The 57671-nt window shown below is 63.0% G+C and carries 48 protein-coding genes and 4 pseudogenes (2 of these 52 only partly in view); 14 read left to right on the top strand and 38 right to left on the bottom strand.

The window, feature by feature from the left end; translation table 11 throughout:
- Both PDMSB3_RS20825 and PDMSB3_RS20820 read right to left on the bottom strand, forming a co-directional pair.
- Positions 1–994: pseudogene (locus PDMSB3_RS20825) on the bottom strand (DUF748 domain-containing protein); it reaches 2745 nt to the left of the window's first position.
- Between the two features lie 252 nt (positions 995–1246).
- On the bottom strand, positions 1247–2671 hold the full coding sequence (locus tag PDMSB3_RS20820; protein ID WP_007178739.1) for a DUF1254 domain-containing protein: 1425 nt from the start codon (positions 2669–2671) through the stop codon (positions 1247–1249).
- A 298-nt stretch (positions 2672–2969) separates the two neighbouring features.
- On the opposite strand from PDMSB3_RS20820, the gene PDMSB3_RS20815 reads away from it, so the two are divergent.
- The 3 genes from PDMSB3_RS20815 (at position 2970) to PDMSB3_RS20805 (ending at position 8244) form a co-directional block, all read left to right on the top strand.
- Complete coding sequence (locus PDMSB3_RS20815; RefSeq protein WP_165187577.1) at positions 2970–3641, top strand: FMN-binding negative transcriptional regulator; 672 nt, start codon at positions 2970–2972, stop codon at positions 3639–3641.
- A 126-nt stretch (positions 3642–3767) separates the two neighbouring features.
- Positions 3768–6107 carry a heavy metal translocating P-type ATPase gene (locus PDMSB3_RS20810; protein WP_197740261.1) on the top strand — a complete coding sequence of 780 codons (2340 nt, stop codon included), beginning with the start codon at positions 3768–3770 and terminating at the stop codon, positions 6105–6107.
- Positions 6108–6270: 163 nt separating this feature from the next.
- Positions 6271–8244, top strand: a complete 1974-nt coding sequence (locus PDMSB3_RS20805) for a methyl-accepting chemotaxis protein (RefSeq protein WP_165187575.1) — start codon at positions 6271–6273, stop codon at positions 8242–8244.
- A 101-nt stretch (positions 8245–8345) separates the two neighbouring features.
- On the opposite strand, the gene PDMSB3_RS20800 is transcribed toward PDMSB3_RS20805, so the two are convergent.
- Entirely contained in the window at positions 8346–8999 is a 654-nt protein-coding gene (locus PDMSB3_RS20800; RefSeq protein WP_007178735.1) for a glutathione S-transferase family protein, read from the bottom strand.
- A 219-nt stretch (positions 9000–9218) separates the two neighbouring features.
- Here PDMSB3_RS20800 and PDMSB3_RS20795 point away from each other — a divergent pair, with 219 nt between their 5' ends.
- Positions 9219–10679 carry a polyhydroxyalkanoate depolymerase gene (locus PDMSB3_RS20795; protein WP_035516887.1) on the top strand — a complete coding sequence of 487 codons (1461 nt, stop codon included), beginning with the start codon at positions 9219–9221 and terminating at the stop codon, positions 10677–10679.
- 99 nt (positions 10680–10778) lie between these two features.
- On the opposite strand, the gene PDMSB3_RS20790 is transcribed toward PDMSB3_RS20795, so the two are convergent.
- The 7 genes from PDMSB3_RS20790 to PDMSB3_RS20760 all read right to left on the bottom strand — a co-directional run bounded on the left by PDMSB3_RS20790 (position 10779) and on the right by PDMSB3_RS20760 (position 16612).
- Complete coding sequence (locus PDMSB3_RS20790) at positions 10779–11213, bottom strand: cupin domain-containing protein (RefSeq protein WP_007178733.1); 435 nt, start codon at positions 11211–11213, stop codon at positions 10779–10781.
- Between the two features lie 168 nt (positions 11214–11381).
- Positions 11382–11993: a flavin reductase family protein gene (locus PDMSB3_RS20785; protein ID WP_007178732.1), complete on the bottom strand. Its 612-nt coding sequence runs from the start codon at positions 11991–11993 to the stop codon at positions 11382–11384.
- 160 nt (positions 11994–12153) lie between these two features.
- Entirely contained in the window at positions 12154–13104 is a 951-nt protein-coding gene (locus tag PDMSB3_RS20780; RefSeq protein ID WP_197740260.1) for a 3-hydroxyacyl-CoA dehydrogenase family protein, read from the bottom strand.
- 145 nt (positions 13105–13249) lie between these two features.
- Complete coding sequence (locus PDMSB3_RS20775; protein WP_007178730.1) at positions 13250–13546, bottom strand: hypothetical protein; 297 nt, start codon at positions 13544–13546, stop codon at positions 13250–13252.
- 438 nt (positions 13547–13984) lie between these two features.
- Positions 13985–14143, bottom strand: a complete 159-nt coding sequence (locus tag PDMSB3_RS20770) for a hypothetical protein (RefSeq protein WP_007178729.1) — start codon at positions 14141–14143, stop codon at positions 13985–13987.
- 327 nt (positions 14144–14470) lie between these two features.
- Positions 14471–15793, bottom strand: a complete 1323-nt coding sequence (locus tag PDMSB3_RS20765; RefSeq protein ID WP_007178728.1) for a hypothetical protein — start codon at positions 15791–15793, stop codon at positions 14471–14473.
- 132 nt (positions 15794–15925) lie between these two features.
- Positions 15926–16612 carry an MgtC/SapB family protein gene (locus PDMSB3_RS20760; RefSeq protein WP_007178727.1) on the bottom strand — a complete coding sequence of 229 codons (687 nt, stop codon included), beginning with the start codon at positions 16610–16612 and terminating at the stop codon, positions 15926–15928.
- A 264-nt stretch (positions 16613–16876) separates the two neighbouring features.
- On the opposite strand from PDMSB3_RS20760, the gene PDMSB3_RS20755 reads away from it, so the two are divergent.
- Positions 16877–17986, top strand: coding sequence for an AGE family epimerase/isomerase (locus PDMSB3_RS20755; protein WP_007178726.1), 1110 nt, complete (start codon positions 16877–16879; stop codon positions 17984–17986).
- 62 nt (positions 17987–18048) lie between these two features.
- Here PDMSB3_RS20755 and PDMSB3_RS20750 read toward each other — a convergent pair whose 3' ends face one another.
- The gene (locus PDMSB3_RS20750) at positions 18049–18324 is read right to left on the bottom strand and encodes a hypothetical protein (protein WP_007178725.1); all 276 of its coding nucleotides are present in this window, start codon (positions 18322–18324) and stop codon (positions 18049–18051) included.
- Positions 18325–18542: 218 nt separating this feature from the next.
- Between PDMSB3_RS20750 and PDMSB3_RS20745 the strand changes: the two genes are divergently transcribed.
- Positions 18543–18746 (top strand): cold-shock protein, encoded by a 204-nt coding sequence (locus PDMSB3_RS20745; RefSeq protein ID WP_007178724.1) that lies wholly within the window; start codon positions 18543–18545, stop codon positions 18744–18746.
- 111 nt (positions 18747–18857) lie between these two features.
- Here PDMSB3_RS20745 and PDMSB3_RS20740 read toward each other — a convergent pair whose 3' ends face one another.
- On the bottom strand, positions 18858–20480 hold the full coding sequence (locus tag PDMSB3_RS20740) for a methyl-accepting chemotaxis protein (protein WP_007178723.1): 1623 nt from the start codon (positions 20478–20480) through the stop codon (positions 18858–18860).
- A 269-nt stretch (positions 20481–20749) separates the two neighbouring features.
- Here PDMSB3_RS20740 and PDMSB3_RS20735 point away from each other — a divergent pair, with 269 nt between their 5' ends.
- The 3 genes from PDMSB3_RS20735 (at position 20750) to PDMSB3_RS20725 (ending at position 23019) form a co-directional block, all read left to right on the top strand.
- On the top strand, positions 20750–21184 hold the full coding sequence (locus tag PDMSB3_RS20735) for a PaaI family thioesterase (RefSeq protein ID WP_007178722.1): 435 nt from the start codon (positions 20750–20752) through the stop codon (positions 21182–21184).
- 117 nt (positions 21185–21301) lie between these two features.
- Entirely contained in the window at positions 21302–21604 is a 303-nt protein-coding gene (locus PDMSB3_RS20730) for an ArsR/SmtB family transcription factor (protein ID WP_007178721.1), read from the top strand.
- Positions 21605–21666: 62 nt separating this feature from the next.
- A complete protein-coding gene (locus PDMSB3_RS20725; RefSeq protein ID WP_165187573.1) occupies positions 21667–23019 on the top strand; it encodes a pyridoxal phosphate-dependent decarboxylase family protein in 1353 nt (450 codons plus the stop codon).
- A gap of 85 nt (positions 23020–23104) precedes the next feature.
- On the opposite strand, the gene PDMSB3_RS20720 is transcribed toward PDMSB3_RS20725, so the two are convergent.
- The 9 genes from PDMSB3_RS20720 to PDMSB3_RS20680 form a co-directional block, all read right to left on the bottom strand.
- Positions 23105–23953: an ureidoglycolate lyase gene (locus PDMSB3_RS20720; RefSeq protein ID WP_007178719.1), complete on the bottom strand. Its 849-nt coding sequence runs from the start codon at positions 23951–23953 to the stop codon at positions 23105–23107.
- 56 nt (positions 23954–24009) lie between these two features.
- A complete protein-coding gene (locus tag PDMSB3_RS20715; protein ID WP_007178718.1) occupies positions 24010–24753 on the bottom strand; it encodes an SDR family oxidoreductase in 744 nt (247 codons plus the stop codon).
- 45 nt (positions 24754–24798) lie between these two features.
- Positions 24799–25629, bottom strand: coding sequence for an amidohydrolase family protein (locus PDMSB3_RS20710; RefSeq protein WP_007178717.1), 831 nt, complete (start codon positions 25627–25629; stop codon positions 24799–24801).
- A 7-nt stretch (positions 25630–25636) separates the two neighbouring features.
- The gene (locus tag PDMSB3_RS20705; RefSeq protein ID WP_165187572.1) at positions 25637–26677 is read right to left on the bottom strand and encodes an aldo/keto reductase; all 1041 of its coding nucleotides are present in this window, start codon (positions 26675–26677) and stop codon (positions 25637–25639) included.
- 126 nt (positions 26678–26803) lie between these two features.
- On the bottom strand, positions 26804–28123 hold the full coding sequence (locus tag PDMSB3_RS20700) for a UxaA family hydrolase (protein ID WP_007178715.1): 1320 nt from the start codon (positions 28121–28123) through the stop codon (positions 26804–26806).
- 41 nt (positions 28124–28164) lie between these two features.
- Positions 28165–28509, bottom strand: coding sequence for a UxaA family hydrolase (locus tag PDMSB3_RS20695; protein ID WP_007178714.1), 345 nt, complete (start codon positions 28507–28509; stop codon positions 28165–28167).
- A 25-nt stretch (positions 28510–28534) separates the two neighbouring features.
- A complete protein-coding gene (locus PDMSB3_RS20690) occupies positions 28535–29584 on the bottom strand; it encodes an ABC transporter permease (protein WP_007178713.1) in 1050 nt (349 codons plus the stop codon).
- Complete coding sequence (locus PDMSB3_RS20685; protein ID WP_007178712.1) at positions 29574–31094, bottom strand: sugar ABC transporter ATP-binding protein; 1521 nt, start codon at positions 31092–31094, stop codon at positions 29574–29576. The genes PDMSB3_RS20690 and PDMSB3_RS20685 overlap by 11 nt, the downstream gene beginning before the upstream one ends.
- Complete coding sequence (locus PDMSB3_RS20680) at positions 31091–32140, bottom strand: sugar ABC transporter substrate-binding protein (protein ID WP_007178711.1); 1050 nt, start codon at positions 32138–32140, stop codon at positions 31091–31093. Before PDMSB3_RS20680 ends, PDMSB3_RS20685 begins: the two co-directional genes overlap by 4 nt.
- A 265-nt stretch (positions 32141–32405) precedes the next feature.
- Here PDMSB3_RS20680 and PDMSB3_RS20675 point away from each other — a divergent pair, with 265 nt between their 5' ends.
- The 3 genes from PDMSB3_RS20675 (at position 32406) to PDMSB3_RS20665 (ending at position 34978) form a co-directional block, all read left to right on the top strand.
- Positions 32406–33194: an IclR family transcriptional regulator gene (locus tag PDMSB3_RS20675; RefSeq protein WP_035516882.1), complete on the top strand. Its 789-nt coding sequence runs from the start codon at positions 32406–32408 to the stop codon at positions 33192–33194.
- Positions 33195–33298: 104 nt separating this feature from the next.
- The gene (locus tag PDMSB3_RS20670) at positions 33299–34324 is read left to right on the top strand and encodes a fimbrial protein (protein WP_165187570.1); all 1026 of its coding nucleotides are present in this window, start codon (positions 33299–33301) and stop codon (positions 34322–34324) included.
- Positions 34325–34432: 108 nt separating this feature from the next.
- Positions 34433–34978 (top strand): hypothetical protein, encoded by a 546-nt coding sequence (locus tag PDMSB3_RS20665; RefSeq protein WP_007178708.1) that lies wholly within the window; start codon positions 34433–34435, stop codon positions 34976–34978.
- A gap of 133 nt (positions 34979–35111) precedes the next feature.
- Here PDMSB3_RS20665 and PDMSB3_RS20660 read toward each other — a convergent pair whose 3' ends face one another.
- The 14 genes and pseudogenes from PDMSB3_RS20660 to PDMSB3_RS20590 form a co-directional block, all read right to left on the bottom strand.
- The gene (locus tag PDMSB3_RS20660) at positions 35112–37541 is read right to left on the bottom strand and encodes a bifunctional acetate--CoA ligase family protein/GNAT family N-acetyltransferase (protein ID WP_165187569.1); all 2430 of its coding nucleotides are present in this window, start codon (positions 37539–37541) and stop codon (positions 35112–35114) included.
- A gap of 273 nt (positions 37542–37814) precedes the next feature.
- Positions 37815–39416, bottom strand: a complete 1602-nt coding sequence (locus tag PDMSB3_RS20655; RefSeq protein WP_007178706.1) for a peptide chain release factor 3 — start codon at positions 39414–39416, stop codon at positions 37815–37817.
- A gap of 605 nt (positions 39417–40021) precedes the next feature.
- Positions 40022–42685, bottom strand: coding sequence for a fimbria/pilus outer membrane usher protein (locus PDMSB3_RS20650; protein ID WP_007178705.1), 2664 nt, complete (start codon positions 42683–42685; stop codon positions 40022–40024).
- A gap of 116 nt (positions 42686–42801) precedes the next feature.
- Positions 42802–43545, bottom strand: coding sequence for a fimbria/pilus periplasmic chaperone (locus PDMSB3_RS20645; protein WP_007178704.1), 744 nt, complete (start codon positions 43543–43545; stop codon positions 42802–42804).
- Between the two features lie 50 nt (positions 43546–43595).
- The gene (locus PDMSB3_RS20640; protein ID WP_007178703.1) at positions 43596–44156 is read right to left on the bottom strand and encodes a fimbrial protein; all 561 of its coding nucleotides are present in this window, start codon (positions 44154–44156) and stop codon (positions 43596–43598) included.
- A 250-nt stretch (positions 44157–44406) separates the two neighbouring features.
- Positions 44407–44713, bottom strand: a pseudogene (locus PDMSB3_RS20635) (MFS transporter); the annotation flags it as partial.
- A gap of 59 nt (positions 44714–44772) precedes the next feature.
- Positions 44773–45333, bottom strand: coding sequence for a fimbrial protein (locus tag PDMSB3_RS20630; protein WP_007178702.1), 561 nt, complete (start codon positions 45331–45333; stop codon positions 44773–44775).
- A gap of 584 nt (positions 45334–45917) precedes the next feature.
- A pseudogene (locus tag PDMSB3_RS20625) lies at positions 45918–46185 on the bottom strand (MFS transporter); the annotation flags it as partial.
- A 32-nt stretch (positions 46186–46217) separates the two neighbouring features.
- Positions 46218–46386, bottom strand: a pseudogene (locus tag PDMSB3_RS20620) (aldehyde dehydrogenase family protein); the annotation flags it as partial.
- 659 nt (positions 46387–47045) lie between these two features.
- On the bottom strand, positions 47046–47336 hold the full coding sequence (locus PDMSB3_RS20610; RefSeq protein WP_165187567.1) for an H-NS histone family protein: 291 nt from the start codon (positions 47334–47336) through the stop codon (positions 47046–47048).
- Positions 47337–47473: 137 nt separating this feature from the next.
- Positions 47474–48673: a serine hydrolase domain-containing protein gene (locus PDMSB3_RS20605; protein WP_007178698.1), complete on the bottom strand. Its 1200-nt coding sequence runs from the start codon at positions 48671–48673 to the stop codon at positions 47474–47476.
- 80 nt (positions 48674–48753) lie between these two features.
- A complete protein-coding gene (locus PDMSB3_RS20600; protein ID WP_007178697.1) occupies positions 48754–48957 on the bottom strand; it encodes a hypothetical protein in 204 nt (67 codons plus the stop codon).
- A gap of 521 nt (positions 48958–49478) precedes the next feature.
- Positions 49479–49739 carry a hypothetical protein gene (locus PDMSB3_RS20595; RefSeq protein WP_007178696.1) on the bottom strand — a complete coding sequence of 87 codons (261 nt, stop codon included), beginning with the start codon at positions 49737–49739 and terminating at the stop codon, positions 49479–49481.
- Between the two features lie 87 nt (positions 49740–49826).
- Entirely contained in the window at positions 49827–51302 is a 1476-nt protein-coding gene (locus PDMSB3_RS20590) for a sigma-54 interaction domain-containing protein (protein WP_007178695.1), read from the bottom strand.
- 313 nt (positions 51303–51615) lie between these two features.
- Between PDMSB3_RS20590 and PDMSB3_RS20585 the strand changes: the two genes are divergently transcribed.
- On the top strand, positions 51616–53016 hold the full coding sequence (locus PDMSB3_RS20585; RefSeq protein ID WP_007178694.1) for a GntP family permease: 1401 nt from the start codon (positions 51616–51618) through the stop codon (positions 53014–53016).
- Positions 53017–53146: 130 nt separating this feature from the next.
- On the opposite strand, the gene PDMSB3_RS20580 is transcribed toward PDMSB3_RS20585, so the two are convergent.
- The 3 genes from PDMSB3_RS20580 to PDMSB3_RS20570 form a co-directional block, all read right to left on the bottom strand.
- Positions 53147–54439: an MFS transporter gene (locus PDMSB3_RS20580; RefSeq protein ID WP_007178693.1), complete on the bottom strand. Its 1293-nt coding sequence runs from the start codon at positions 54437–54439 to the stop codon at positions 53147–53149.
- A 71-nt stretch (positions 54440–54510) separates the two neighbouring features.
- Entirely contained in the window at positions 54511–55839 is a 1329-nt protein-coding gene (locus tag PDMSB3_RS20575) for an MFS transporter (protein ID WP_007178692.1), read from the bottom strand.
- A gap of 52 nt (positions 55840–55891) precedes the next feature.
- On the bottom strand, positions 55892–57166 hold the full coding sequence (locus PDMSB3_RS20570; protein ID WP_007178691.1) for a glucarate dehydratase family protein: 1275 nt from the start codon (positions 57164–57166) through the stop codon (positions 55892–55894).
- Positions 57167–57377: 211 nt separating this feature from the next.
- Between PDMSB3_RS20570 and PDMSB3_RS20565 the strand changes: the two genes are divergently transcribed.
- Positions 57378–57671, top strand: partial view of a GntR family transcriptional regulator gene (locus PDMSB3_RS20565; protein ID WP_165187566.1) — the 5' end (the start) only. It continues 411 nt past the right edge of the window; 294 of the gene's 705 nt are visible here — the first part of the coding sequence; it begins with the start codon at positions 57378–57380; its stop codon lies beyond the right edge, outside the window.

Raw genomic sequence — 57671 nt, 5'->3', positions numbered from 1 at the left:
TACGGATCTCGTCGAAGTGATAGAGGTTCCTGAACGGTTCGAGCGTGGCGGCGGCCACATGCACCGCGCGCGCCGCGAAGAACGGCGTCTTGCCTTGATCCTGCACGTCCACGTCGTTCAGATCGACGGTGCCCGCCACGCGCAGCGAAGGCGCGTCGTTGGAGACCACGAAGTTGAGCTTGAGATCCGTGGACAGTTTGCCGGACTGCACGATCACCGGCAGTTTGGTCGGCACGTAGGACATGAGACGCGGCACATCGAGCCCGTCGAAGCGCAACGACACTTCCGACTCGCGCGACGCGGCAAACGGCTTGGTCTTGCCATCGATGGCAAGCGGACTGCCGTCGATCCGCGCACGCAGCAGCGGCTCGACGAAGATATTGGTTTTCGAAGGCAGCGTGGCAATGAACGGAATGCCGAGCTTCCATTGATCGATCACGTGCGTGGCGCCGAGTAGCTTGTCGTCGAACGTGATCTGGCCGTTTTCAACGCGAATATTCGATACGGAGAACAGCGTCGGCTTGCTATCCGGCTTGGCCGGCTGCTTCGAGAATTTCTCGATCAGGTCCGTGAAATTGAAGCGTTGCGCATCGTAGCGAACAATATGAAAGCGCGGCGAATCGAGCTGCACCTGATCGATGATCGGTGCCGCGCGAAACAGCGAACTCCATGACGGCTGCACGATGAGCCGCGAAATGTCCACGAAGTCGCCCGCGCCGCCGCGCTCGCCGATATGCACACGGTCGGCTTCGAGCCGGAGCGTGTACGGATTGAGCGCAATGCGGCCAATCGTGGCAGGGCGGTCGAGCTGTTTGCTGAGCTGTTGCTCGGCAACGTGGCGAATCAGCGGCGGCGCCGCAAAGAAGCCGAGTAGACCGAACACTACAAGGAAGATCAGCAGGCCGGTGATGACACGCCGGGTGCGGCGTGACTGCGCGACATCGCGCACGGTCTGCATGGACGAGGCTAGTGATGCTTTATTGAGGCTTGCCATGCTCGGTATTGGGTAATGCGGCGGCAAGCCCGCCGCGAAAACGAAAATCCCGCAAGCGGCAGTATAAGTCGTGAATCTTTCGCGGGATATAAATGTAAGGCGAGGCTTACACATTCCCCTGCGCGATAGCGCCGCATGTCCGCCGCGATGAAGTGGCGGACATGCTTTGCCCGATGTTTGCCCGATACTTTTGCCCGATTCGTTTCCGGGTCGTTACTGAAGCACCGCTGTCATGTCAGCGACACGCAGCAATCACTGACGCACGACGGCCGGCGGTTGCCAGCTGCCGTCGGTGGCTTGCGGCTTGGGGGCGTACAGACGCAGCACGAGTTTCAGATCGGCACGCGGCGCCGGCAGCCAGTTGCCGCTCTTGCTGCGAGTGGACGACACGGTCACGTCGAGCGAGCCGTCGCGATTGCGGCGTGCGCCATTGCGGTCGCCGACCGCCAGACGCGCCGGCGCGCTCTCGCCCAAGGCGCCGTCTTTCGTGTACGCGGTGATCGACCAGAAGCCGCGCACCGGCGGCAACTGATTCGGCGCGAAGTGGATCACGTAACGGTTTGCGCCGTTGAGCGCATGACCGTCGCTGTCCTGGGTGACGACCGCGCGAACTTCGTCGTCTTTCGTGCCGATGCCCGGTTGCGCGTAAGCCGCATAGGCGCGCAGCGCGTAGTCGGGACCGTAGGTGCCCACGCCGTCGCCGAACCAGCTCCAGCCGTTGCCGGTCAGCAGATTGGACGGCGGCGTGACCACGCGATCATGGCCATCGGCAAGGCCCGCCGTAATGGCTTCCGGCGCCTTCGGCAGCTTGACCGGTTCGCCGGGCGTCACGCCGAGGTCCGAGAGGAATTTGAGCGCATGCGGATCGGCCGGCGTCGGCGGATTGTCGGGCAAGGCCTGCGCGAGCCGGCTGAAGAAATCGTTCGCGTCGAGCGCCGCGACTTGCGCGGCCGGCGTGCCGGAAGCGGCTGCTGCCGCGGCGGCGTCGGCGGCGTTGCTGCGCGGCGGCGCGATCGTCGCGGAACGGGTGTCACCCGCGTAGACGCTCAGCGGCGCGACACGAATGGCGCGCTGCAGCTTGCGGACCGCTGTCAGATCGCGCGTGCCGTTCGACTGGATACGCACGCTCACCCATGCGTTGCGGGTCGGCACGTCGACGCGCTTCACACCCTTGGGCAACTCTCCCTGCCAGCCCGGACCCGCGAAGGCGATCGTCTGCGCCTTGATGCCTGCCGCGCGAGTGGCGAACTGCGAACTGGTCGACCAGACCACGTTAGTCCACATGTCGAGCACGCGAGCGTCGACGTAGCGGCCATGCGAATCGGGCAAAGATACGATCACCGGTTCACTGCCGAGGTCCAGCCAGCCGGTCGAATCGAACGTATCGAGACTAGGCTGCATCGGATTGGCCGCGCCGATCGGCGGCAATGCCTGCGCGTGGCGCAGCGTATTGAGTGGCGCCTGGCCCGGATCGGTGCCGACCGCCGCGTCGCGCGCAACGCCCATCAGCACCAGCGGATAACCGAACACATACGAATCGGCGACTTCATCCTTGATCCAGCCGGTGGATTTCTGCGACGCGGTGGGAGTCGACGCGCAACCGGCCAGAAATGCGAGGCCTGCGAGCGATGCGCAGGTCCAGTGAATCGAAAACAACTCTCGGCGATTTTTTATCATTCGTTCAGGTGGCGGAACGTGCGGTCCTAAGGGAGACGCCGGTGCGCTACGAACCCTGCTTGCGCGGCCTCCCAAAGCCCAACGCATCCAGTCCGCGGTTCGCGATGCCGACAACATCGGGTTGTATCGTATCCTTGCTCACCAGGCAAGCGCAAAGGCAGCAATAGCGCCGGTTCGGGCGCGCGCACGGCCTTTTCGCGGTACGGTTGACGTTTTTTTATTACATCCGGCCCGGCGCCCCACGCCTTGGGCGATTTTTCATCGCTGCTCTTTCGTCCTCTCGTATCCGGAGCGTTTCATGTACATGCCCGCCCATTTCGAAGAGAACCGTCCAGAGGTTCTCCACCGCCTGATCGCCGAGCAGCCTTTCGGCGCACTGATTACCAACGGGCCGAACGGGCTCGATGCGAATCATTTGCCGTTCGAATTCGAAGTGCCGCCTGCGGGGGACAAGTCCGATGCGGCCTCGGGTGAGACTCACGGCATCCTGCGCGCTCACGTCGCCCGCGCCAACCCGGTATGGCAGGAAGCCGGAGCGAACCCCGAAGCGCTCGTGATCTTCCAGGGCCCGTCCGCGTATATCTCGCCGAACTGGTATCCGGGCAAGCATGAAGCGCATCGGCAGGTGCCGACTTATAACTATATGGTGGTGCATGCGCACGGCCGGATCGTCGTGCGCGACGACGAGTCGTTCGTGCGCGGCCTCGTCGCGCGCCTGACCCGCAAGATGGAAGCCGGCGAACCGGTGCCGTGGAAGATGGGCGATGCGCCCGCCGACTTCATCGCGCAGATGCTCGGCGCGATCGTCGGCATCGAGATCGAGGTGACGCGGCTGGTCGGAAAGTGGAAGCTCGGCCAGAACAAGGCTGCGGCCGACCGTCGCGGCGCGGCGGAAACCTTGCTGGCGCGCCCGGGTGATGAACAGCAGGCCGTCGGCCAGGCCATGCTGGACGCGCCGCCGGCTTTCTGAGCGGCACTTTGCCCATGCATCGGTCGCTTTGAGGCAATCCTGCAATTCACTCTTGACCTTCCCATCATGGGAAGGTCAATACTGGCCTCATGATGCGGCCTGCTGCCGCGACGAGCCCTGCCTGCCATGACCGAACTTGCCACCGCCCTGCGCCCCGCGGACGCCGCCGACACTTCCGCCCACACCGCCGAACTCGACATCGGCGGCATGACTTGCGCCTCGTGCGCGATGCGCGTCGAAAAGGCGCTCTCCAAAGTGCCGGGCGTCGTGAGCGCGTCGGTGAATCTCGCGACCGAAACGGCGACCGTCGATCTGGACGGCGCGGCCGCCGGCCCGGACGCGCTGATCGCCGCCGTCAGGAAAGCGGGCTATGAAGCGACCCTGGTCGCGCCGCCGGACACACCCGCCGCTGCCGACGCCGAGTCGGCCCCCGCCAACCGCAAGCGCGACCAGACCCGCCGCGAACTGGCAGCCGTGCTCGCCTCCGCCGTGCTGACGCTGCCGCTCATCGGCCCAATGGTCGGCGAATGGTTCGGTTTCCACGCAATGCTGTCGCCCTGGCTGCAATTCGCGCTCGCTTCGGTCGTGCAGTTCGTATTCGGCGCGCGCTTCTATCGCGCGGCCTTTCGCGCCGTGCGAGCCGGCGCCGGCAACATGGACTTGCTAGTGGCGCTCGGCACGTCGGCGGCGTATGGCATCAGCGTCTACGAACTGGCGACCCATCCCGGCGACATGATGCATCTGTATTTCGAAGCGTCGGCGGTCGTGATCACGCTGGTGCGCTTCGGCAAGTGGCTCGAAGCGCGCGCCAAGCGCCAGACCACGGACGCCATCCGTGCCCTCAACGCGCTGCGCCCCGACCGCGCGCGCATTCGGGTCGGCGCGGACGAACGCGACGTGCCGCTCGCGCAAGTGCGGGTCGGCACGATCGTGATCGTGCGCCCCGGCGAGCGCGTGCCGGTCGACGGCGCGGTGCTCGAAGGCCGCACGCATATCGACGAATCCCTGATCACCGGCGAAAGCCTGCCGGTGCCGAAGCAGGTAGCCGACGCAGTCACCGCCGGCTCGATCAACGGCGAAGGCGCGATTGCCGTGACGACCACGGCGATCGGCGCGGAGACGACACTTGCGCGCATCATCCGCCTCGTGGAAAGCGCGCAGGCCGAGAAGGCGCCGATCCAGCGCCTGGTGGACCGGGTCAGCGAAATCTTCGTGCCGGCGATCCTCGCCATCGCCGCGCTCACGCTGGTCGGCTGGCTGATCGCCGGCGCGGGCGGTGAAACGGCGATTCTGAACGCGGTCGCCGTGCTGGTGATCGCCTGCCCATGCGCGCTCGGACTGGCCACGCCGGCGGCCATCATGGCCGGCACCGGCGTCGCCGCGCGGCGCGGTGTGCTGATCAAGGACGCCGAGGCATTGGAAACCGCCCATCGGGTGACGATAGTCGCGTTCGACAAGACCGGCACGCTGACGCTCGGCCAGCCGTCGGTGACGGCGTTCGAGCCGATCGGCGGCATCAGCCGCGACGAGGCGCTGGAACTTGCCGCGGCGGTGCAGCGCAACAGCGAGCACCCGCTGGCGCGCGCGGTGGTCAAGGCGTACGAAGCGGCAGCGACAGAGGCCGCCGACATGCCTGCGGCAATTGGCGAAACCGTTGCCTCGCCCACTCAAACGCGTGCGCTGCACGCCAGCGCCGCGCGCGCCGTGGCGGGCCGGGGCGTCGAAGCGGACGTCGACGGCCGCACCCTCGCGTTGGGCAGCGGACGCTGGCTCGGCGAACTCGGCATTGAATTGCCGCCCGAATTCGCCGCGCGGGCCCGCGAGCTCGAAGCCGCCGGCAACACGGTTTCCTGGCTCATGCAGCGCGCCCCGCAAGCGCCGGCAGCACTGGCATTGATCGCTTTCGGCGACACCGTCAAACCGACAGCGCGCGCGGCCGTCGAGCGGCTGGCGCAAATGGGCGTTACGAGCGTGCTGGTCACCGGCGACAACCGCGGCAGCGCGGCGAGCGTCGCCCGGGCGCTCGGCATCGACGAATTCCATGCGGAAGTGCTGCCCGAAGACAAAGCCCGCGTCATCCGCGACCTGAAAATTCGCAGCGCCGGCATTGTGGCAATGGCGGGCGACGGCATCAACGACGCTCCCGCGCTCGCCGCCGCCGACATCGGCATCGCGATGGCGACCGGCACCGACGTCGCCATGCACGCGGCCGGCATCACGCTGATGCGCGGCGATCCGGCGCTGGTGGCCGACGCCATCGACATCTCGCGCAGAACATGGCGCAAGATCCGGCAGAACCTGTTCTGGGCCTTCGTCTACAACCTGATCGGCATTCCGCTGGCCGCCTTCGGCTTGCTAAACCCGATGCTCGCCGGCGCGGCGATGGCTTTTTCGAGCGTCAGCGTGGTCACCAATGCGCTGCTGCTGCGCACCTGGCGCGGTGCGCAGAATGGTCCGGGACGCTAAGCGAGTGCGCGCGGAAACACCCCGCGGACGGCACGGTCATTACGAAATGCTTTCAGATTGCTAAAGAAGACGGACGCAGCAGCCGTAAACCAGCCATCGATGCCGGCCATGCCCACGCATGGCCCATGCATCCCGCTCGTGCTCTCTTACTCCGCAATCGCCCATGGAATTTCTCTCTTTGCGCCGCGCCAGCGTCGGCGCGCGGCTCGCCATTCTTTCGTGCGTGCTGGTGGCGTTGATCTTCGCCGCGTTCACGTGGGCACTCACCCGCACCGCCGGCACGCAGATCAGCGGCCAGGTGCTCGAACGCATCGCGGATAAAGACCGTTCGATCGCCGCGATGATCAAACTGTTCGACAAGGCTTTGTCGAACGAAGTCGACCGCTCGATGTCGCTGTTTGCGAGTTTCCTGCCCACCGGCTATACGCTCGACGAGACCCAGAAGGTCGACATCGGCGGTGTCGCCACGCCGACCATCAAGGCGGGCGACAAAGTCCTGAACATGGACTTTTCCATTCCCGATCTGTTTCTCGAACGCAGCGGCGCGGTCGCCACCGTCTTCGCGCGCAACGGCGACGACTTCGTGCGCGTCACGACTTCGCTGAAGAAACAGGACGGCTCGCGCGCCATCGGCACGTTGCTCGATCGCAAGGCACCGGCCTATGCGCTGCTCCTCGCGAACAGATCCTATACGGGACTTGCCGCGCTCTTTGGCAAACGTTTGATCACGCAATACCGGCCGATCACCGACGCGAGCGGCCGCGTGATCGGCGCGCTGTTCGTCGGCGTCAATGTGGACGAGGAAATCCAGTCGGTCGAAGACGGCATTCGCAATCTGAAGATCGGTGACAGCGGCTACTACTTCGTCGTCGACGCGTCGAAGGGCGCGGATCGCGGCAAGCTGATCGTGCATCCGGCAGCGGCCGGTCAGAACGCCGACAACGCGAACGCACCTTATCAACAGATGCTCGACATGAAAGACGGCCAGCTCGAATACAGCTCGGCCGACGCCACCCTCGGCGAACGCGGCGCGCGCGACAAGTTCGTCTCGTTCGTTACCGTGCCGGAATGGCAATGGCTGGTTGGCGGTGTCGCGCCGCGCGACGAAGTGATGGCCGACGTCGTTGCCACCCGCAATGAATTCCTGCTGCTCGGCTTCATCCTCGTCGGCGTGTTCGCGGTGGTGTTCCTGATTGCGGTGCGGCGCCTCGTGAGCCGACCGCTCGAGGAAGCCGCCAAGGCGTCCGAGCGTTTCGCCTCGGGCGATCTGAGCGTGCGCGTGGCAAACGGCACAAACGCGCGCGCCGATGAAATCGGCCGCCTGATGCAGTCGATCGACGGCATCGGCGAAGGACTCGCGCGCATTGTTTCGCAAGTGCGCAACGCGTCGGCGGATATGTCCCACGGCACCGAGAAGATCGCCACCGGCAGCGGCAATATCGCCGCGCGGATCGCCACGCAGGCGAGCAGCCTCGAGGAAACGGCGGCCAGCATGGAAGAGATCACCTCGACCGTGCAGCAGAACGCCGACCACGCCGCGCAAGCCAACACGCTCGTCACACGCGCCGCCGACGCCGCGCTCGAAGGCGGCCGTGCGGTCGAACGTGTGGTCTCGACAATGGGCGAGATCAGCCGCTCGTCGCAGAAGATCGCGGAGATCACGTCCGTGATCGAAGGCATCGCCTTCCAGACCAATATCCTTGCGCTGAACGCCGCCGTGGAAGCGGCGCGGGCCGGCGAACACGGCAAGGGCTTCGCGGTGGTGGCATCGGAAGTGCGCGCGCTGGCGCAACGCAGCGCGGCCTCAGTCAAGGAGATCGAAAGCCTGATCGCGACTTCCACGGCGACCGTGCAAAGCGGTTTCCGGATCGCCGAAGAAGCCAGCTCGACGATGCAGGGCATCGTTCAACAGGTCGGCCAGGTGCGCGCGATCATGGGCGAAATTAGCGTCGCCTCGCGCGAGCAGTCGGGCGGCATCGAACAGGTCAATCTCGCCGTCACGCAGATCGGCGAAGCAACGCAGCAGAACGCTACGATTGTCGGCGAGGCGGAACTGGCGGCAGCGGAGTTACGCGATCAGGCCGCGCGTCTCGCACAGGTGGTCAGTGTGTTCAAGCTGGAAAGCGGGCGCGATTGAGTTTGATTAATGGCTAACGGCCATTGCGGGCGCGGTGCTGCTTGGCGCGGCGCGCACCGCCGCCAGCCGTCTGCACGCCGCGCTTGTTCAACGCGCCCGCTTCAGAACTCGACGTCCAGTTCGTCGATCTCTTCCACTTCCTGTTGCGCGTCGGCGATCCATTCCTGCATCTCGGGCAGCGCCATGATCCGCTGTCCGTATTCGACAATTTCCGGATCGAGTTTGACGTCGTAGGTGACGAAACGCGTCACCACCGGCGCATACATCGCGTCCGCCGTGGTCCGCTCGCCAAACAGAAACGGGCCGCCGTACTGCTTCAGGCAATCGCTCCAGATCGCCACGATCCGATCAATGTCCGATTGAGCACGCGCCCACACCTTGAAGCCTGGGAAATGCGCTTTGAGGTTCATCGGCAAGGCCGAGCGCAGGGAGCCGAAACCCGAATGCATCTCGCCGCATATCGAGCGGCAATGCGCGCGTGCGCGAATATCCCTGGGCAGCAGTTTCGCGTCCGGCTTCAGTTCGTTCAGATATTCCGCAATCGCCAGCGTGTCCCAGATCTTGATGCCGTCGTGAAACAGACACGGCACCAGTATCGACGGTGACAGCAACAGCAGTTCAGCGCGTGCGGCGGGATCGTCGATCGGCATGACGATCTCTTCGAAAGGCAAGCCGCTGAACTTGGTCAACAGCCAGCCGCGCAACGACCACGACGAATAATTCTTGCTGCTGATGGTGAGCGTGGTATTCGCCATACGATTCTCCTCCAGATGAGGCGTTCGGTCGACGCCTGACGCCGTGCGTGCACGTTGCCGTGCGCGCGCGCACCAAAGCGCGGCAATTTCGGCCCGTTGACTTCACTCGCGCAAATGCTATGCCAACGTGCAGTCAGGGCCGCGCCTGTGCGTATGCATGATTGGCACATGACTTGCCTCTATTTGGGTTCCTTCCTCTTCAGCATTCGTGCGAAGGTTATGAACCTGTTCGCATATCCCACATATCAGGCTTTCGCCGACATGATGCTGCCGATGCGGCACGGTGCGGCTCTCATGAATCACTCGCTCGACGCCTGGCCCGCGTTCGGCGAAACACCGCATGGACGCTCGATCCGCGCCGCCTGTGAGTTGTTGACGCTCGCCGGTCTCACGCCCGTGCGACCGCCGTTCGGCATCGACAGTGTAGTGACGGAAGGCAAATCCGTCGCGATCGTCGAGGAAGTTGCCGCGCACACGCCGTTCTGTTCGCTGCTGCATTTCCGTAAGGAGACCCAGCCGTCGGTGCCGCAGCCCCGCGTGCTGGTGATCGCGCCCATGTCCGGCCACTTTGCGACGCTGCTGCGTGGCACTGTGCGCACGATGCTGGCCGAACACGACGTCTACATCACCGATTGGCATAACCCGCGCGACGTGCCCTTGAGCCAGGGCCGCTTCGGCTTCGACGAATTCGTGCAGCACGTGATCGACTTCACCGAGACGATGGGGCCCGGCGCGCATCTGCTGGCCGTGTGCCAGCCGACCGTCGCCGCGCTGGCCGCGGTCGCGCTCATGGCCGCCGACGATCATCCCGCGCAGCCGGCGAGCATGACGCTGATGGCCGGCCCGCTCGACACTCGCATCAACCCGACGCGCGTCAACGACCTCGCCAAGAGCAAGCCGATCGAGTGGTTCGAGCAGAATCTGATCAGCGCGGTGCCGTTCGGTTTTGCGGGTGCGCACCGGCGCGTGTATCCGGGCTTCGTGCAATTGACCGCGTTCATGGCGATGAATCTCAACCGCCATCTCGACTCGTTTGAGACGATGTATTACGAGCGCGCCAAAGGCGATCCGGCAAAGGCCGACACGATTCACACGTTCTACGAAGAATACTTCGCGACAATGGATCTGACGGCCGACTTCTATCTGGAGACCGTCGATACGGTTTTTCAGCGGCATGCGCTGCCGTTGCATGCCCTCGAAGTGAAGGGCCGCCTCGTCGAGCCGTCCAGGATTCGCCGCACCGCGTTGCTCACGGTGGAAGGCGAGAAGGACGATATCTGCGCCGTCGGGCAGACGCTTGCGGCACAGGATATGTGCGACAAGTTGCGGCCGTATCTGAAGACGCACCACGTGCAGACCGGCGTCGGGCATTACGGGGTATTCAACGGACACCGCTGGGAACGGCAGGTCTATCCGCGCGTGCGGGCCGTGATTTACGACAACGAACCGCGCGCAGTACTGGTGGGCTCGCGGGCGCACACGATCCGGCCGGTGCCCGCGGCAACGGCCGCCGCGGTCACGGCGGCAGCGCCCGCTGCGGCGGCGGTGGTCGACGTGGAAGTGGATGCGGCGATGGCGGCCGGTTCGAACGAATCTGACGCCGCGTCGGGTGCGGGTTCAACTGCTGCCATCAAACCGCAGACGTCGCGCGCTCCGCGCAGGCGACCACCGGCGACATAACGCGCGCGGGGGCGGCTCAGCGCCTTCCAGCGAAACGGCCGCGTGCGTGGGGCGTGCGTGATGTTCGCGCTGCGCGCGCACGCAGACGCGCTGCTTGCGCTAAGCGGTGACGCCCTTCCACGGCGTCACCGCGGGTACGTCACATGGCCCTTCGACTTCGATCGATTTGAAGTCCGCCGGCGAGACAATTTCGATGTACTCCATATCGTCCGAGTAATCGAACAGATAGTGGACGATGCCCGGCGCCTGGTGCACGCAGTCACCGGCGGCGACGAGCGTCTCCTTGTCGCCGTACATGAAACGCGCCCAGCCCTTCAGCATGATCACAATGTGGAAATCGGCCTCATGACGGTGCCAACCAGTGCCTTGCTCTGGTGCGTGATTCGCCTTGACGAGTTGCGCGAGCACCTTGCCGCCGGTCGCCTGCGCAATGCCTAAATCACGATAGAGAAAAAAGTCGCGTAAGCCCTGATCCTCGTAGGACGTGTCTTGCGGACGGACATGGCTGAATTGCGTGGCGAATTCGGTGGACATGATCGCGCTCCTGGAAGTGAGCCGGCAGTTGAAAACGACGCGTTGGAGCGTCGGTTGCAAGCATCAAGCGGGCCAGTGTGCGGGCTGCGGTTTCGCGCGATTCAGCGGCGATGCGGTGAACGCCGCGCCGCCTTGCACGGCGCGACGTGTTTTCAAACGCGGCGGCGCTTATACGCTCGGGCGGAACATCTGGAACATGTCGCCGATTTCCGCGTAGTCAGCGCGGTACCCGGCGCGCATGATCGGCTGCGCGGCGTGAGTGTCGAACAGGCCGTCTTTCAGATACGCCTCGTTGATGTGGACGCCGACCACCTGGCCGAGCGACAGGTAGTTATCCATCGGCGTGCCGTCGAGCGTGTGCAGACGCACCACTTGCAGCAGTTTGCATTCGAGCGCGGCCGGCGATTCGGCGACGTGCGGCACGGCAACGTTGCGGCCCGGCGCAGGCGTGAGGCCGGCGAGTTCGAACTCATCGACAGACGGCGGGACCGGCGCCGACGAACGATTCATCTGCTCGGCGAGCGGTTTGGTGGCGAGGTTCCAGACAAATTCGCCGGTGGCTTCGATGTTGGTGACGCTGTCCTTATGACCTTCGCTGCAAAAACCGATGATCGGCGGGAAGGTGGCGAACGCGCCGAAGAAACTGTACGGCGCGAGGTTCAAGGTGCCTTCGGTATCGCGCGACGAAATCCAGCCGATCAGACGCGGGGCGACGATGGCTTTGAACGGATCGTGCGCAAGGCCGTGGCCGGTGGCGGGATCGTAGAAGTAGTGGGACATGGAGATGGGTTGGCTTTGCGGATTTTGGCTAGATGGCATTTATACCGCAGAGCGGCGGCCGCCGCTCTGCTTGCACTGACCGCGAAGCATTTCCTCGTGTCGTTGCACATGAAGCCTCGTCCGCGTCGGTCATATCAGCCGCCTTCGCCGCGATCGCTCATTAACCGCGACTGATCACGCGCCTGCGCCCTTCCTTCACCTGCGCCAGATGCGCATCGTCCCATTCGTAAAAGCCGGCGCCGCTGCGCACGCCGACCCGCCCTGCATCGACCTGCTCGCGTAACAAGTCGAGCACACCTTCGTCTTTGGCCAGTTCCGGCATCAGATGCGAGGAGATATCGAGGAAGGTGTCGAGGCCGCCCATGTCCGCGCCCTCGAACGGTCCGACGATCCCCCAGCGACGGCCGAGCGACGCCTTCATCACCCGATCGACCACGTCGGGCGTCGCCGCGCCGGAGCGGACGATATTCAACGCCTCCCGCAGTACCGCGAACTGCAACCGGTTGCCGACGAAACCCGGAATCGCCTTCGCCAGCACCACCGGCTCCATGCCGATCGCGCTCATCAACGCGGCGGTCTGCTGCGTCACTTCCGGCGCGGTCGCAGTGCCCGGCACGACTTCGACGAGCGGAATCATGTGCGGCGGGTTCCAGAAATGCGCGATCACGAAGCGCTCTTTCGCGCGCAACGGCGCGACCAGTTGATCGGGCGGGAAGCCGCTGGTGTTGCTCGCGAGAATTGCGTCGTCAGTCAGCAACCCGGTCAGCGCCGCATACAGGCGATGCTTCAGTTCGAGTACTTCGGGAATTGCCTCGATCACGAATTGCGCCGACGCCATCACGTCAAGTTGCGCATGGGTTTCGATGCGAGCCAGCGCTGCCTGGCTCGCCGCCCGGTCGATACGCCCGACATCGATCAGTTCGTCGAGCACGGCTTGCGCTTTCGACGCGACGCTCGCCAGACGCGCCGGATCCACGTCGTGGACGAGCGTCCTGTGTCCGTGCAATGCACTTTGCGTCGCAATACCGACGCCCATCAATCCCGTGCCCACTACGCCTATCACTGCCTTGTCCACGCCGCTCTCCTGCTGCCGTCGAAAGCTTTGAAGCATAGCGCAGCGCGCGGATTTGCAAGGCTGAACGTGACAAGGCCGGTCTTCCGCGAGGAAGGACCGGCCTTGTTTGCTTCACGCCTGCTTGGTGCCTGCTTGCTGGTGCCGGCTTCACGCCGCGTTACGCGGCGGCGTCACGCGCGGATCAGTAATGCTGCGGCGGACGATGGTCGCCGTGATGATGCGGATCGTAGTCGTGCGGATGATGGCGCATCCAGTCGTCATGAGCCCAGTAGCGATGGCCGTCGTAGTAACGATCGCCATGCCAGCCGATGTTGATCGACACGCCAACCGGCATCATATGCGGCTGACCGTAGACCGCCGGTCCCGGACCGTTCTCCACCACCCGTTCCTGGGCGAATGCGCTGCCCGCTGCGAGCAGCGCGCCGCCCGCAAGCAGGGTTGCAATGAGCGAACGCGATGTCTTGTTAAAGGTTTTCATACTGACCTCCCGTCAAAAGTTTTGTATCGAGCCAGCGTCCGTGCTCGATTGGCCTCGACCTGCAATCTCAGGCTCGAATCGGACGCCGTACGCTTGAGGGCAACTTTAGCGGCGCGAACTACGGGAAGACGTGAGCACTTGTAAGCGCTCATTTCAATGTTAGGGACGGATGAGCGGTGGCCGTTTCAGCCTCTAACGCCGACGTATCAAGCCATGCGCGATGGTTCGGCCCTGCGGCGAAGCGGCGCAGTGTCAGGCGCCGTTACATTCATTTCGGTATGGAAATATTCGGACAGAAAGACCGAGCGGGGAGGCGGTCCAAAAACAAAAGCCACAGTACGCGTTTCGCGAACTGTGGCTTCAATAATTAATGCGATGCGCACCCGTAATGCGAGCCCGCGCGCGATTGTCCGCACTTCGGGCCGGTACAGCCCGGCTTTAGTCGCTCAGCTTGATGCCGAACAACGTAGCCTGTGAGCGGCGCACGCGCTCTGCTTCGCGGCTGCGTGCCTTGTACGAGTAATCCGCATCCAGCGGCAGATGGGGCGACGCAAAGAGGTCGCTGACCTTTTGGAACAATGCAAAGATGAAGCTCATGGCGACTCCCGGTTGGTGACTGCATTTGCTAGGGTTTTCCCTTAAGAATAATTATAGGGTTTTCCCTAGTTAAATGCTAGTGCAATGCAGCAATTTTTTGGGCGCGGTCCGTGGACGCGGGTTTTCCGCGCATGGTGCGTTGCATCATGACAACGTCCCCGTTTTTTAGATTTCAGGGCCGGAAGGAATGGCTTATTGCCGAGTGATCTAACCCGGTGCTATGTCGCCGCCGGTTTTCGCGAGAGAGGAACTGAGGAACCGCTGGTAGGCGGTCGTCGAGCGGAATGCCGCAGCCGGCTTGGTCGCCGGCGCGGCGGTCGCTGACCGTCAATGCGGGCTGGCCGCTTTCGGCTTGTGCGGATGCTGCGCCCGTGCGGTGCGCCTCGTGTGCGCCGACGGGGCGGTGGCTTGCTGAGGTGCAGCGGGCGCGGCCGTGGCCGCGTCGGAAGCAGCATTCGCAGCGGTTGCGTTCGCCATCGCCAAGTGGGTGTCGAGTAAGCTGGTCATGGCCGCCTGCTGGTTCTGCATCATCTGTTCCATACGGTGCTGCTGCGCGGTGGTCTCACGCGTCAGGCGCATCAGCAGCACGGTTTGCGTGATGCCGATGGCGACCGTGGCCAACAACGCGCCCACCACGATCGATAGCATCCACTTCATGCGTCGCGAATGATCGGTCGCGGCGCGGCGCTGATCGGCGATCACACCATACAGCGCATCGACGGTATCGGCGAAGGCGGTTGCCCGCGCGCGATCAAGTTCCGGCGCGGCGCGCAACGCGGCCGCAGCCGCCTCGGCGCGCCGGGCTTCGCGCCACGGAGCGGCGAACTCGGCGCTCGCCTGAGCAGATACCGATGAATTCACCAGTGTCTCCGTGCCGGGCTTCGACTCGGTGGGCGCAGCGTCTGATTCGGCCGGAGCGGGTTCATCCACCGCGCTTGCCGTTTCAGCCGTAGGCGCTTCCCGCGATGCCGATGCCGATGCCGAAGCCGATGCCGCCTTGGCGAAAGTCGCGGCGAAACGTTGCGGCGCCTTGCCGACGCCCGAGGTCGATGCAATTGCGGTATCAGTGGTCGCGCCCGGCTCGGACGCCTGCCGCAGCGCGGTCACGCTGCGCGCCACGGTTGCAGCCGCCATAGCCGGCGTCAGCGGCGCCGACACCGCCGGTTTCTCTTCGGCGTTAGCGTCCGTTGCCGGTTTCGTGTCACCCAGAGCCGGTTCGCCAGCCGGCGGAACCATTGCCGCCACCGGCTCGATTTCGAGCCCACTCAGTTGCGCATTGACCGGCACCGGCTCATCGGACTTCGGGGCACGCGGCGCGCGGCGAGCCGCGCGCGCCTCAAGCGACGCGCTGTCGCCCGTATCGACCGCGCCGACCGCGGCCAGCACCACATCGGGTAATTCGAAACCATGCAGCGTGCCTTGCCGGATATCGATATTCATCGCTTCCAGCGTCGCGCGGGTGGGATCGTCGGGAAATAGATCGAGCGTGGCGTCGTCGCGAGAGGCGTCGCTCAATTGCGCGAGACGTTGTGCCGAGCGCGCGGCGCGCGCCAGCTTGTTTTCAGTTTCGGTCGAGACGGTGGCCTGACGCCGCTTCTTCGAAGCTGCGCGCGAAGGCCGGGACTGCGTGGATGCTACGGAATCTGCCATAGAGAAAAAAGCGGTCGTCGCCGGAAAGCGGGCGCCGGACACCGCTCGTCAATGCCGTTGGAATTTTTCGAGACCGCATTGTCGCATGGCCGCCCGCGCCCGCCGAAGCCATTCGCCGAGGATTTTCCGTTTTTACGAAGTCGCGTCGTCCTGCCGGAACTGCTTGACGCCATGCAACTGACGCAAGCGGCTGCAGATCGCCTCATATTCCGTATTCGACACACGATGCAAGGTGATCACCACCTCGTCGCACTCGGGCGCGTCCTCGCTTTGCTGCATCACGAACTGTTTGACGCGCGGGCTCGCGGCGCCGAGCTCGTCGTGCAGCGAGTGGAACGTCATGGCGCCGCGCTCGACGATCATCGTCAGTTGGCGCCGTTGCTTGACGGTGATGAAGCGGCGCTCCAGCGGCTTGATGCCGGCAAGGATGATCAGAATGATGATGGTCGCCGCGATCGACGCCGTATACAGTCCGCCGCCAACCGCCAGACCGATGGCGGCCACCGACCACAGGCTCGCCGCCGTGGTCAGCCCGCGCACGATCTCGCCGCGCAGCAGGATCGAGCCCGCACCGAGAAAGCCGATGCCCGACACCACCTGCGCGGCCATCCGCGACGGATCGAGCACCACGTGCTCGCCGCTCAGCACTTCCGCAAAGCCATAGGCCGATACGATCATGATGAGCGTCGAACCGACGCACACCAGCATGTGCGTACGCAAACCCGCGGCCCATGAAAGCCGTTCCCGCTCGAAGCCGATGACGCTGCCGAGCGCCGCGGCCAGCACCAGACGGGCGATGAGTTCGAGATTCCCCAACATTGTTGTTCCTCCTTGTCGGCAATTATTTGAAGTGTTTTCCGCGTCGGCGCCGGAGTGCCAGCGGGATCCGTTTGCTTTATGCTAAGCCGCACGCCGCCAGGCGGTTAAGCGGGTCGCGCGGCAAGTCGTCGTGCTGCTGCTGGCCCGTAAAGCAGGTAGCATCCGCGCTCACCAACAGGCTTGCCGGTAACCGCGCCGCGCAGCAACTCAGGCTACGGCATGAGTCCGTGGGCGCTTCGAAATACGAGCTGAATCAATTTGACTATGCAGAGCATGAACCCTCCCGCCGCTTCCACCATCGCGCTCGCTACCCGGCTGCGCGATCACTTCACAGGCGTAGTGCTGCCCATGTGGCGCGGCCCGGGTTTTAATACCGCACTGAAGCTGCCCTACGAAGCGCTCAGCGCCGAGGACCATCAGCCGTTACCTCCCGCGCGTTACCGGGCTATGGCCTGCGCGCGGCAACTGTTCGTGTTCTCGCAAGCGGGCGACGAAGCGCATGCGCGAGTGCTGTTCGACTCGTTGACGCATACCTTTCAGGACACCCGCCACGGCGGATGGTTCTACAGCGTCGATCCGCAAGGCGCACCGCTCGACACCACGAAGGATCTGTACACGCACGCGTTCGTCGTGTTTGCTTGCGCGGAATATGGCCGGCGCTCCGGCAATCGCGACGCGCTGGAAATCGTGCATCGCACGTCGGCGCTGATCCAGTCGAACTTCGCCGCTGAAGGCGATCTGTTCAACGCCGCGCTGAGCGCGGATTTCGCCAGCGTAACGGGCACGCCGATCCAGAATCCGTTGATGCACCTGACCGAAGCCTGGCTGGCCGCTCGCGAAGCCACGCACGACAACGCTTTCGACGCCGCGTTGCGGCGCCTCGCCGGCGCGGTCGCCCGTCACTTCATCCATGCGCCTACGGGTTGTATCGCCGAATTGCCGATTGGTGCGGACGATAACCGTCTGGAACCCGGTCACCAGTTCGAGTGGTTCTGGCTGGTCAGGCAGGCGGGCGCCGTGTTCGAAGGCTCCGGTCTTGCCGAAGCCATGCCGCGTGCGTTCAGTTTCGCGCAGCAAAACGGGGTGGACCGGGAGACAGGCGGCGTGTGCGCCTCGCTCGACGAAACCGGGCGGGTCAAGGACGCGACCCAGCGGATCTGGGCGCAAACGGAATATCTGCGCGCGCTGGCAAGCTACGACGAGCCAACCGCGCTCGCCGCGCTGCCACGGCAAATCGAACTGTTCCAGCAACGTTTCCTGCGTCCGCAGGGCTGGTTCGAATGCAAGACGCCGGCGGGTGAGGTGGCGCGCGCCGACATGCCGTCGACCACGCCCTATCACCTCGCGACTGCCTATGAAGCGTTGCCGGCCTGACACCACCGGCAAGCCACGCAACGGGCGCGGCCACCGCGCGGCCGCGAGAACCGGCCGCCCGATCAATACTCTTCGCGCTGCCAGGGGCTCCAGTCGGAGCCGGCAGATTTAAAACGCATATAAGTTGCGCTCTGCCCGGTGGGGATATCCGATGCGTCGCCGTCCGGCTTCTGATCGGTTGTATGAAGGGCGAAAGCCTGGCGGTCTACGGTATCGACAGTAATACGGCCGACCGGGTCAGGGGCGCCTTCTTGAGGGGATTTAGACTCCAATATCGCCAGATAGGGGGTCAAACGACTCCAGAACGAGGTAAGTTCTTCTTGCAAATAATGTGTCAATGTTTTTCCTGGAAGAGTAATACAAGCAGTTTACCCTACCGGACGGAGCACCCTTCCAATTGCTCGCCAGGCCGAAAAAAGGCCGATGCCGGGGAATACCCGAATACTGGTTGGTTGGCGTCCATCATAAAGACGTGATACAACTCCTACTTCGCGCTCGATCTCGCGTTGAGAAATAGCGGTCGCGAATGCAACACACAACATTTACTGGATTAAAAATGGCAACAGGTACTGTGAAGTGGTTTAACGATGCAAAGGGCTTTGGCTTCATCACGCCGGACGACGGCGGCGAAGACCTGTTCGCGCACTTTTCGGAAGTTCAAGGCAGCGGCTTCAAGTCCCTGCAGGAAAACCAGAAGGTGACGTTTGAAGTTAAGCAAGGCCCGAAGGGCAAGCAAGCTGCGAACATCCAGCCGGCCTAAGTACCGTCAGGTACGTTGAGGCACCCTTAGGCGCTTGCGTCTGATGCAAAATGGCCCGCTTTGGCGGGCCATTTTCTTTTCCCAGCCGGCCCTTCCTGAGCGTGCGCGAGCTTAAATTGCGCGCATGCCCGACAACGCGAAATCGACCGGTCGGCCCCGTGCTTCGTCGATTTGTTGCGTGCGCAACACAGATTCAGAAATTTCGAACACGGAAACAGCCTGCTTCAACTGCTGCGTCTGCTGATGCAGCGAAGCCGCCGCCGCTGCTGCCTGTTCAACGAGCGCCGCGTTCTGCTGCGTCATCTCATCCATCTGCACCACCGCCTGGTTGACCTGCTCGATACCCGTGCTCTGTTCGAGCGACGATGCGCTGATTTCCGCCATCATCTGCGTGACGCGCGAAATTGATGTCGACACGTTGCTCATCGCTTCTCCGGCATGCTCGACCAGCGTCGAACCGCCCCGGATCTCGGCCACCGATTCGCTGATCAACGTTTTGATTTCCTTCGCCGATTGCGCGCTGCGCTGCGCGAGGCCCCGCACTTCGCCCGCCACCACGGCGAAACCGCGCCCCTGCTCGCCCGCGCGCGCCGCTTCGACGGCCGCGTTCAACGCGAGAATATTGGTCTGGAACGCGATACCGTCGATCACCGAAATGATCTCGGCGATTTTGTCCGAACTCTGCGCGATGCCGCGCATCTTCTCCACCACCTGGTTGACCACCTCGCTGCCGCGCGAGGTCGCTTCGAGCGCGGTCCCGGCGAGTGCGTTGGCCTCACGGGCGTGATCGGCGTTCTGGCGCACGGTGGCGGTCAGCTCCTCCATGCTCGACGCGGTTTCTTCGAGCGACGCCGCCTGGTTTTCCGTGCGCGCCGACAGATCGGCGTTGCCGGTCGCGATTTCGTCGGCGCCGAGGTGGATCGAGTCCGCGGATTCGCGCACGGTTTGCACGGTACGCGCCACGCTCGCCTGCATTTTGGCGAGGCCCGAGAACAGGCGGCCGATTTCATTGGTGCCGTGCGCGGCGATCGGCTGGTCCAACCGGCCTTGCGCGATACGGTCGAAGTGACGGCCCGCTTCTTCCAGCGGCGCCACCACGCCCCGGCGCAACGCCGTGTGCACGGCGAACGTGCCGGCCACCAGCGCCGCGAGAATCACGATGCTGACCGCGCGAAACGTCGCCATGCGCGTATCGATCGAATCGAGCGATGCCTGGCTCGCGGCGGTGCCGAACTGCACGAAGTTATGCGACTCGCCGAGGTACGCGTCCTGGAACGACTGGGTCGGCTGATCGAGGAAAGCCTGAATATTGTTCGAGTCGAGAAACTGCACCAGTTCCGCGAGCGCATCGTGCAGCTTCTTGTAGCGCTCGGCAAGCGCGGCGGCGCGGGCGCCGTTTTCGTCGCCGGTCTTGGGCGCGCTCATGAAGGCAGCGAACGACTGGTCAGCGGCCGTCAACTGTTCGCGGGCGTGCTGCACGATGTCGGTCGGCTCCGAGCCGCCGCGCACCATGCGCGTCCCGGCCCGCGAGAGGTTGATGCGCGCGTCCATCAGACGCTGGGTCGTTTCGTTGACCGCGTTCACCTGCTTCAAGGCGATGTTCGACAGATCGTTCACGTCGTTATGAGTGTGCGTGAGCGACCAGAACCCCAAACCGATCGTGACAAGCTGGAAAACACAGAACGCGGCCAGAACACACAGCAGGCCGGATGCGACCTTGATCTTGCTGAACATCGTGAATACCTGAAGACAAAGAATAACGGGAGCTACGTCAGGGTTAACGGCATAGGCGAGCCGCCCTTGAGGCCAATTCCATCAAAGATCGTCTTACATCCCCTTTTCATCGGCCAACTTCACTACTGCAATCGTTTCGCACAACAATGCAGGGCGCAGATTGCCGATTCACCTTGACGCGGTGCGTGCGCGCTTCCTAGAGTGGGTAGGGACTGCACAACGCAGGCCAGTGCAGATTGCCACCGCGGGCCACGCCCGAAGGAATCACAATGACCGACCTCCTCGACCGGGCGCGCGGCGCACTGCATGCCCAGCCGTTCAGCATGCTGTTGGGCGCAGAGTTGATGCACACGGGCACCAATGAACTCACGCTGAGCCTGCCGATCCGCGACGAGTTGCGGCAACAGCACGGCTTCGTGCATGGCGGCGTGATCGGCTATCTCGTCGACAATGCGCTGACGTTCGCCGGCGCGCTGCTGCTGGGGCCGAAGGTCGTGACCGGGGAATACAAGATCAATTATCTGCGCCCGGCCGTCAACGGCATGCTGATCGCGCGCGCAAAGGTGGTCTATGCGGGTCAGCATCAAGCAACCTGCCAATGCAACGTGTTTGTCATGGAAGGCAATCGCGAAAAGCTGATTGCCGTCGCGCAAGGCACCGTCAACCGGATCAGCGAGAGCGGCGAGCACGAACACGGGAACTGACGCCTTCGCCTCTTTCCGAAGCACTTCGCGCCATCGTGCAGCCGCTTGTCCACGTTTCATCATTTAGCTAATATACGAAACGTTATCGACTCATGGCTCCGTTGGGCGCGCCGCTTCATGAAAGACGACCTCACCCGCATCAACGCGCTTGCGAACGCCAGCCGGCTCGCCGTCATGCGCTGGCTGAAGGAGCCGACGCTGCATTTCCCCTATCAGGATCACGCCGATATCGAAACGGTCGGCGTGTGCTGCACGTTCATCACGGAGAAGCTCGGCATCGCGCCTGCCACGACCACGCGTCACATGCGCATCCTCGCCGACGCGGGACTCGTGCGCGCGCAGCGGATGGGCAAATTCACCTATTACAAGCGGATCGACGCCGAATTGCAGAAGCTCGGCCGCGACCTCGCCAATCTCTAGGCGCAGGGTCTTCACGAGATCACGCCGCCACCTTTCGATACTTGATTGATTCAGGGAGCCCTATGGACGAACTCGCACTTGCCGCCGACGCTGACCGGCGCGCGCACGCTTACCTTGCCGGCATCGGTAAGCGCCGGGTGTTTCCGGACGCGGCCGCGCTCGCGCAACTCGCCGCCTTCGACGAGGCCTTCCCGCAACACGGCCACGCGCCCGCCGACGTGCTGCGCCTGCTCGACGAAAGCGGAACGCCTGCCACGGTCGCCTCGAACGATCCGCGCTATTACGGCTTCGTGATCGGCGCGGTGCTGCCGGCCGCCGCCGCGGCCGAGCGTCTGATGGGCGCGTGGGATCAGTGCGCGTCGACCTTCGACAACTCGCCGGTCGCGGCCACGCTCGAGAAAATCGCCGCGCGCTGGGTACTCGACGCGCTCGATCTGCCGCGCCAAGCGGCGATCGGCTTCGGCACCAGCGCAACGGCGTGCACGCTCGTTTGCATTGCGGCCGCGCGGCGCGCGCTGCTCGCACGCAAGGGCTGGGATTTCGACAACGACGGTCTGGACGGTGCGCCACCGGTGCGGGTCGTGATCTCGGAGATGGCCCATATCACGGTGAAGAAAGCGCTGCGTGTGCTCGGCTTCGGCATGAAGCGCGTGATCAGCGCGCCCGTGGATGAGCATGGCCGTATCGATCCCGCGCAGTTGCCGCCGCTCGACGACATGACGATCTTCTGCGTGCAAGCCGGCGAAGTGAACACCGGCGAATTCGATCCGTTCGCGGATCTGATTCCTCGCGCCAAAGCCGCCGGTGCGTGGGTTCATGTGGATGGCGCGTTCGGCCTGTGGGCGCGCGCGTCGTCGCAACGGGCGCTGACCGAGGGCATCGACGGTGCCGACAGCTGGACCACCGACGGCCACAAATGGCTCAATACGCCCTATGACGGCGCGATGGCGATCTGTCGCGACGCCCAGGCGCTCTCGACGGCGATGAACAGCGACGCGGTCTATCTGAGCGGCGCGCATGACGCGCAGAAGAATCTGAACCTCGAATTCTCGCGCCGTGCGCGCGGCATTCCGATCTGGGCGGCGCTGCGTTCGCTCGGGCGCAGCGGCGTGCAGGAGATGGTCGACCGGCATTGCGCGCAGGCGTCGCGGATTGCCGAAGGTCTGCGCGCCGCGGGCTTCGAGGTGGTGAACCGCGTCGTGCTGAACCAGGTACTGGTGCGGGCGAACACCGACGCGCAGACGGTCGCGATTCGCGAAGCCGCGCAGGCGTCGGGCGAAACGTGGTTCGGCCAGACTGTCTGGCAAGGCCGGCCGGCGTTTCGGATCAGCGTGTCGTCGTGGCGCACTGAGGACAAGCACGTCGATCAATTGGTGGCGTTGCTTGCGCGACTGCTCGCGGAACAGCGCGGCTGATCTGCAGCGGCGCACAAAAAAGGCGGTTCCTGCCTGTAGATGCAGAAATCGCCTTTCTTCATGCAGCAAAGCTCGCGAGCGAAATTTACTCCGCCGCGTAAGTCTTCTGCGTTTGCTCGCCCAGACCTTCGATCCCCAGACGGATCGTCTGGCCCGGCTTCAGGAACACCGGATTCGGTTTCACGCCCATGCCGACGCCCGGCGGCGTGCCGGTCGAAATCACGTCGCCCGGTTGCAGGCTCATGCACTGCGACACGTACGAGACCAGTTTCGCGACGCCGAACACCATCGTCTTCGTGCTGCCGTTCTGATAGCGATGGCCGTCCACTTCGAGCCACAGGCTCAGATTCTGCGGATCGGCGACTTCGTCGCGCGTGACCACCCACGGACCGATCGGGCCGAACGTGTCAAAGCCCTTGCCCTTGTCCCACGTGCCGCCCTTTTCGATCTGCCATTCGCGTTCCGACACGTCGTTGATCACGCAGTAACCGGCGACGTAATCGAGCGCGTTGGTTTCGTCGATATATTTCGCAGGCTTACCGATCACCACGCCGAGTTCGACTTCCCAATCCGTTTTCTTCGAGCCGCGCGGAATTTCCACGTCGTCGTTCGGGCCGCTGATCGCGCTCGTCCACTTGTTGAAGATGACCGGCTCGGCCGGCACCGGCAGATTCGATTCCGCCGCGTGATCCGCGTAATTCAAGCCGATGCAGATGAACTTGCCGATCTTGCCGACACACGGGCCGATGCGTGGATTGCCTTCGACCAGCGGCAGCGAGGCCGGATCGAGCGCGCGCAGTTTGGCGAGACCTTCGTCGGTCAGCGCGGCGCCGTCGATATCGGCGACCACTTTCGACAGATCACGAATCTTGCCTTGTGCGTCGAGCAAGCCCGGCTTTTCCTGGCCTTTCGGCCCATAACGAAGCAGTTTCATCCTGACACTTCCTTTCAGTGGTATTCGGTTCGTAGTTCGGCGCGCATGAACCTGCGTCAGTTCGACCAGCCGCCGTCGATCACATGCGCGTGGCCCGTGGTGAACGACGATTCGTCGGACGCGAGATACAGCGCCAATGCGGCGATCTCTTCCGGCTTGCCGATACGGCCCATCGGCTGACGGGCGACAAAAGCCGCCTGCACGGCGTCCAGCGTCGCGCCCTGTGCCTGAGCCTGGTCGACGATCCGCTGTTCGAGCGACGGCGAAGCCACCGTGCCCGGGCAGATCGCGTTACAGCGTACACCACGCGTGATGAAGTCGGCAGCAACGGATTTGGTCAGCCCGATCACCGCGGCCTTGGAGGCGCTGTACGCGAAGCGGTTCGGCACGCCCTTCACGCTAGACGCCGCCGACGACATATTGATGATCGAACCGCCGCCGTTGTCCAGCATGGCGGGCAGAAACGCGCGGATCGTGCGGTACATCGCCTTCGCGTTCAGGTCGAACGCGAAGTCCCAATCCTCTTCGCTGCATTCGAGAATGTTGCCCGCATGCACGAAACCCGCGCAGTTGAACAGCACGTCGATCGCGCCCAGTTCGGCGGCCAGCGCCTTGATCGCCGCGTTGTCACGCACATCGAGCTTGCGGGCGTCGACCGGCTTGCCGGCAAGTTCGTCGATGCGGATGTCAGTGGCGATCACACGCGCGCCTTCGCGTGCGAAGAGTTCGGCGGTGGCGAGTCCGATGCCTTGTCCTGCCGCCGTGATCAGGGCCGTCTTGCCGGCCAATCTTTGTGTCATCTACGACTCCAGTTGAATGGGCTGTTGCTTGTCTCTTTTCGCAATTCACAGTCGATAAAACGCGGCGGCGTTGCCGCCGAACACCGCTTCGCGCTCGCCGTCGCTCAAGGAGATGAGCAAGGTGTTCGCCACCGAATGCCAGAGCAGATAGTCTCCGTTCAGATCGAGCACCGGCCAGTCGCTGCCCCACATCAAACGCGCCGGGCCGAATGACTTCAGCAGATGGTCAGCATACGGCTGCAGCGTTGCCTCGGTCCAGCCGGGCGAAGCCTCGGTGGCGAGGCCCGACAGCTTGCAATGCACGTGCGGCAGTTGCGCGAGACGTGTGATCGCGTCGGCCCAGCTTTGATAGCCCGCGCGTCCGTAGCGGATGGGCGGCTTCGCGCCATGATCGACCACGATGCGCAGCGCCGGAAACCGCGTTGCGAAGATTTCGAAGGGCTCGGCGTGGCGCGCGTAAATCAACGCGTCGAACGCGAGGTCGTGCGCGATCAGCGCTTCGATCGCCGGCGCGAGATCGGGGTTCGCGATCCATGTATCGTCCGGCAAATCCTGCAGCATCGGCCGCACGCCCTTGAACTTCGGCTCATGCGCCAGTGCTTCGATTACCGCCGGTGCCGTGGGCAGCAGCAACGGTACCCAGCCGACCACGCCCGCGATCGACGGCTCATGCCGCGCAATGTCCAGCAAATAACGTGTTTCGTCGATGGTCGACGCGGCCTGCACCACCACCGTCCGTTCGATGCCCGCGCGCTCGCGCAACGGTTTGAGATCCGCCGGGCCAAACGCACGGTACAGGATCTTCAACTCCGGCGTGAGCCACTCGTAATCGCCACGATCAGGATCCCAGTAGTGCTGGTGGGCATCGATATGCATCGTCAACTCAATCCTCCGGCACGGGCGCGCGGCTGTCGAGCAAGCCTTCGTCACGCAACGCGGACCACAAGCCCGCAGGGATCGGCTGCCCGAACGACGCGGCGTTCTCGCGCAATTCGTCGGCACTGCGCGCGCCGGTCAACACGGTAGCGACCGCCGGATGCGCGTACGGAAACTGCAAGGCGGCGGCCGCCAGCGGCACACCGTGCGCACGGCACACCGCTTCGAGCCGCGCGACGCGCTCGATCACTTTGCGCGGCGCCTCGCCGTAATTGAACTTCAGATCACCTTCGACGCCGCGCGCCAGAATGCCCGAGTTGAACGCGCCGCCTAACAGGATGCTGACGCCGCGCTTTTCACAGGCCGGCAACAGGTCGTTGAGCGTACTCTGTTCGAGGAGCGTATAACGGCCCGCGAGCAACGCGCAATCGATATCGAACTCGGCCATCGCGTCGAGAATGACCGCGCCCTCGTTGACCCCGAGTCCGACGGCCTTGATCGCGCCCGCCGAGCGCAACCCGTCCAGCGCGCGAAAACCGCCGCCTTCGGTGAGTTGCCGCCAGTAGTGCGGATGGTTGTCGCCGTGCGTAATGCGGCCGATATCGTGCACCAGCAGAATGTCGATATCGACAATGCCGAGCCGCTGCTGGCTGTCTTCGAACGAGCGCAGAATGCCGTCGTGCGTGTAGTCGTAGATTGCTTCGAAAGGCAGCGGGTTTTGCCAGCCTTCCCTGTCGTCGAAAGGCGTGGTGCGCGGCACGAACCGGCGTCCCACTTTGGTGGACAACACATAGTCGCCGCGCGGATAACGCCGCAAAACGTCGCCCAGCCTATGCTCGGCCTTCGTGTTGCCGTAGTGCGGCGCGGTGTCGAAATAGCGCACGCCTGCGTCCCACGCGGCGGCGATGGTGGCGTGAGCCTCCTCGTCGGACAGATCGCGGTAGAGGCCGCCGAGAGGCGCCGTACCGAGTGCCAGTCCTGTCACCTGCAACGCCGTGCGGCCGATGCGGCGCCGTTGCCCGATCTTCGATGCGATCGTTGCCGTCATTGAGCGCGTCTCCTTACGCCAATCCCATTCATCTTTTACCATGCACGAGCGGGACTTGTCCGCAGCGTATATCAGCCGCTTGCTGCCACGCCCGCGAACAAGCCACCGGGTGCCCCCCGGTACGACTCACTGCGGCTCGATCGCGACCACCCGGTGCTGCGGCGCGGCACTCGACGGCAAGCAAGCCGGCCCCACCGGCTCGAAAGTCTTGTAGGTCAGAATGAACTCCTGGTGACCCAGCGTTTCCGACTTCGAGGCCGCGCCACGCGACACCGCCACCGTTTGCTCGAACACTTCGCGGCCCACTTCGTCGAGCGTGCCGCGGCCTTCGAGAATACGGCCTGCATCGACATCCATATCGCCGGCGAGATTGCGATACGTCGCCGGATTCGCGCACACCTTGATGACCGGCGAGATCGCCGAGCCCACCACCGAGCCGCGTCCGGTCGTGAACAGAATCACATGCGCACCGCACGCGATCAGTTCGCCGATCTCCGCGTTGTCGCTGATGTTCGGAAAGCCGAAGCGCGGTTCGCCGTCCGGCACCACGTCGAGCAGATACAGGCCGCCGGTCGGCGGAATGTCGCCGGGTTTGACGATGCCGACAATCGGCGACGCCCCGCTCTTGGCATACGCGCCCAGCGATTTTTCTTCCTGCGTGGTGAGACCGCCGTCCGCGTTGCCGACCGCAAAACTGCCGTGGCCGAGAATCGAGTAATAGCGAGCCGCCTTCGCGACGCAAGCCACGATCTCCTCGCCGAGTTCGGGCCGCGCCGCGCGCGTTTTCATATGGAATTCGCAGCCCACCAACTCGCCGGTTTCTTCGAAAATACACGTCGCGCCCGCGTCGATCAGATGATCGAACGCGCGGCCCACGGCCGGGTTCGCGGTGATGCCGCTCGTGCCGTCCGAGCCGCCGCAAATCGTACCGATCACCAGTTCGCTCAGCGCCATCGGCACTTTTTCTTGTGCGGCGAGTTGCCCGCGCGCCTCGCGAATCCAGTCCACGCCGTATTGAATCGTGCTGCGCGTACCGCCCTTTTCCTGGATGGTCAGCACTTCGACGGGACGGCCACTCGCGCGCACCACGTCCACCAGATAGTGCTTGTTCATGCTCTCGCAACCGAGCGACACGAACAGCACCGCGCCCACATTGGGATGCGTGGTGAGCCGCTCGAGCATTTTCTCGGCGTAGCTGTTCGGATAGCAGCCGGGGAAACCGATCAGATGCACGGGCGGTTCGCGCTCGGCGGAAGGATCGTCGAACGCATCCAGCGGTTCGCGAAACTGCGTGACGATCTCGCGCGCGACGTGATGCGCGCACTCGACCAGGTACGCCACCGCGACCACATTGCGGATGCCCTTGCGGCCGTCGCGGCGCAGGTAACCTTGCAGCGTGGGCTGCTGCGATGCGGCGGATGGAGATGCTACGGAAGTGTCAGTCATGATCGTTCCAGCGCGGCGCGAAGGCCACGATTGTGCTCACATCAGTGATGGACGAACTCGTGGCCCGCGTCGTGCGTGTACGTCGGCAGGTAATCGCTTTCGAGATTGTGCGTATGCAGATGCGCACCGCGCGCCACCGCCTCCGTCACGTGACCGATCACCGCGCCATAGCGCAGCACCTTGTCGTCTTTCGCGAGTTCACGGCGCGCCACCTTGTGTCCGAGTTCGATGGTTTTGGCCAGCGTCACGCGCTCGCCTTCGATCTCGACCTGCGTGCCGCCGTCCAGGCGCGCCGCCGCGATCAGGCAATTGTCGGCGGGGCTGAGGAGGATCAGGCGTGGGTCCGTTTGGTCCGTTTGGTCCGTTTGCAATGGGCGGCTGGTCAAGTAAGTTCTCCGGAATGCGTGCGCATCAGTTCTGGCCTTCGCCGCTTGCGAGGCGCGCCACCATCAGCGAGCCGAGAATGATCGCGCCGTAGATCGCCTGGATCCAGAAAGACGGCACCTGGGCAAGCGTCAGCAGGTTTTGCACCACGCCGAGCAGCAGCACGCCGGTGAGCGCACCGAACATGGTGCCCTTGCCGCCGTCGAGCGAAATGCCGCCGATCACCGCGGCCGCGAACACCGTGAAAATCATCCCGTTGCCCTGGTTCGCGTTGATCGCGCCGACATAGCCGGTGACGATCAAACCGCCCAGCGAGGCGAGCATGCTGCCGAGCACGAACACGCCCCACGTGATGCGCTCCACACGAATGCCCGCAGCGCGTGCTGCTTCCGGGTTGCCGCCGATCGCGTACAGCGCGCGACCCAGCCGGTGATAGCGCAACACGAAGGCCGCGATCGCGAACGCCACCGCGGCGAGCCACACGGACAACGGCAAGCCCAACACGATGGTGGTCGCGAGCGTGAAAAACGACGGCGGCATATCGAACAGCGTGCCGCCCTTGGTCGCGCCGACCAGCATGCCGCGCAGCACGATCAGCATGGCCAGCGTGACGATGAACGCGTTCAGCCGCAAACGCACCACGAGAAAGCCGTTGATAAAACCGATCACCGCGCCCACCGCCACGATGGCGAGCAAGCCGGCCGCCGCCGGCCATTGCATGCCGAAGCCCGCGGACGCCGCCGGCATCACCAGCATCGCGCCCACGGCAGGCGCAATGCCGACCGTCGATTCGAGCGACAGGTCGAACTTGCCGGTCAACACGATCAGCGATTCGGCGAGCACGACCAGCGCCAGCGCCGCCGAAGCACCCAGCACGCTGATGAGATTCGCTTTGGTCAGAAAACTGGGACTGACAAACGCGCCGATCACGATCAGCAACGCGAGCGCGGGCAGCAACGCCAGTTCGCGCAAACGCGCAAGTTCGGAGCGAGCGCGTTTGCCGCGCGTAGCCTGCGCGAGCGGCTGGGCCTGAGCTTGCGCGGTGCCGAAGGCGGGACTGGGCACACTATTCTTCATGGAGACTGACTCCTTCAACGGATGCGATCAGGTCGTGGTCCTGCCAACCCGCGGAAAATTCGGCCGCGACACGGCCACGGAACATGACCAGCACGCGGTCACAGGTGCGCAGATCGTCGAGTTCGCCGGACACGACCAGCACGGCCTTGCCGTCTTCGCGCACACGGTCCACGACGGAGAGCAGCGCTTCTTTCGATTTCACGTCGACGCCCGCCGTGGGGTCGATCAGCACGAGCACATTGGGATTAGTGGCGAGCGCGCGCGCCATCACCACCTTTTGCTGATTGCCGCCCGACAGACCGGACACCACATGCTCCGGACCCTGCGCGACGATGCCGAGCGCGTCGATCATCTTCTGGCCGAAGGCGTTCTTCTTCGCGGGCGGCGCGATGCCGAATTTGCCGAGCAAACGCGCGATCGTCATCGAAGCGTTTTCCGCAACCGATTGCGTGAGCACGAGGCCTTCGTGGTGGCGATCCTTCGGCACGCAACCGATGCCGTGCGCGAGTGCCGCGGGCACATCGCCGGGCGGCAAGGTTTTGCCGTCCACGCGGATCGTGCCGCGTTTGGCGGCACGCAGGCCGGCAATCGCTTCGGCCACGCTCGTGCGGCCGCTGCTCGTCGCGCCGGTCAAGCCGACCACTTCGCCGCGCTTGACGGTGAACGACACGCCTTCGTAATCGGAACCCGCGAGGCCTTCGACTTGCAACGCGGTCGCCGTGTCGGCGGGCAACGCGTCGCGCGCCGCCGCATCGGCGACGGCGAGACCGCCGCGCTCGCCGGTCATCGCTTCGATCAACTGCTCGCGCGGCAGCGCGGAAACCGGCGCGCTGACGATATGCCGCGCGTCGCGCAGCACCGTCACGGCCTGGCAAATCTCGTAGACTTCCTGAAGATGGTGCGAGATGAACAGGAAGGTCACGCCTTCGCGCTGCAACTCGCTGATGCGCCGGAACAGGCGCTTGATTTCGTCGCCGTCTAGCTGCGCAGTCGGTTCGTCGAGAATGATGAAGCGCGCGCCATACGACAGCGCGCGCGCAATTTCCACCAGTTGCCGTGCCTCTACCGTCAGATCGCCGGCGCGAGCATCTTCGCGCACGTCGATCTTCCAGTGATCGAGTAACGTGCGCGCGTCGCGCCGCATGGCCTGCCAATCGATCATGCCGCCGCGCAACGGCTGCCGGTTGATAAACAGATTCTCCGCCACGCTCAGGTCGCGGATGATCGTTGAATGCTGATAGACGCACGCCACACGTTCGCGCCACGCGTCGCGATCCGCGATCGACGGCGCGGCCACGCCGCTGAAACGCACCTCGCCGGTGTCGGGCTTGCGCAGGCCGGTGAGGATCGACACCAGCGTCGATTTACCCGCGCCGTTGCGCCCGACGAGCGCATGCGACTCGCCGGGCATCACGCGGATGCTCACGTCTTTCAGCGCAGCCGTCGAGCCGAAGCGTTTGGTGATCTCGAACGCTTCGACAACGGGCGCGGAGGGCGTGAGTTCGCTCATTTGACCGTGTTACCCCACAAAGCCTTGTCGTCGACGTTCGACTTCGTCACGAGCGGTGCGGGCAACTGGTCTTCCAGAACGCCCGGCGCCAACTGGATGATGTTGCTGCCGTGATCGGTCGGGCCCGGCTTGAAAGTCTGCCCTGCCAACGCCGCCTTGATATAGAACAGCCCATATTTCGCGTACGAATCGGCGGGCTGCGACACGGTCGCGTCGATATCGCCACGGCGGATTGCGTCGAACTCCTGAGGAATGCCGTCGTTGCTGACGATCACCACGTGCTTCGGGTCGCCGGCCGGAAAGAGCATCTGCTTGCGGCGCAAGGTTTGCAGCGTCGGCGACAGATAGACGCCGCCAGCCTGCATGTAGATGCCTTTCACGTCGGGATTCGCGGTCAGCAGGCTGTCGAGCGCGGTCGCCGCGACGTCGCCTTTCCAGGCCGCAGGGATCTCCAGCACCGACACGCCAGGATAGCCTTTCATGCATGAGCGGAACGCTTCGGACCGGTCGCGTCCGTTGACCGAGGCGAGGTCGCCCATGATCTGCACGACCTTGCCCGACTTCACGTGATCGCCAATGTACTTGCAGGCCTTCTCGCCATACGCGCGATTGTCGGCGCGCACCACCATCGCGACCTTGCCTTGCGTCGGCGCGACGTCCACGGCGACCACGGGCACGTTCTTCGCCGCGGCGGCGTCGAGCGCCCGGCTGATCGCCGCCGAATCCAGCGGGCCGACCACGATGCCCTTCGCACCTAGGTTCAGCAGGTTGTTCATGTCCGTGATCTGCTGCGCGGGATCGCCGTTCGAATTGACCGGCGCAAGAATGTCGAGGCCCATGTCCTTCGCGTATTTGGGCAGATAGTTGTTGTACGACTGCCAGAACGGCGACGTCAGCAGCGGCAGATCGAGGCCGATCTTGCCTGTTTCGGCGGCTTGCGCGGCGCCTGTCACGCCGAGGCCGGCGAAACACACGGCGGCCGCCGCGGCGGATAGCGAACTGCGGAACAAACGGCGAGCCGCGTGCGGCTCTTTCGCGAACGACATGGTTGTCTCCTGATATGCGTTGTTGAACTTGCGTGAACCGGCACGTGGGATGCCGGCACTTCGTCCTGCGCTTGTTATCTAGTATTGGCGTGCGTTCATTCACCAATGAACGTATTATTCATATACGGACTTTTCGAAGTCAAGCAATGTGCACTGCACCAACCGTCCGTGTTTTCCCTGGACCGGTGACATCTCGCATGAGATTCGTCACGCACGTACACTCACGCGCCAGATAATGAGAACAGCACACAAAACCTCGCTCACGATGGACGCAGAAGACAAAGACGACGCCGACCGTTATCGCGCCCCGGCGCTGGACAAAGGCCTCGACATCCTCGAACTGCTCGCCGAGCAGAAGGAAGGGCTGACGCGCGCCGAAATCACCAAGCTGCTGGGACGCAACGCCAGCGAGATGTATCGCATGCTCGAACGGCTGGTCGCGCGTCAGTACGTGGTGCGCTCGGCGGCGGGCGACCGCTATTCGCTCAGTCTCAAGCTGTACGCGCTCGCCCATCGTCATCCGCCGATGAACCGGCTGATCTCCGAAGCGCTGCCGCTCATGCAGCGCTTTGCCGATGCTGCCGAACAATCGTGTCACCTCGTGGTGTACGACCGCGGCAATCTGCTGGTGATCGCGCAGGTGGATGGGCCGGGTACGTGGGGCATGTCGGTGCGGCTCGGTTCGCGCGTCGGGCTGATCGATACGGGTTCGGGCCGCGTGATGCTGGCGTTTCAAAGCATCGAGCAGCGTGAACAGATGCTGGCCGAACACACCAAGGTGAAGGGCGAGGTCACGATCGATCGTGACGCGCTCGAACAGGCCTGCGAGCGGATTCGCGCGGCGGGTTTTTCGCAGAAGGACAGCCAGCAGACGTTCGGCGTGACCGACGTGACGTTTCCGATCCAGGGTCCGTCCGGCCAGGCGATTGCCGCGCTCACCTGTCCGTATCTGCGGCGTATCGACGAATACGTCGCGCCGACGCTGGAAGCCGCCACCGCGCTGCTGCGCGAGACGGTAGAGGCGCTGTCGATGTTTCATGAGGACGCCGCGTAGCGTGACGAACCGTCGCGTGTGTTCACCAGGGTTAGCAACTACTATGCGAGGCTGCTGGGATTCCCCCACGCAACTGCGAGTTCACTCGCACATGAAACTCTGCCATGCACGAGAAGCTTCCCCGAACTGCGCGTTATCGATATTTCACCCTTGCCGCTCTGGGCGTCGCAGCTCTCGCCGCACTGACAGTTAGCGCGCCTGCTGATGCTGCGTTTCCCCAATGCTCAATCACGGGCAACGGGTCAGTCGACTTTGGCACGGTGACCGTGCCGCACGACGCTCAAGTCGGTACGTCGATTGGTCCGCCTATGTCCACCACATTGAGGGTAAGTTGTCCGAATAATGTTAATGCTGGAGGCAACGGCTATTATCTCAAGTTCGACGCCTATGCAGGAGTGGACGCAACCGTGCATGATGTGTGGGATACGAACCTGACGGGCATCGGAATCCGGGTCACCGACGTCACTTATAACAATTCAGTTTTGTCGAAGACAAGGTCGGGGGATTTTGGGCCGGCTGTCGCATCTGGGACAACGTATAACGCCGACTATGTTTTCACATATCAATTTGTGAAAACCTCTGCCGAAGCAAGCAGCGGACAGATCCTTAACTTTCCCTTGGCGTTGCTGAAAAGTCACGACATTGCTCACAATGTCGATTCCGCCGTGCTAAATACGCTTTCGATCGGTACAGCGACAATCGCCGCTAGTACCTGCGACGTGACGACTCCGTCTTTGGGCGTCCCACTACCGCCGGTTGCAATCAATGCATTCCCCGTGCGGGGTGCGACGGCCGGCAATACGAATTTCACCATCGACCTATCCTGCCAGGCCGGCTCCAACGTTTTCGTTACGCTGACCGACGCTACTGATTCGGGCAACACAACCAGCAATCTAACGCTCACAGGCGATTCGACCGCCTCGGGAATAAGCCTGCGTGTGCTGGACAGTAGCGGATCGCCGGTCAGCTTCGGACCAGACTCGGCGGCACCGGGTACGACAAATCAATGGCTAGTCGGCCCGTCGGCGAACACGACTGGCATCCCGCTCACGGCCCAATATATCTCGACCGGCAAGGTTGAATCAGGCACGGTACGCGGGCGGATGACCTTTACGTTGAGCTATCAATAAGCCAGCACCCGGACTGGAAAACCGGCCGCTCGCACACATGGTTTAGAATGGCGACCCTCTCAAAAATCACGCCGCATGGGTTCGCTCATGCGCGCTCATCAATAAGCAATGGCGAAACTTCTGACCGATTCCGAATTCCAGCGTTTTTCCGAACTCCAGCAGAAGCAGTCGAGCTTCACGATCACGCCTGAAGAAGCCGACGAACTGCGCGACATCGTCGCTCATGCGCAAAAGCGCCGTGATGATCGCGCGGCGGCGATGCAGAGCATCGAGACCTTCATCCAGCAATTCGACATCAGCCCGGACGAGCTGTTTTCGGCCGAGCAGATCGGCGACGCCGCGCGCACCTTCGGTCTGATTCCGGCCGCGAAGAAAGAACGCGTGCTGCCGCCGCAATTCACGTTTAACGGCAAACCGTATCAGTGGACGACCCGTCCGCTGCCCGACGATATTCGCGTGCCCTTGTTCGACGCGTTCAAAGCCGGTGACTCGGTCAAGTCGTTCATCGCGACGCCGAAGGATGCGAACCGTTGCGCGGCGACCATCGCGCGCCTGGAGCGCGAAACCGGTGCGGTGTATGGCGACGCATGGCTCGAAGAACTGTCGGTAACGCGCACGCAAGTCGACGAAGCCGCTGCCAAACTGCCGGCCTGAAGAAGGTGCTCCCTTCCTTCACGCTTCTTGTGGCGAGAGGCCTTCAGCGCCTCTCGCTGCTTCGATCACCGCCGCAGCAACTATCTTGGCCGTTTGCGCAGCCTGCTGTAAAGGCAACGCAACAGTGATCCGTTCAACCCGGCGCGGTTGGCGCCGCGCTCCCCGTGCCCGGTTCGGCCGGTTCATCCAGCGCCATACGAAAGCCGACGACACCCGGATCTTCCGTTCGCGTCATCGTGAAGCCGCTAGCTTTGGCGAGCGCGATCATCGCGACGTTCTCGCGCAGCGCTTCGCCGATCAGCCAATGGATGCCGCGCGCCCGCGCGTATCTGATAATCCGGTCCATCAGCAACTGGCCGAGGCGCCGGCCTTTCTGGTCCGAGCGCACCGCCACCGCGAATTCGGCTGTTTCGTTGTCGGGATCGGCGACCGCCCGCACCACGCCCAGCGTCCGCGTGAAACCTTCTTCGCTTTGCACGGTGGCGATCAGCGCCATTTCGCGGTCGTAGTCGATCTGCGTCATTCGCGCGAGTTGCGAGTGGTCGAAACTGCCCACCGCGCCGAAGAATCGCAGGCGCAAATCTTCAGGCGTCATGGCTTCGACAAAGTCATGGTGCGCGGTCTCGTCTTCCGGACGGATCGGCCGCACCGTTACCCGCAAGCCTTGCCAGTCCAGCGTCTCTTCGAAGCGGCGCGGATAGGGCACGATCGCGAGACGGCTGCGCGTTGCCGCAACGCTCAATGAAGGACCGACGACCGTCACGCGATCGCGATACACCCGCAGTGTCAGCCTGAGACCGACGATTTCCCTTACATCGCACACCGCTTGCGAGAGCGCCGTCAGCGCAGCCAATGCCGGGTCCGGCGTAATCAGCTGCGCGTAGCGCGAACGCGCGACGATGTCGCGCGCGAGCATGGGATTGAGCGGCGGCAAACCGTAGACGCGCAGCGGTTCGGATATGCCGTCGACCGCTGGTGCCGTGAAACGGAATACGGGGCCGAAGTTGTCGTCGTCGTGAAGCTCGACGACGATGTCGACGATGGGCTTGCCAGTTGAACCGGGGCTCGCTTCCGCGCCGTCCAATGCCTGCGGGGCCGTTTCCACCTGTAAGCCAAAACGCTCAAGAAACTGCGCCGCCGCTACGCCGATTAGTTGATGCCCACCTTCCGCGAGCGCCTCGCGCGCCTGTGCTTGAGCTGCATCGATCGCGGCGGGGATTTGCGCCGGCAAACCCTCGGGCGTTTGCATCAGCAGTTCGCGCCCCATTCGATAGTCGACCAGCCGCGCGAAGGCGCGCGCGAGCCGCTGCGGCGTCGTGTGAACCGGAATGCCCTGAGCGTGCAGCGCGTCGCGCGTGGCGGCATCCACGCCGCCAAAAAAGCACGCGAGCAAGCCGCGATACGCGAAGCGCTGATTCGCGATCAAGGCCTGCGCCACCTCGCCCACCGGCGCACTGTGCGTCGACGCATGCACGACGAACGCCGTTCCCGAACCGCGCTGGTTCGCGAGCAGTTCGAGGGCGGTCCCGAAGTGCTCGGGGCGCGCGTCGTCGCCAAGCCGCAGCGGATTGCCGCCGACGGCATGCGGCAATGCCTGCCGCAGAGCCTCGGACGCTTCGTCGGGCCACGGCGCGAGCGTATCACCGGCCGCGGCAAAGGCGTCGCAGGCGAGCGTGGCAAGGCCGCTGTCGCTGGTAATCAGCGTGGCCGTGGCGCCCGCCGCCACGCGGCCCACGCCCAGCGTCTCGATTTCGTCGAGCAGATCGTCGAGCGAATCGACCCGCACCATGCCCGCGCGGCGGAAAGCGGCCGTGTAGAGCGCGTCGGCGGGATCGGCGCGGCCGGAGCGTAGCGCCAGAACCGGTTTGTTGCGCGCCGCCGCGCGGGCCGCCGACATGAACTTGCGCGCCGCGCGCACGCTGTCCAGTTCGAGCAGGATGGCGCGCGTACCGGGATCGCTGGCCAGATAGTCGAGCACGTCGCCCGCGTCCACGTCCGCCTCTGCGCCGAGCGCCACGGCATGCGAAAAGCCGAGGCCGCGCGCCTGTGCCCAGCCGAGCACGGCATTGGTCAGCGCATTCGACTGCGACACCCACGCGACACCGCCCGCCTTCACCGTGCACGACGGCGCACCCAGATGCGCGTGCAGCGCCGGCGACACCACGCCGAGACTGCCTGGCCCGACGATCCGCAGCAGATTGGGCCGTGCCGCCGAGAGCGCATGCCGCAACGCGAGCCGGTCGTCATCGCTGCGCACCTCGCCCACGATGATCGCCGCGCGCGTGCCCAAGCCGCCGAGCTTATGGATGATGCCCGGCCATGTGGCCGGAGGCGTGCAGATCACGGCGACCGTGGGCGCTTCCGGCAAGTCGCCGGTCTCGCCGATCACGGCATGGCCGCCGAGCGTCGGGTACTTCGGGTTGACCGGCCAGAGCGGGCCTTCGAAGCCGCCGTCCAGCACGCGCGTCCACACCATCGCGCCGGTGCTGCCCGGCCGCTCGGAAGCGCCGATCACGGCGACGGATTTGGGTCGAAACAAGGCGTCGAGATTGCGAACGGTCACGGGCGCTCCGGAAACTGGGGAAGGCAAGCCGCCTGGCGGTCAGGCGTGCGTCTTCGTCAGCATAGGCGAAGTCGGGCGCTCGCGCGGCGCTTCCGTCAGGCAGCCGGTTGGCACCGCACCAGGAAGGGCGTGTCTTTGGGAGACAACGCGCGGCTGGCCGACGCAGCATACAAATCGTCGTAGCGCCGTTAACGCAAATGGCCCCGTTTCTGGCGGGGCCATTTGCTTGTCTTGCTTTGCCTTGCTTTGCGTTCGACTACCGTCGCTGCGGATTTACATCGCCCTCTTGAACGGTGCGCCAGAATGCTCGCGCAATTCGTTGAACACGATTTTCGGCCATGCCTTCTGCGCGACTTCGATCTCCGACACGTGCGACGCGAGATAAGTCGGTGCATCCGAAGCGTCGAGCGCAATCCGCGCCGCGTATGAATCGGTGAAGCGGCGCAGTTCGGCGGCATCGTCGCAAGTCACCCAGCGCGACATGCGGTAACGCGCCGGCGCCATGCGCACGTCGACCTTGTATTCGGTCGACAAACGGTGCGACACCACTTCGAACTGCAGTTGCCCGACCGCGCCGAGAATCATCAAGCCGCCCACTTCCGGACGGAACACCTGGATCGCGCCTTCCTCGCCGAGTTGCTTGAGCGCTTCGCCAAGTTGCTTGGCGCGCATGGGATCGACCACTTCCACCGTCTGGAAAATTTCCGGTGCGAAGAACGGCAGGCCGACGAACTGCAGTTGCTCGCCTTCGGTCAGCGTATCGCCGAGACTCAGCGTGCCATGATTCGGAATACCGATGATGTCGCCCGGATAGGCCTCGCTCACCGTCTCACGACGCTGCGACAGGAACGTCACCACGTTGTTCGCGCGGAACGTCTTGTTCGTGCGCGTCACCTTCACGGCCATGCCGCGTTCGAAATGCCCCGAGCACACACGGATGAATGCCACGCGGTCGCGGTGGGCCAGATCCATGTTCGCCTGCACCTTGAACACGACGCCGGTGAACTTCGGTTCGTCCGGCATCACGGGCCGCTGCACGGTCATGCGCATGGAAGGCGGCGGCGCCAGATCGACCAGCGCGTCGAGAATTTCCTTCACGCCGAAGTTGTTGATCGCCGAGCCGAACAGCACCGGCGATTGCTGACCGGCGAGAAACTGCTCGCGATCGAAATCCGGCGACGCGCCGGTGATCAGATCGATCTCTTCCTTCGCCTTGACCCAGGCATGGCCGAAGCGGCGTTCGCCTTCTTCGTCGCTGAGCGCGTGCAGCGTTTCGACCTCGCCGCCCGCCTTGTCCTGCCCCGCGCGGAACAGGCGCACCTGATCGCGCTGGATGTCGTAGACGCCCTGGAAATCCTTGCCCATGCCGATCGGCCATGTGAACGGCACGGCGGCGACACCCAGGTGCTGCTCGATTTCGTCGAGCAGTTCGAGCGGCTCGCGCACTTCCCGGTCGAGCTTGTTGATGAAAGTGACGATCGGCGTCTTGCGGCTGCGGCAGACTTCGAGCAGTTTGAGCGTTTGCGCTTCGACACCGTTCGCGCCGTCGATCACCATCACGGCGGCGTCGACCGCGGTGAGCACGCGGTAGGTATCTTCAGAGAAGTCTTCGTGGCCCGGCGTGTCGAGCAGATTGATGACGGCGTCGCCGTACTCGAACTGCATCACCGAACTCGCCACCGAAATGCCCCGCTGCTTTTCGATCTCCATCCAGTCGGACGTCGCGTAGCGGTTGCTCTTGCGGCCCTTCACGGTGCCCGCGATCTGAATCGCGCCCGAGAACAGCAGCAGCTTTTCCGTGAGCGTGGTCTTACCCGCGTCCGGGTGGGAAATGACCGCGAACGTGCGGCGGCGTTTGAGTTCGGAGACTGACATCGGGTCTGGCGGTCACGGATAGGGGTTCGGGCGGTTCCCGGCGGCTTGTGGCTACCGGTGTGCCACGCCTTGCGCGGCGGCGTCGGGCTGCGGGAGTTGGGCCGGCGGCCCGCGTCACAACGGCAACTCGACCGCGTTGGAAACAGGTCACGAACGAGCGTTCGACAATACGGGAATCGCCAGCGCAGAACAGCGCAGGGAACGAATGATACACGTCATAGGGAATGACGTATCGAAAAGGGGCTGGTGCGGCGGAGAAGCTTCAGGCGGGTCCACCCCAAAAGCTTTACTGATACGACATCGTGAAAGTGGCGAGTGCTGTGATCGAGCCAGCCTCCACGTCCCCCGTTCGCACCTATTGCACGGTCAAAGGCACTTGTAGCCGGCCGTCAGGTGACGCACCGATGAGCCATTGGTTGGTCGTAAAGGGCTCCGATGAGTCCGATCCGAACGACACCAGCGCGCCTTTGTTATTCAATATCTGAAGACCAATCCCCTTTGCGGTCGAGTCCGCGGCCGGAGTGAGAACATTGGACCGATTGAACGGGTCCGTGTTGTCCGTCAAGACGACCGGATCGTTGTGGACAGAACTTGAACGCAGACATTTAATTGCTCTTCGAATTTGTTTGCCTGGTACTGCCGGAAGCAAGGTTCGCCTTTTCGGTTAGCGTCTCACCCACGCAGTGCCCTTCCACAGACGTGTAGGCCGCTCCTGCCTTACCTGTTTGCGGCGGCAACATGTAATCGATACGACATTGCCCGGAGGCCGACGCGCCCCATTTCACGAACAGCGAGCCTTTGTCCTCGAGTCCGCGCGCGAAAATCCGGCTGTCCTGCGCGACGATACCCACGGTCTTGCCGTTGCCGTCGACCACGTCCGCGCCAAATGGCAGCGCCTTGTCGCCAGGCTGCGGTGCACGAATCAACGCCGCGCGGCCGGTCACCGTCTTGTACTTGATCATCACCACCGAACCCAATCGCGGCACCGCCTGCTCCGACGTCGACTCAAATTCCACATCGGTCGACGTGCCCTTCGGATCGATATCCACGGTGTTGATGCCGTATGGCGTCAGGTACGGAACGACCGCAAAGCCGCGTCCATTGAGCTTGACGCCGGGGGAACTGGTCACGCTCGCGCCTGCGGCGCCGGGTGCTTCGATCACGCCGAACGTGTCGCCCACCGTCTGCGAGAACGTGACACCCCCCGGATGCGCGACGATCGACCCGCTGATACCCGCCGACACCTGGCTCGAGCCGGTTCCCCCGCTCGCCGATCCCGTCAACTGCGCGTATGGCGCGCGATAGGTGCCGCTCGCGCCCGCGCTCGCGGTACTGGCGCCCGAGCCGTCGCCGTACGCCCCATACGCGCTATACGAATACTGGTTGCGCTCGCCCAGCGAGCCGCTCACGTTGGCCTGCAGGTTGGTGTTTCCGCCCGAACTGCCGAGGTTCGTCGACAGCAGGGGCGAATACTGGTCACGACCGAGCGGCAACGTGGTACTCAACATGATCTGGTCCGACATTGACCCGTTCGAGTTGCGTGTGCGCCCTGCGCTGATACTGTACGTGCCGTACTTGAAACGATTGTTATAACCAGCCTGGTAGAACACATCGCTGCCGCTGCGATTCCAGTATTGCTGAGCGGAAGCGTTCAGAAAGACCGTCCCGTATTCCTTGAAATTCTGATTGAGCGTGACCTGAAAACGGTTGCGCTGCCGGTACACCGAATCCGGATCGCCGCCGTGCATAGCGAGGTCACGCACGGACGCTGCATCCGACAGGTTCATGTACCCCGCCGTCGAATAGCGATACGCCGCGAGTGCAATGTTCGTGTTGGTCGGATCGATGAACTTGCTGTATCCGATGCGCAAGCTGGTGCCGCGCGACATACCCTGATCCGGAATCTGCGTTTGAGCGCCTGTCACGTCAGCTGACAGCGCGCCGAACTTCGTGTTCAGTGCGGCGCCCACGTCGGCGGCCATATAACCGTTAGCAGCCACGGCGCCACCATAGACCGTGACCAGATTGGTTAGCCCCCGCTGTAACGTGAACTGCGCGAAATTCGGGTTTGTCTCCAGCGTGGAATTGCGGAGCTCGCCGGCGGTGACTGAAAACCGTGTGGTGCCGGGCCGCAACGACTGGGCAACCGAGGCGTAAGGCACAGTGAAGCTTTTCGTACGGCCGTTGGCTTCGGTGACGGTGACATCCAGGTTGCCGCCATAGCCGGTCGCGTAAAGGTCGTTGATTTCGAACGGACCCGGCGAGACGGTGGTTTCGTAGATCACCTGGCCGTTCTGACGAACCGTCACGCGTGCGTTCGATTCAGCCGTGCCACGCACGATCGGCGCGTAGCCTCGCAGGGATTCTGGCAGCATGCGGTCGTCGGTGGCGATCTGCGCGCCGCGAAATTGCACGCTGTCGAAAACATCGCCGGTCGTATAGCCGTCGCCGACGGTCAATTGCGACTTCATCGTGATGATGTCACGCTGAAGGTAGGTCGCAATGTTGTCGAATTGCGTGGCGGCGCCACCTTGCTGGGTCACCGACGACTGATGGCGAAAGTGCCATGCGCCGAGGTTCACCCCGGCATTCAAACCGACATAGCTCTGGGTCGATTCGACTCCAGATCCGCCGCTGTGGTAAGCGTTCGCGTTGTAGCTCAGGAAAGCTGCGTTGACTCCGTTCTGCCACATCTCGGGCGGCACGTAACCGCGCGCAACGTTTCGCATATATTTTTGCGGTACGTTAAGGGCAATCTTTTGTTCCGCGAAGTCGAAGTCCGCCGTAGCGTCGGGCACGGCTGCCGCGAGGTCGATGCATTCGCCGGTAGCGCCGGCGTCGGTTACCGCCTTCGCCTCGTTATTCGCAGCGACCTTGGCAAAGTCGACGCCAAGCGTTTCCAGCATTTGCCGGCTGAAGCAAGGTCGCGCCGCAGTCTTTTCGCTCGCGGCCACAAAACGCACATCATGGCGCGCAACACGAATACCGTTGATAAACAGGTCGACGGAATAAACGCCTGCGGATACCGCGTTGCCATGCGCAAACCGCGTGACGTCCACCGTTGCATTCGAATCGACGCGCAGAAATGTTGTGTCGAACTCCACGGCTGCGCCCGCTTGAACCGGTTCGGACGCCTGTGCGCGTACCGGCTGAACACTGCCCAGGACCGCGCATGCCAGCGTGACGACAGCAGCGGCTGGGTCGAGTCTGAACGCACCAGCGAGTTCAGTGCTGCGAACGGACGACCGGCAACAGGGTAAGTCCTTCATGATGTGATCGGAATCAATGTCCCGCCACGGGCGTACGTCGCCTCTGTACGTTGCCTGTGCAACGCACGCCGTGTAGGAGAAGGGGGTTGGCTGCCCCCTGGCAGGATGTAGCGGTGCTAGTCGCCAAGAGCGGCGTCGCCGTCGATCGGGCCGCCGTAGTCGTTGATTGCGATGTAGTGCACCTTCGCGCCCGCGGCAACACCATTCATCTTCGCGATCGGCAGGGCCGCTGAAGTGCGCGGCGCAACCATTCCGCCCTGATCGTTCCTGAAGGTGTGGCCACCGCTTTCGACGCCGATCTCACTGAACGAAACGTAGTAAGGCGTCGGATTCGAAACGCTGACCGCCTGCCCCTTGCCATCCGCCGACGCAGTAATACTCCAACGCAGTTGCGCGGCCGCATCTTCAGGCTTGCCGGGTAGCTTGTCCGGCCGCGCGAAAACCTTGATACGGGTGCGATACGCCAGGCTCAAAGTATTGGCGTCCGGCACAGCACCTGCCTTCGGTGGAATATCCAGAACATTGAGCCAATAAACCGACTCGCGGTCCTGGGGCAATGGTTCGCCGGTGTACATTACGCGCAACGTCTGCGCCTTTTTCGCGTCCATACGGAAAATCGGCGGCGTAATCACGAACGGCACTTTGATTTCACCGGGTTTGGCATCCGGCTTGCCGTCGTCGATCCAGACCTGCACGAGCGAGGGTTTGTTGCTGTCGTTATCCAGCTTGACCGTCACTTCACGCTGCTCAAGTGGATACACCACGCGCGTACCGCCGATCGTCACGCTTGCATGTATGCTGCCGGCCAGCAGCGCACATACAAAGCCGATTCCTATCGGCAATTTTCTGAGCAGCTTCATTGCGGTCTGTCTATCGGTGTTTCAGAAAAAGCGCGCAAAAGGGCCTTCGCTCACTGATACTCCATCGTGTATTGAACGGACGAGCTGACCGTGCCGGGAGCCGCAACGCCCGTCGCGTAATACTGCGCGAAGTACTGCAGGGTTGCCTTGTCGCCCGTGATGGTTGCCGCGTTCGTCGCGATATCGTTGTTCGCGCCCGTCGCGACGTTGATCGGCTGCATCTGTGCGTTAAGGAGACGAACCTCCACGTTTTGCGCGGTGCCGCCCATGTTCGAGAGATAGCCATTCGATTGGTCGACCGACGGACCGTTCTCAAAGCGTGCAATCGCCTTGGTGGCCGTACCGCTGCAGCCCGTCAGATTCAATTGCAGATCCGTGGGGTTCGACGTACCGGCTACTGCGCCTGCCGACGCAAGCGAACCGCTCGAAACCGGCGCCAACGTGACCGATTTATCGGCGGGAGTGCCGCTCGCGTTGCCATTGATCGAACACGTGCTATCCGTCACGGTGCCCGTGAAGGAGATCGTGCCATCCGCCGCATGGGCGCCAAGGGGGACGAGACCGAACAGACTGCAGGCGGCGATCGCGACTGCGGGGAGGGATAACTTCATAACGTTTGGTCCAATAAACTAAGCAAAGCTGATCAAATCAAAAAACGATCCCTGTCTGGCACAAGGATCGCCACATACGTCAAGCGCGCCGATCATTCAGTTAAGGAATACGATTCTTCCTGCTCTAAACGCTTGACCTGTCCACCAGAGATAAGACAATGCAATGTTAAGTTGTCCCACATCAAATTACGTGAGACAAATCGCCTCTTTCCAAGATGTGGCAATCTGCCACGCGAGAAATACGTCCATGCTCTGGTGGAGACACGCCGACGAGCTTCGAGATCGTCAACATGTTCAGCGTGAAAATCGCGAACGCACTAATCAGGAATACACGACGCGGCAATTTGATGGTCAACCAGATGTCGATCGACGCGCCAGGTACGAGAAACCCATTCAGCAGAAAATCCGCGCCCGAATCGCTGTTAAGATCCATCGCCTTCAGAAGGGTCGGCAAAAACGTATAAACCGCGAAGCAAGAAATGACGAGACACACGAAGAGCGCGCAATTGAAAATTTATGCGGCGGATCAGAGCCGGTTTGAATAGACGCCTTCCGCCCGTCAATTTCCAAACGGATAGCAAAAAAGTACACCCGCGCGGAGCACCTCTATCTGGGTTTACTGATATTGGATCGTGTATTGAATCGACGTATAGACCGAACCCGCCTGAGCGGCATCGAGCGCGTAATACCGTGCGTAATACTGCAGCGTTGCCGCCCCGCCGGCAATGGCCACCCCGTTCGTGCCGATATCGTTGTTCGTGCCCGTCAGCACATTGATCGGCTGCATTTGCTCGTTGAGCAGTTGAACTTCCACATTTTTCGCGGTGCCGCCCTGGTTCGCCAGAAGGCCCGTTGACTGGTCGATCGTCTGGCCATTCTCGAAGTTCGCAATCGCCTTGGTGGCCGCGCCAGTGCAACCCGTCAAGACAAGTCTCACATCCGCCGCGTTCGATATACCGGCCACGGCGCCTGATGTCGTAAGCGCACTGGCCGAAACCGACGGCAACGTGACTGACAGGTTGGCGGAAGTACCACTCGCCGTGCCGTTGATCGAGCAAGTGGTGTCTAACACAGCGCCGCTGAAATTGATCGTACCGTCAGCCGCATGGGCGCCAACCGGCGCAAGACTCAACACACCGCCGGTAGCTATCAGGATTGAGGAGATCATGGATTTCATTGCTTGTATTCCTAAAGACGAAACTGAAAGACTCAACGGCGATCGCGGAGTTACGCGGGGCCGTCGTTCACCTCGAGTGCCTCGATATTGCAAGCCAGATATGCAATGTTTTCACTAGCGATCTTGATATCACTCAAAAGAAAACCAATCATAGATTTTCCCAGGTAAAAACTGTCTGGGACAAATCGCCTCTCTTAGGAATTGAACGGGGAAGCCGGGTGGCCGATGACGCGCTGTGAGCCCAGTGGAGTAAGCCATCAGCGCGCGCAGAATCGATCAAACTGGTTTTTGGTAAATAAACAGGGAGCGGCAATCCGCCGCGCAATATGCGGCGTCCACGAAAGCGACCAGCCTGTTCGAAACAAAAATCTGCCGTATCGTTGCCAATGCAGCAAGGTCTCTATAGTGTTCAGTAGCGTTCCAGCGCGCTGCGCGCCGCTAGCTTCGTTAAGCGTCAAACACTTGTTTCAGGCGCTCACGCGATCGACACCAACATGCCGATCCGCAACACCGCTGCAAGCACCATCATCGTGATGGGGAAACCGAGATGCACGATGCCGGGCGGCAACAGGAAAGTCCCGACAGCGCAGCAGGCACAATTCCAGCGGCGAGCGCACATAAAACTGCGCTAACGCGGCTGCGGTGATGATCAGAAAACAGAGCAGAAAGATCTTTTGTCGTCCCAAGCGATCCGATAGCCAGCCGAATACCACCCTGCCGAAGAAAATACCCAGCAACGCGGAACTGCCGATCCATCGATACGAACGCGTAACCGATCGGGCCGAGCGCGAAACCTTCGGTAAGGTGCGCACCGAACGTCAGCCCGGCGATCTTGACGTGAAACGCGTTCAACGGAACGTCGTCGAGAGAAATGGGGCCGTGCGCGGCTTGCCGCCGGTCAAAATCCTCGCGCCCTTTGCAATGCGTCGGCAACATGCGTTTCGACTTTCTTCCGCGCAGCCTGATTGATCAGCGGACCTTGTTCGACCTCGCCTTGCAACGCGTTGCCACGCGCAACTTGCGCACCGCTTGCGTCAGCGCGGACGTGAACGCCGGGCCTTCGAATCCTTCGCCGATAAAGAGTAGTTTGGCCGTCGATGCGCTCATGGTCTTTCCGTCGGGGTTGAGGGGATGACCGATTGTGACGTTCGGCATCCGCGACCATGTATCGATGAGTTTTGATCCGGGGTATGAGGGGAACTCAACTCCCGGTTAGTCCCGAGCGCAGTAGCCTGCAGGTGTGGGAGAGCACAAAGGTGAGGGTTTTCGGGACTCGTGCCGATGCGCCCTTGAATTGCGTCAAAAGGTGAGCTTGCGGACGATCGGTCGCGCACCTGCGCAGTGAAATTCCGCACAGCGCTCAACACGGCAGGCGCAACCGGAAAAGTCTCGAGCGTTAGCCCCTGCGATTCTTCGCAGAGCCTGGGAATGCCCGCCAGCAAAGGCTGGCGAGGGTTTCAGAGAAATGGGCCAGTGACTGCGGCCTGCCAGCGGCAAGCTAGCCGCAAGGTACGCGTTCCGGCGAAACCAGGCTCACCGAACCAAACTGGCCCGCCGCAGTTCGCGCATGCGGACCCACAAGCTCACGGGCCAGGCTCACGCGAAAGGTGAGCGTTTTCGGGAACCGTGCGACGGTGCGAGAAAACCCGCACGGGACATCACTTCAGACAGTCCGGTGCACGACGGGCAGGCAAGGCGTGCACTGACGCGCCTCAGACTTCGATCAGAAAGCGCTCGCGATTCTTGCCCGCGAGCCATGCAGGCGAGCGGCCGCGGCCACTCCACGTCTCGCCGGTTTTCGGATTGCGATACTTGGCAACCGAAGCCGTTTTACGGCCCACGGTGCGCCTGCTCGTAAAACCCAGCTCTTCGGCAGTCAGGTCGTATTCGGCAACCTTCTGTTTGATCTCGGCGATCGCCTGCGCAATTTCCTTCTCACGCGCAGCCGCGACTTCCTTGTGGAGTTTTTCGAGCTGGGCAGTCAACTGCTTGTACGAGGCCATGACGGGTGCTCCGATCGTTTGGACGATAAAACTGAAGTGCGGACACTATCAGACGAATAAATTGCCGGATAGAGAGGCCCGACACCGCGCGCGGGTAACGCATCTAAAAGACGCCTGCCCTGACGCAGCCGGTTCACTCAATCGTCAATTGCATCGTACACGCGGCGTTCGAAGTCGACTGCCATAGGAAACGGTTCGATGGAGCGCCGCTGAATCAGCATCAGGCCAATCAGGTCTTCCACAGGATCGGCGAACCAGCTCGTGCCATATGCGCCCGGCCAGCCGAACGAACCCACCGAGCGATAGCCGAGCGGCAACTGCTGCGCCGGGTCGTCGACGATGGACAAGCCGAGGCCGAACCCCTGCCCTGCCCACTGCACATGCCCGAAGGCCGGCACGCGGCGTTGGTCGCGCGTCAGAAAATTGGAGCGCATCAGGTCGACGGAGCGATGCGACAGCAAACGCGTCACGCCGACCCGCCCGCGCCCGAGCAGCAGTTGCGCGAATTGCAGATAGTCCTGCGCGGTCGAAATCAGGCCGCCGCCGCCGCTCTGGAATCGGTCCGGATTCGCCCATCGGCTCGACGACGGGTGATCTTCGACCACCCGCCGCCGCGTGCCCGGTTCCACGCCATAGGCGGTGGCCAGTCGGGTAAGTTGTGCGTCGGGCACCCAGAAAGCGGTGTCGCGCATACCAAGCGGCTCGAAAATCCGGGTCCGGAAAAACTCGCCGAGCGGCATGCCGCTCACGCGTTCGATCAGCACGCCGAGCACATCGGTCGCGATGCCGTAGTGCCAGCGGGAGCCGGGCTGAAACATCAGCGGCAAATCCGCGATGCGGGCGAGCCAGGCGTTGCCGTCCATATGCGCTTCGAAACCGTTGAAAGCAGCAGCGTAAGCTTCCGAGAGCGGCCCGGTCGCCGTGAAATGATAGGCGAAACCGGCGCGGTGGGTCAGCAGATCCAGCACGGTGAGCGACGCTCTGGCCGGATCGGTCTGGTCCAGCGGGCCGGTGGGATCGCGCAGCACACGCGGCGCGGACAGTTCCGGCAACCAGAGGGAGACCGGCGTGTCGAGTGCGAGCCGATCCTCTTCGATCAGCATCAGGATCGCGGCGCTCGTCACCGGCTTGGTCATGGAGGCAATGCGGAACAGAGTGTCGCGCTCCATCGGCAACTGCGCGGCTTCATCTCGCAAACCAAGCGGCTCGAAGTAGCCAATCTCGCCGCGCCGCCAGACCATCGCGACCACCCCCGCAACTTCACCGCGCTCCACGTAGCCTTGCATGGCGTTGGTCAGCGCCGTCAGCCCAGACGCGGAGAGTCCTGCTGGTTGCATGTTTGTCCCGATCGGTGGAATTTTGCTGCACATGCTACCCGATCGAAGAAACCATCGCAGCCGTCGACCGTCACGGGCGTTCAACCTTTTTGCCGCTCCTCCAGCGCCGAAAGCGCGGCGTTGAGCCGCTTGACGCGGCTCGCCTGCGCCGGCACCCGCACCGCGCCGGAAACGGAATCAATGCGGCTGCGCCAATACGACAGCGGGATGCGGTCTTCAGCGGAGATATGCGAGATTACGTGTTCAAGATGTTCAATATCTTTTTCGAGTTGGTGATGATTCATTGCTTTCCCCGTATTACTCGTTGAACTATTTTCAATGCGTAAATCGAAGCATGAAACGTGCCGCATCGGTCTCTTTCTTATCTGAAACGGAAAATCCTTCCTGAATTCCCTTTGCGTAAACTCTGAGCCGGCAAAACCTGCTTGCCGCTTGAATCCCGAGCGCGTGAGAAAAGCATACTGCCACCAAACTTCGCGTTCCGTTAGGTTCCGCACCGACTTCGCTTAATGGTGAAAAGCGGAGGTTTTCGATTATGCCCGCACGCAGGAAATAATATGAAGCGCGTCATTAAAACTCATTACGCATAAAAGTTCGGAGCCAAACCTGCATTAGACGCACATCTTTATGACCGCCATGCGTTTATCGACCCGACCTTGAAGCGTGAATGAGCCCGTTTGGCGGTCGCGGGTGAAATCGACGGCGTGATGGAGACGCCCGCCAGCGTATTCGAGCGAGCAGCGGGCTGAACGAAGGAATGCCTGAGATGCATAACGCGCCGGCCTTGCGCGGCCGGCGCAGCCCGTTATTTCGCCCGGCAGGCGTAAATCAGGTTGAGCGTGCCGTTTTCGGTCGACTGGCGCACGACGTCGAATGCGCCGCCGCAGCTCGCGTTGGCCTGCTGCGAGCAGGAGTCGGAACCGGCCGGGCATTGCACCAGCGTCGTGGCGCGGCCGTCCGACAGGAACAACGGCGCGCTACTGCTGCAAGCGCCCAGCGCGACCACGGCGCCGATCGCCAGCGTGGCGCAGGCCCGGCGCGCGAAGGAGGAAAGACTGCGTTTCATCTGAAACCCCGATCACATCTTGTTTTTCGATCACGCGATTGTGCCACGCGGCAATTACGCTGCGTCACTCGACGTCGCCGAACGGGGTCAAACGCCGATGCCGTATGCCGCGATCTTCTTATAGAGGGTGGCACGGCCCATGCCGATCTGGCTGGCCGTCTCGATCACGCGACCGCCGTTGGCGCGTAAGGCGTCGGTCAGGAAACGCTTCTCGAAAGCCGCCATCGCGTCGCTCCACGAGGCTGGTTCAGGCGCGCCGGCTTGCGCATCGGGGGCTCGCGCCGGGGATAGCACATCGGGTGCCGCCTGACGACGATGCCCGCCGCCATGCGCCGAGCCGATAAACGGCGCCAGTGCCCGCCCGTCGATCCGCTCGCTGTCGGAAAGCATCACGGCGCGCTCCAGCGTGTTGCGCAATTCGCGCACGTTGCCCGGCCACCCATACGAACACAGCAGCCGCAACGCGTCGTCCTGCAATTCGAAGTGACTGGCGCCACTTGCCTGCGTCGACAGATCTTCGAGCATCGCATAGGCAAGCGCTTCGATATCGGACGTCCGCTCGCGCAAGGGGGGCGCGTGAATAGCCAGCACGTTCAGCCGGTAGAACAGATCCGCGCGAAAGCGCCCCGCCGCGACCAGCGCAGGCAGATCAGCCGAGGTTGCCGCGATGATCCGCACATCCGCGCGCACGATCCGGTTCGAGCCTAGCGGCTCGAACTCCTTGTCCTGCAGCACCCGCAGCAGCTTGCCTTGCAAAGGCAGCGGCATGTCGCCGATTTCGTCGAGAAACAGCGTACCGCCGTTCGCAAGTTCGAATTTGCCGACGCGCCCTTTGCGGTCCGCGCCTGTGTACGCGCCGGGCGCGGCGCCGAAGAATTCGACTTCGAGCAAGGTATCGGGAATCGCCGCGACGTTGACCGTCACCAGCGGCTGATTCGCGCGCGCCGAGCCGCCGTGGATGGCATGCGCGAGCAGCTCCTTGCCGGTGCCGGTTTCGCCGAGCAGCAGCACCGGCGATTCGAGTTGCGCCGCGCGGCGCGCCTGGCGCTTCACTTCGAGACTGGCCGCGCTCGTGCCGACAAAACTGCCGAACGTATATTTGGCCCGCCGCGCCTGCGCGAGCGACTGGCGCGTCGCAATCAACTCTTCCTGCACGCGCGAGTAGTGGGAAAAGAGCGGCGTGAGCGCCTTCAATTCATCGAAGAGCGCGAACCCGACGGCGCCGACCGTGGCGCCCGCGTCGTCCTTCAGCGGCAGACGCGTCACGACGAGCGGTTCGCGGTCCGTTTCCAGAATATCGAGCAGAATCGGTTTGCCGGTCTTCACGACCTCGCGCATCAGGCTGTTGGGAATCACGGCCTCGCAATCGCGGCCAATGGCCTGCTCCGGGTCCGAAAAACCGAAGCGCGCCGCATAGCGCTTGTTGATCCAGACCACGCGCGCGTCGGCGTCGACGATAAACGTGCCTTCGCTGAAATTTTCGAATGTGCGGAAGAGCGAATCCATCGCCCGGCGCAATACGTCGCCGTAAGTGGCAGGCAGGCCCGCCCAGTCGTTCATCATGCTGTCGCTGTCTCCGGCTACGTTTTATTATGTTTGTCTCATTTCGTAGACACAGCTTATCTCATCGGCGAGATCACCAGCAAGCCTATGGCATAAGGGTTTTACCTTGGTTTGGCCTATGTTCAGCTGATTTACGTCCCGTTCTGGAGACGTTTGGGTACAATCGGCCGCATCACGTTTCGAGCTTCGGGCCCGCGCAATCAGGCGGCCGGCCGTTGTCGCGTGCGTGGCACGGAACCTGCATTTGCCGGCGCCGTGCCGTCGCATCCTCGGGACGGCGACCATGTAGAACAACCAAGCTTTTGGAGACTCAATGTCCTTTGTCATCGTCCTCGCCGCACTGGCGTTTCTGATGTTTGCCGCATACCGCGGCTACAGCGTCATTCTATTTGCGCCTGTCGCCGCGCTCGGCGCCGTTCTGTTGACCGATCCGGCCGCCGTCGCGCCCGTTTTCACCGGCATCTTCATGGATAAGATGGTCGGCTTCGTGAAGCTCTATTTCCCGGTGTTCCTGTTAGGCGCCGTGTTCGGCAAGGTCATCGAACTGTCGGGCTTCTCGGAATCGATCGTGGCCGCCGCGATCCGCTATATCGGCCGCTCGCGTGCCAATGCGGTGATCGTTGCGGTGTGCGCGCTGCTCACCTACGGCGGCGTCTCGCTGTTCGTGGTGGTGTTCGCGGTCTATCCGTTCGCGGCCGAGCTGTACCGTCAAAGCAATATTCCGAAGCGCCTGATGCCCGGCGCAATCGCTCTCGGTGCGTTCTCGTTCACAATGGATTCGCTGCCCGGCACGCCGCAGATCCAGAACATCATCCCGACCACCTTCTTCAAGACGACCTCGTGGGCCGCGCCCGCGCTCGGCGTGATCGGCTCGCTGTTCATCATCGTGGTCGGACTTACGTACCTGGAATGGCGCCGCCGCTCGGCGATGGCGACCGGCGAAGGTTACGGCACGGATCTGGTCAACGAGCCGGAGCGCGTGGAATCGAAGCAACTGCCGCATCCGTTGCTGGCGGTTGCGCCGCTGGTTCTGGTCGGCGTCGCGAACTTCCTGCTGACCCGCTGGATTCCGAACTGGTACGGCGCGTCGTACACCATTGCGCCGGACATCCTGCCGGGCATCCACGCACCGGTCACCACGACCATCAAGGCCGTAGTCGCAATCTGGGCCGTGGAAGGCGCACTGCTCCTCGGTATCGTCATGGTCGTCATCACGGCGTTCAACCGCGTGCGCGAACGCTTCGCGATCGGCACCAAGGCTGCGGTGGCCGGCGCACTGCTGGCTTCGCTGAATACGGCGTCGGAATATGGCTTCGGTGGTGTGATCGCGGCGTTGCCGGGCTTTCTGGTGGTCAGCAACGCGCTGAAGAGCATTCCTAATCCGCTCGTCAATGCAGCCGTTTCGGTGAGTTCGCTGGCCGGTATCACAGGTTCGGCGTCGGGCGGCATGAGCATCGCGCTCGCGGCCATGTCGGACGTGTTCATCAAGGGTGCGGAAGCCGCGCATATCCCGATGGAAGTGCTGCACCGTGTGGTCGCAATGGCGAGCGGCGGTATGGATACGCTGCCGCACAACGGCGCGGTGATTACGCTGCTGGCGGTCACGGGCTTGACGCATCGCCAGTCGTATCGCGACATTTTCGCGGTTACCGTGATCAAGACAATGGCGGTCTTCTTTGTGATCGCTGTCTATTACGCGACCGGCCTGGTCTGATCCGGCGGAGTGGCGAGAACACCGGCGTTCAGGTTTGAAAAATCTGATCCCGGTGTTCCACCCACTGCCCTTGCACAGTAAGTTTTCGCCGGCGTCCATTCCTTTCGCGAGAACTTCAGCCGGGAAGACTCTATTGCTCGTGCAGCTTCACAGGCGTCATGCGTGGCATTAACAGATGAATGATGCCGAGCGCGACCAGATAAGCCGATGCACCCACAGCAAAGAGCACCCAATATTCGCCGGTACGCTGCAACGTCTCGCCGATGACGCCCGAGTAGAAGAACGAGCCGATCATCCCCGCCACGCCGCCGATACCGATCACCGTACCGACCATCCGGCGCGGAAACACGTCGCCGACAGTGGTGACAAGATTCGCCGACCATCCCTGGTGAGCCGCCGCGGCAAGGCCGACAGCAAAGACTGCGTACCAGAGGCTCTGAAAATGCGAAAGCGTGGCAATGGGAAGCACGCACACCGCGCAGACACCCATCGCGACCTTGCGTGCGACATTGGGTTTGTGTGAACGCTGCATCAGCCGGGACGACAGCCATCCTCCCGCCACACTGCCGACGGATGCCATCGTATAGATGACAATCAACGGCAGACCCAGATTGCCGATATCGATGTGCCTCGACTCATTGAGCCATTTGGGCAGCCAGAACAGGTAGAACCACCACACCGGGTCGGTCAGCAGTTTGCCGAAAATGAACGCCCACGTTTCGCGGTACTTCAGCACTGAAAGCCAGCTTACGGACTGCTCAACGCTTTCGTCCCGGTCCGAATTGATGTAATCCAGTTCGCCCTTCGATACCGATGGATGCTCCGCGGGAGGACGGTACACCAGCAGCCACACCGCCAGCCACACGAAACCGGTCGCCCCTCCCGCCACGAACGTGGCACGCCAGCCCCACATGACGGCGGCAATCGGCACGAATGCGGGCGCCACGATCCCGCCGATGGTTGCGCCCATGTTCCACAGACCCGTGGCCAGCGCGCGCTCCTTCTTCGGGAACCATGTGGCTGTGGTGCGGATGGCGACAGGGAAATTGGCCGCTTCGCCGAATCCGAGCAAACCGCGCACGGCCGCGAAGCCGGGCACGGTCGCCGCCACCGCGTGCAGCATCGCGGCCAGGCTCCACATTGCCATGGCACTGCCGTAGACCACTTTGGTGCTGATCCGGTCCGCGATCCGGCCGAACGTCGCGAGACCCACTGCATAGGCGACCGTGAACACCATCACCGTCTGCGCGTACTGCACCTGATTCCAGCCAATGTCTTTTTGCAGCAGCGGCGCGAGCAGCCCGAGCATCTGACGATCCATGTAGTTGATCGTCGTGGCGAAAAAAATCAGCGCACAGATGGTCCACCTGTATCGTCCGACGGCCGTTTGATCGGCGACGGAATGGGTTCCCAACATTTTCATCGTGTCTCCGCAAAGTTTGTATGAATCGAGCGATGTCATTAGTTGAAGTGATATCGCTGTCATCGCCCCGTCTATAGCGCGAGGGCGGATCGCTCCTCACGAGGCTTCATCCGGGAAAAGAAGACGATCCCGGCGGCCACCACGGACATCACGGCCAACCCGGTAAGCCCGCCTTCAATCGAGCCGGTCTTCTGCTCAAGCAGGCCGAAGGCCGCCGGCGCGACGAAGCCGCCGAGGTTGCCGATCGAATTGATCAGGGCCAACACCGCCGCGGAAATGCGCGCGTCCAGGTAGCCTTGAGGAATGGGCCAGAACAAGGCCGACGCGGCTTTGAAACCGATCGCCGCGAAGCAGATCGCGACGAACGAAAAAATCGGGCTGCCCTTGCCGGCCGCATACATGCCGAGCGCGGCGATCAGCAGCACGGACGCCACCCATGCCTGCTGGAACTTGAAGCGCGCCGCGAGCATGGCGAAGAAGTACATCGCCGCGATCGAGATCAGCCACGGGATCGAATTGAAGAGCCCGACCTGGAAATCGTTGAAGTGGCCCATCTTGCGGATGATGCTCGGCAGCCAGAAAGTCGCGCCGTAGATCGTCAGCGAAACCGAGAAATAGATCAGGCAGAAGATCAGGATCTGCGGGTCGCGCAGCAGACTCCACACCGACGGCTTGACGGCATGCACTGCATCGCGCAAGCGCTGCTCTTCCTCTATCTCGCCGATCACCGCGTCCTGCTCGGCGCGGTTCAACCATCTGGCGTCGCGCGGCGCCGAGTCGAGCCAGAACCAGATGAAGCCGGCCAGCACCACAGAGGCCATGCCTTCGATCACGAACATCCACTGCCAGCCGTGCAGGCCCCCGCCGCTGATCTGCATCAGCGCGCCGGAGATCGGCCCGGAGAGCACCGAAGCGAGCGCCGAGCCGCTGAGGAAGATCGCCATCGCCTTGCCTCGCTCGTCGCGCGGCAGCCATTTGGTGAAATAGAAGAGCACGCCGGGAAAGAAGCCGGCCTCGGCCGCGCCGAGCAGCAGCCGCATTGCGTAGAACGACATCTCGCCTCGAACGAACGCCATGCCGACAGCGGCCAGACCCCACGTGAACATGATGCGCGTGAGCCACATCTTCGCGCCGAAGCGCTGCATCAGCATGTTCGATGGCACCTCGAAGACCGCGTAGCTGATAAAGAAGAGCCCCGCGCCGAGGCCGTAGGCCGCGGCGCCGATGCCCAGATCGGCGCTCAGGTGCTGGCGGACGAAACCGATGTTCACGCGGTCGATATAGTTGACGATGAACATCGCGACGAAGAGCGGCAGCACGTGCCACTTGATCTTGCGCACGGCACTCGCCAGCGCGTCGGCTCGCTCCGGGCGGGCTGCGGCCGGGATGGATCTGCTCATGGGGTTGTCTCCTTGGGCGGCAATGCGCGTCGCATGCCGCCGTCCGCGCTGGTCAGAAGCGCGGGTTCTTGCCGCTGAAGCTCGGGTCGTACTTCTGCATCTGCTTCAGGTCGTCGCGATTGCGCACGCCGCACGAGAGATACTGGGCATGCAGTTCGGCCAGCCGGTCGCGATCGAGTTCGACGCCGAGACCCGGTGTGGTGGGCACGCGTACCGCGCCGTTGTCGAAAGTTACGCGGCCGCCCTTGATGACCTCTTCCTCCTGCCACGGGTAGTGCGTATCGCACGCGTAGGTCAGATTGGGGATGCTCGCCGCGACATGCGTCATCGCCATCAGGCTGATGCCGAGGTGCGAGTTGGAGTGCATCGACATGCCCAGATCCCACAGCTTGCACATGCGCGCGAGCGTCTGGGTCACGCGCAGGCCGCCCCAGTAGTGATGGTCCGAAAGCAATACCTTCACCGAACCCATCTCGGCGCCGCGGCGGAAATCGTCCATGGTCGTGATCACCATGTTGGTCGCGAGCGGCAATCGGGTGTGCTTCGCCAGTTCGGCCATGCCCGCGAGCCCCGGACACGGGTCTTCGTAGTATTCGAGCAGTTCGTCGAGTTCGGGGGCTGCCTTGATGCTCGTTTCGAGCGTCCAGTTGGCGTTCGGATCGAGACGCAGCGGCACGCCGGGGAACGCTTGATGCAGCGCGCGCATGCATGCGATCTCGTGCGCCGGCTCGAACACGCCGCCCTTGAGCTTGATGCTCTGGAAGCCGTACAGGTCGATCATGCGGCGCGCCTGCGCGACGATCTGCGTGGCGCTCAGGCCTTCGCCCCAAGCGTCGGGCGCGTAAGGCCTGTCGATATGCTCGGCGTACTTGAAGAAGAGGTAGGCGCTGTAGGGCACGGCGTCGCGAACCTTGCCGCCGAGCAAATCGACGATCGGCGCGCCGACTATTTGCCCCTGCAAGTCGAGCATCGCGACTTCGAGCGTGCTGATGACTTTCGGCGCGTTCTTTGCCGAGTGCGAGCCGGGCGCAAGCTCGAATTCGACCGCGCCGGAGCCCGGCTTGATCGCGGCTAGCACGCGCTTTTCCATCCGGTTGAGGTCGAACGGGGACAGGCCGATCACCAGCGCCTTGGCCTGCTCGAGCACGCGCAGCATCGGTTCATCGCCGTATGTCTCGGAGATGCCTACGCGGCCATCGCTCGTCTCCAGTTCGACGATGGCGCGCAACGCCCACGGTTCGTGGATGCCGGCGGCGTTGAGCAACGGGCCGTCGCGGAAAGCGATCGGAGTAATTCGCACTTGGGTGACGGTGATGTCACGAGTCATGGTGGCAATCCGGCAATTAAACGTGTTGAAGTCGATGGGCGCATGGTAAAGCACTAATGTATTAGTGCGTTAGTGGGGAAAATACCCAGAACCGCAGGCATGCAAAACGGCTGCACGATGACTGAAAGCGTATGGGCGTCGGCTATAGTATTAATATTTCAGCGGGTTGGAGCGGAGGTTCCGCCTGCGCTCACGCTTCTGTTTCCCTGCCATGAAAACCCATGCTTCCCCGTCGACGGCGACCCGGCTCGACCGGTCCCGCCATGCCGCGCCGCAGGTATTCGAACGGCTGCGCGAAATGATCCTGTCGCTCGAACTGGCGCCCGGCACGGTGCTTTCGCGCGCCGATCTGGCGACTCAGTACGGGCTGAGCCAGACGCCCGTGCGCGACGCGCTGATGAAGCTCGGCGAGGAAGGTCTCGTCGACATCTTTCCGCAGCACGCCACGGTGGTTAGCCAGATCAACGTGACTTCAGCGTTGCAGGCGCACTTTCTGCGCCGTTCG

The sequence above is a fragment of the Paraburkholderia dioscoreae genome (assembly GCF_902459535.1).
In the GTDB taxonomy this organism is placed as follows: domain Bacteria; phylum Pseudomonadota; class Gammaproteobacteria; order Burkholderiales; family Burkholderiaceae; genus Paraburkholderia; species Paraburkholderia dioscoreae.
Note: the sequence above shows the minus strand (reverse complement) of the source record. Positions and strands in the feature narration are given on the sequence as shown.

Bases quoted from the DNA above. Each gene is read 5' to 3' on its own strand.
- PDMSB3_RS20820 (WP_007178739.1), bottom strand. From the start codon at position 2,671: ATGATAAAAAATCGCCGAGAGTTGTTTTCGATTCACTGGACCTGCGCA.
- PDMSB3_RS20815 (WP_165187577.1), top strand. From the start codon at position 2,970: ATGTACATGCCCGCCCATTTCGAAGAGAACCGTCCAGAGGTTCTCCAC.
- PDMSB3_RS20810 (WP_197740261.1), top strand. From the start codon at position 3,768: ATGACCGAACTTGCCACCGCCCTGCGCCCCGCGGACGCCGCCGACACT.
- PDMSB3_RS20805 (WP_165187575.1), top strand. From the start codon at position 6,271: ATGGAATTTCTCTCTTTGCGCCGCGCCAGCGTCGGCGCGCGGCTCGCC.
- PDMSB3_RS20800 (WP_007178735.1), bottom strand. From the start codon at position 8,999: ATGGCGAATACCACGCTCACCATCAGCAGCAAGAATTATTCGTCGTGG.
- PDMSB3_RS20795 (WP_035516887.1), top strand. From the start codon at position 9,219: ATGAACCTGTTCGCATATCCCACATATCAGGCTTTCGCCGACATGATG.
- PDMSB3_RS20790 (WP_007178733.1), bottom strand. From the start codon at position 11,213: ATGTCCACCGAATTCGCCACGCAATTCAGCCATGTCCGTCCGCAAGAC.
- PDMSB3_RS20785 (WP_007178732.1), bottom strand. From the start codon at position 11,993: ATGTCCCACTACTTCTACGATCCCGCCACCGGCCACGGCCTTGCGCAC.
- PDMSB3_RS20780 (WP_197740260.1), bottom strand. From the start codon at position 13,104: ATGCTTCAAAGCTTTCGACGGCAGCAGGAGAGCGGCGTGGACAAGGCA.
- PDMSB3_RS20775 (WP_007178730.1), bottom strand. From the start codon at position 13,546: ATGAAAACCTTTAACAAGACATCGCGTTCGCTCATTGCAACCCTGCTT.
- PDMSB3_RS20770 (WP_007178729.1), bottom strand. From the start codon at position 14,143: ATGAGCTTCATCTTTGCATTGTTCCAAAAGGTCAGCGACCTCTTTGCG.
- PDMSB3_RS20765 (WP_007178728.1), bottom strand. From the start codon at position 15,793: ATGGCAGATTCCGTAGCATCCACGCAGTCCCGGCCTTCGCGCGCAGCT.
- PDMSB3_RS20760 (WP_007178727.1), bottom strand. From the start codon at position 16,612: ATGTTGGGGAATCTCGAACTCATCGCCCGTCTGGTGCTGGCCGCGGCG.
- PDMSB3_RS20755 (WP_007178726.1), top strand. From the start codon at position 16,877: ATGCAGAGCATGAACCCTCCCGCCGCTTCCACCATCGCGCTCGCTACC.
- PDMSB3_RS20745 (WP_007178724.1), top strand. From the start codon at position 18,543: ATGGCAACAGGTACTGTGAAGTGGTTTAACGATGCAAAGGGCTTTGGC.
- PDMSB3_RS20740 (WP_007178723.1), bottom strand. From the start codon at position 20,480: ATGTTCAGCAAGATCAAGGTCGCATCCGGCCTGCTGTGTGTTCTGGCC.
- PDMSB3_RS20735 (WP_007178722.1), top strand. From the start codon at position 20,750: ATGACCGACCTCCTCGACCGGGCGCGCGGCGCACTGCATGCCCAGCCG.
- PDMSB3_RS20730 (WP_007178721.1), top strand. From the start codon at position 21,302: ATGAAAGACGACCTCACCCGCATCAACGCGCTTGCGAACGCCAGCCGG.
- PDMSB3_RS20725 (WP_165187573.1), top strand. From the start codon at position 21,667: ATGGACGAACTCGCACTTGCCGCCGACGCTGACCGGCGCGCGCACGCT.
- PDMSB3_RS20720 (WP_007178719.1), bottom strand. From the start codon at position 23,953: ATGAAACTGCTTCGTTATGGGCCGAAAGGCCAGGAAAAGCCGGGCTTG.
- PDMSB3_RS20715 (WP_007178718.1), bottom strand. From the start codon at position 24,753: ATGACACAAAGATTGGCCGGCAAGACGGCCCTGATCACGGCGGCAGGA.
- PDMSB3_RS20710 (WP_007178717.1), bottom strand. From the start codon at position 25,629: ATGCATATCGATGCCCACCAGCACTACTGGGATCCTGATCGTGGCGAT.
- PDMSB3_RS20705 (WP_165187572.1), bottom strand. From the start codon at position 26,677: ATGACGGCAACGATCGCATCGAAGATCGGGCAACGGCGCCGCATCGGC.
- PDMSB3_RS20700 (WP_007178715.1), bottom strand. From the start codon at position 28,123: ATGACTGACACTTCCGTAGCATCTCCATCCGCCGCATCGCAGCAGCCC.
- PDMSB3_RS20690 (WP_007178713.1), bottom strand. From the start codon at position 29,584: ATGAAGAATAGTGTGCCCAGTCCCGCCTTCGGCACCGCGCAAGCTCAG.
- PDMSB3_RS20685 (WP_007178712.1), bottom strand. From the start codon at position 31,094: ATGAGCGAACTCACGCCCTCCGCGCCCGTTGTCGAAGCGTTCGAGATC.
- PDMSB3_RS20680 (WP_007178711.1), bottom strand. From the start codon at position 32,140: ATGTCGTTCGCGAAAGAGCCGCACGCGGCTCGCCGTTTGTTCCGCAGT.
- PDMSB3_RS20675 (WP_035516882.1), top strand. From the start codon at position 32,406: ATGGACGCAGAAGACAAAGACGACGCCGACCGTTATCGCGCCCCGGCG.
- PDMSB3_RS20670 (WP_165187570.1), top strand. From the start codon at position 33,299: ATGCACGAGAAGCTTCCCCGAACTGCGCGTTATCGATATTTCACCCTT.
- PDMSB3_RS20665 (WP_007178708.1), top strand. From the start codon at position 34,433: ATGGCGAAACTTCTGACCGATTCCGAATTCCAGCGTTTTTCCGAACTC.
- PDMSB3_RS20655 (WP_007178706.1), bottom strand. From the start codon at position 39,416: ATGTCAGTCTCCGAACTCAAACGCCGCCGCACGTTCGCGGTCATTTCC.
- PDMSB3_RS20650 (WP_007178705.1), bottom strand. From the start codon at position 42,685: ATGAAGGACTTACCCTGTTGCCGGTCGTCCGTTCGCAGCACTGAACTC.
- PDMSB3_RS20645 (WP_007178704.1), bottom strand. From the start codon at position 43,545: ATGAAGCTGCTCAGAAAATTGCCGATAGGAATCGGCTTTGTATGTGCG.
- PDMSB3_RS20640 (WP_007178703.1), bottom strand. From the start codon at position 44,156: ATGAAGTTATCCCTCCCCGCAGTCGCGATCGCCGCCTGCAGTCTGTTC.
- PDMSB3_RS20630 (WP_007178702.1), bottom strand. From the start codon at position 45,333: ATGAAATCCATGATCTCCTCAATCCTGATAGCTACCGGCGGTGTGTTG.
- PDMSB3_RS20610 (WP_165187567.1), bottom strand. From the start codon at position 47,336: ATGGCCTCGTACAAGCAGTTGACTGCCCAGCTCGAAAAACTCCACAAG.
- PDMSB3_RS20605 (WP_007178698.1), bottom strand. From the start codon at position 48,673: ATGCAACCAGCAGGACTCTCCGCGTCTGGGCTGACGGCGCTGACCAAC.
- PDMSB3_RS20600 (WP_007178697.1), bottom strand. From the start codon at position 48,957: ATGAATCATCACCAACTCGAAAAAGATATTGAACATCTTGAACACGTA.
- PDMSB3_RS20595 (WP_007178696.1), bottom strand. From the start codon at position 49,739: ATGAAACGCAGTCTTTCCTCCTTCGCGCGCCGGGCCTGCGCCACGCTG.
- PDMSB3_RS20590 (WP_007178695.1), bottom strand. From the start codon at position 51,302: ATGATGAACGACTGGGCGGGCCTGCCTGCCACTTACGGCGACGTATTG.
- PDMSB3_RS20585 (WP_007178694.1), top strand. From the start codon at position 51,616: ATGTCCTTTGTCATCGTCCTCGCCGCACTGGCGTTTCTGATGTTTGCC.
- PDMSB3_RS20580 (WP_007178693.1), bottom strand. From the start codon at position 54,439: ATGAAAATGTTGGGAACCCATTCCGTCGCCGATCAAACGGCCGTCGGA.
- PDMSB3_RS20575 (WP_007178692.1), bottom strand. From the start codon at position 55,839: ATGAGCAGATCCATCCCGGCCGCAGCCCGCCCGGAGCGAGCCGACGCG.
- PDMSB3_RS20570 (WP_007178691.1), bottom strand. From the start codon at position 57,166: ATGACTCGTGACATCACCGTCACCCAAGTGCGAATTACTCCGATCGCT.